Here is a 55,210-nt window from a genome sequence, read left to right on the forward strand (position 1 = left end):
GACGCCGATTCGCACGGACGCTACGCGGATCCGGGTAGCGCTGGGCCGGGAGCGTAGCGCGGAGCCGGGAGCGTCGCGCTCGGCCGGAAGCGTAGCGAAAGTCGCGCGGCAGGGGCCAGCCGGGGCGCGGGCGACCCCGGGCGACGCGCTTTCGGACAGGCGACGCCGATTCGCACGGACGCTACGCGGATCCGGGTAGCGCTGGGCCGGGAGCGTGGCGCTGGGCCGGGAGGGTAGCGCGGAGCCGGAAGCGTGGGGGAAAGTGGCGCGGCAGGGGCCAGCCGGTGCGCAGGTCAGATGGTGGGGCCGCGGAAGCGGGAGAACCCCCGCCAAAGGCCGTAGATGGCACCTCCGACGGTGGCGGCCTTGAGACCCAGGGTGGCCGCGCGCCGTCCGGAGCGGAAGTCGTAGATGGGCCAGTTGTTTTCACGGGCGTGGCGGCGGAGCCGGGCATCGGGGTTGATGGCCACGGGATGGCCCACCATGCTCAGCAGCGGGACGTCATTGTGCGAATCGCTGTACGCCCAGCACCGGCTCAGGTCCAGGCCCTCTGCCGCCGCCACCGCGCTCACAGCCACGGCCTTGGCGGGTCCGTGCAGGATCTCCCCGACCAGCCGCCCGGTGTAGGCGCCGTCCCGGACTTCGCCCACGGTGCCCAGTGCCCCGGTGAGGCCCAGCCGGGTCGAGATGACCGTGGCCACCTCGATCGGTGTCGCCGTCACGAGCCAGACCTTGCGGCCCACCCGGAGGTGCTGCTCGGCCAGGGCCTTGGCCCCCGGCCAGATCCGGGATTCAATCATCTCGTCATACACTTCTTCGCCGAGGGCCTCAATGTCCTTCACGGTGATGCCGCAGGCCAGGCCAAGGGCCGTGTCGCGAACGGCATGGACATCATCCAACTTCTCGCCGCGGAGCACGAACATAAGCTGTTTCCGGGCAATCCCGATCGCCTGGGGAATCGTGAAGGCCCCGCGCTGGTGCATCTTACGGGCCACATGGAACAGGCTGGCCCCCCGCATGAGGGTGTTGTCGACGTCGAAGAACGCGGCCTCGCCGTGCTGCGGTGCTGCAGCCGGCGCCGTGACCACAGCGACGTACTTCTCTTCGGACATGCCACGAGTCTAGTCAAAGCCCGCGCCGTTCCCGTCGCCGGGGCCGCAGCGGCGACGGATATGTCCGCCGCGTCGACGCGGAACGGGCTCCCGGGCTACCGTGGAGCCATGCCAAGCCCCGACGTCGTCCTCATCACCAAAGCTGACTGCCATCTCTGCTCGGCGGCGCGCGCCGCCGTCGACCGCGTCACAAAGAGCCTCGGGATCGGCTGGCGGGAGCAACCGGTGGACGGCGATGCCGAGCTGCGGGAACGCTTTGCGGAGGAGATTCCAGTGCTGCTGGTGGACGGTGTCCAGCGTGACTTCTGGAAGATCGACGAAACCCGGCTCGAGCGCACGCTGCGGCGCGCGCTGGGCCAGCAAGCTTGACGGGCGGAAGCGCCGGCTTTGTTCGCTGAACTGAGGGACCTCTAGAGTGGAAGACATGACGCCACTCAATGGAGCAGATAGTGACTTCGCTGGATTCATCCCCTGAGGCGGTGCCCGGGGGAGCAGGGACTGCCGCCAAGCAGATACCGCCCGCGGCCGTGGCCCGGCTGACCATCTACCTGCGCGCCCTCACCACCCTGCTTGCGGAGGGCGTCGACCGGGTCTCATCCGAATCGCTGGCCGAGGCCTCAGGCGTCAGCTCCTCCACTCTCCGCAAAGACCTGTCCTATGTGGGCTCCTACGGGACCCGGGGCGTCGGCTACGAAGTGCAGTACCTCAACCGGCACATTGCCGCGGCGCTGGGCCTGACGCACGACTGGAAGGTCGCCATCGTCGGCGCCGGCAACCTTGGCAAGGCGCTGGCCCGGTACGGCGGGTTCGAATCCCGGGGCTTCGACATTGTTGCGATTTTCGATGCGGACCAGATGGTGGTGGGCAGCGAGGTGGGCTGGCTGCGTGTCAGCGATGCTGCCGACCTCGAACCGGTGCTGCAGCGGACCGGAGCCAACATGGTGGTGCTGGCCCTGCCGGCCGCCGTGGCGCAGGACGTCTGCGACCGGGTGATTGCCGCCGGTGTGCGGAGCATCCTCAGTTTTGCCCCGGTGATGCTGCAGGTGCCGCCCGGGGTCAATCTGCGCAAGGTGGACATGGCCACTGAACTCCAGATCCTGGCCTATCACGCACAAAGGGCACAGGACCCGGAGGATGCTGACTAGTTCCAGTCAGCCTTCCGGCTCCCGCGCCCCTGCGCTGGTGTCTGGTGCTTAGGCCTGGTGGCTTAGAAGGGCCCGCCCGGCTGCCCGTACGGGTTGGCGAACGGCTGCCGCTTGGCGAAGTATGGCGACGTCGCCGGCAGGTACAGCATGACGATGCCCGCGATGCCCAGGACGACGGCCAGGGTGCCGAGGCTCGGCGGCAAGAGGCTGAAGATCGACAGGGCCGCGAAGACCGTGCCGAGGATCCGTGCCCAGTTCTTGCCCTTGCGCACGTTCAGTGCCACGAGGGCGTAGAGCCCGGCGCCGATGACGGCGAAAACCACGATGCTTCCGATCAGGACCCCTTTGAGGTCCTCGAATTTGACGTCGGCGCCGCTGCCTGCCATCTGCTGATTGAACATGTTCCGCATTTCGGGGGAGTCGACCATGCCTATCGACACCAGGAGGGAGATCACCCAGATGGCACCGGACGCGACAATGAGCCAGAAGGCCGTGTTGACGAGCTGGGGCATCCCCGGCTTGGCTGCCGGCTGGTCCGAGGGGTACTGGCTGTACGGGGACTGGCCGTACTGCGGAGCCTGCTGGCCATACCCGGGCTGGCCGTACTGCGGAGCCTGCTGGTTGTACTGGGGCTGGTTGGGCTGCGGCGCCTGCTGGTTGTACTGGGGCTGGTTGGGCTGCGGCGCGTTCTGCCCGTACTGGGGAATCTGCGGGGCGTTTTGCCCGTACTGCGGCGCCTGCTGGCCATACTGCGGCGCGGACGGGGCCTGGCCATACTGGGGCGCAGCGGGCGGAGTCTGTCCGTACTGCGGGGCGGACGGCGGCTGCTGGCCGTACTGGGGTGCGTTCTGGCCGTAGCGCGGTGTGGGCTGTTCGCCCGGCTCGGGGGCGTCCGGATTCTTCGGCGGGACTGGCGGGATGCTCATGGCGTTCCTTTGCGTGGCGGTCTGGTTCAGATACCGGAAACAGCTTCCTGCCCTGCCCCCAGCATGGTTTACGTCCACCGTACCGCGCGTCGCCGCCTGCGCGGATCATTCCTGCGAGGTATTCTCGGCGCCAACGCGGCGCCCACGCGGAGCCCGAATGAAGCCCGGATGTAGTTCGACATAAGCCGGATGGTGCCGTCCGTCGGCCGCCGTTCAGATGCGGCCCCGCAGCGAGACGAACCATGCCTGCGAGTTGGGCAGCCACATCAGAACAACCGCCGCCAGGCTGATGATGAAGCTGGGCCAGCTCCCGCCCCCACGGCCTTCGGCGGCGGCAGCGTTGAGGATGGCCAGCAGGAGGGAGATTCCGGCGACGATGGTGAGGGCGAAGCGGGCCCACTCGCGCCCTTCCTTCATCTTGATGGTCAGGATGATCTGCGCCGCTGCGAGCGCAAGTGCCACCAGAACCAGCAGGAGCACCACAAAACCCAGGGGAGGGATAACTGCCAGGAGCACGAATGACCCAAAGAGTCCGATGACACCGCCGAGCAGGCCCAGCAGTCCACCGATGAGCCAGATCCAATAGGAGACTTTCAGCTCTGTCGGCATCGCCGTGACCGTGAACATGCCGGAGAACCCGCCGACGGGCATAGCGTCATTGAAGTTCCGGGGCCGGTCCGTGGGCATTTCGAAGCGGAACCGGCCGGGCGCTTGCCCCTTCGCCTGGTAACCGGGAGGGGGCTGGTACCCCTGGGGAGGAGTCTGGTTCCCCGGCGGCGTCGAGTAACCCGGGGGCGCCTGGTTCCCTGGCTGCTGGTTGCCCCCGGACGCGGGCCATGAGGCCCGGGGCGGTTCGGAGCCTGCGGGCGGAACGCTGCCCGCCGTCGGGGGCTGGGCACCCGGCTGCTGCGGAGGAGGGACCTCATGGGGGTTGCTCATGGCTCTCACTGTAGACCGCGGATGTGCCGGTATCTAGGGAATCCGAGCGTGTTGCGGAGCATGTCGGGACGCCGCCAGACAGAGGACTGCCGGACGGCGCGGAAGGCCTGGCTGCTGCTCCGGCGACACCCCGGGCTGAACGCAAAAAACCCCGCTCCGTCACGGGGACGAAGCGGGGTGCCGGCGGCGCGTGGCCGCCAGCCGGCCAGTTCCTGGGGACCGGCCGGCCGGGCGTTCAGCGACTAGGCTGCGGGAGCGATGAAGGCCAGTTCGAGGTTGACGGCAACCTTGTCGCTGACGAGCACGCCGCCGGCTTCGAGGACTGCGTTCCAGGTCAGGCCGAAGTCCTTGCGGCTGATCGTGGTCTCGGCGGACAGGCCGGCGCGGGTCATGCCGAACGGGTCGACGGCAACGCCGTTGAATTCGGTCTCGAGGGCCACCGGACGGGTAACACCCTTGATAGTGAGCTCGCCCTGGAGCTCGTAGGCGTCACCCTTGGGGACGATGTTGCTGGAGACGAAGGAGATTTCCGGGAACTTCTCGACGTCGAAGAAATCTTCGCCGCGGACGTGGCCGTCGCGGTTGGCGTCGCCGGAGTCGAAGCTAGCGGTCTTGATCGAGGCGTTAACCTTCGAGTCGGCAACGTTCTCGGCGAGGTCCAGGGTGGCCTCGGCATCCTTGAACTGGCCGCGGACCTTGCTGATGCCGGCGTGGCGGACGGTGAAGGCAATCTCGCTGTGTGAGTTGTCGAGGGTCCAGGTGCCGGTGGTGACGTTAGCGGGAAGTGCCATGGTGTTGCTCCTTGTGTCGGGTGGGCCGTGCAGTGGGTCTGATCGTCAGCCAAAGCTTCATTTGTTGAAGTCTCAACTAACTGCTTCACCCAGTATAAACATGTATTTGCATCTTTTATTCCAACTCCGGGGAACATTTCGAAAAACTCTTGAGTTCTACTTCTTGTAGAAGATTTCGTCATTGCCCCTGCCCTTTGAGAAACTGGTACACATGCCCCAAGCCACTGTTCATTTGCTCCGCCACGGCGAGGTCTACAATCCCGACGGCGTCCTGTACGGCAGGCTGCCCGAGTTCCACCTGTCCGAGCTCGGCCGGGAGATGGCCCGGACGCTTGCGGAGCACTTCAGTGAGCGGTCCGGGCGGGGGGCGAAGATTGTCCATCTCGCCGCCTCGCCGCTGACCCGTGCGCAGGAGACGGCGCAGCCCATCGCCGAGGCCCTGAACCTGGCGATCACCACCGAGGCCCGGATCATCGAGGCCGAAAACTACTTCGAGGGGCTGCACGTCGACAAGGCGGAGATCCTCAAGCCGAAGCACTGGCCCATGCTGCGCAACCCGTTCCGGCCGTCCTGGGGCGAGCCCTACAAGGAACAGGCCGCCCGGGTCATCGCCGCTGTCCACGATGCCCGGCTGCGGGCCATCGAACTCGGCGGCGACGGCGCCGAAGCGATCCTCGTCAGCCACCAGCTGCCGATCTGGGCCACCCGGCTCAGCGCCGAGGGCAAGCCCCTGTGGCATGATCCGCGCAAACGCGAATGCACCCTCACCTCGGTCACGTCCCTGGTGTTCGACGACGCCGGGAACCTCCTGCGGGTCGAGTACAGCGAGCCCGCTGCCGCCCTTCTTCCCGGTGCGTCCAGCACCCCCGGAGCCTGACATGGCCGGAAACCGCGGAAGCGCGTCACCCGTGTCCCGCCGCAGCGTCCTGACAGCGGGCGGTGCGGCCCTCGCCGTCGTGCTGGGTCTCACTGGCTGTGCGCAGGAGGATGCGCTGGCCAAGCAGGCCAAGGCCGGCGACAACAAGAACTACGTGGCCGGCGACGGGTCGGTGACGGAATTCGCCGTCGCGGACCGCAAGAGCCCCGTTGCCATCAAGGGCACGCTCTTCGACGGCACCGCGGTGACGGCCGAGGCCTTCCAGGGCAAGGTGACCGTGCTCAACTTCTGGTTCGCGGCCTGCGCGCCGTGCCGGGTGGAGGCGCCCTCGCTGGAGGCCCTGCACCAGGACTTCAAGAGCCAGGGCGTGCAGTTCTTCGGCGTCAACCTACGCGACGAGAAGGCCACGGCGGACGCGTTCGACAGCACCTTCAACCTGACCTACCCGAGTTTCAACGACAAGGACGGCGCCGTCCTGCTGGCCGTTTCCGGCCTGGTCCCCCCCGGGGCGGTGCCGACCACGCTGGTGCTGGACAAGCAGGGCCGCGTGGCGTCCCGTGTCCTCGGTGAAATCCAGAAGGGCACCCTGAAGTCCCTCATCGCCGCGGCCGTGGCCGAGTAGCGGACAGGCCGCCCACCGTGAACAGCCCCTTCGCCGAAGCCATCCTCAGCGGTTCGCTGCTCCTTGCCATCCCCGTGGCGCTGCTCGCCGGTTTCGTCTCCTTCCTCTCTCCCTGTGTGCTGCCCCTCGTGCCGGGGTATCTGGGCTACGTCACGGGACTGACCGGCGTCGACCTCCAGAAGCAGAAGCGCGGCCGCATGCTTGCCGGCATCGGGCTCTTTGTGCTCGGCTTCTCGGTGATCTTTGTGCTGCTCGGCGGGGCGTTCGGGCAGCTGGGGACGCTGATCACCGGCACGCAGAACGCCTGGATCACGCAGGTCCTGGGCATCCTCGTGATCATTATGGGTGTCGTGTTCATGGGCGGGTTCGGCTGGCTGCAGCGCGACGCGAAGATCCAGTCCAAGCCGCCGGCCGGGCTGTGGGGCGCGCCGCTGCTGGGCATCACCTTCGGGCTGGGCTGGGCGCCGTGCATCGGCCCGACCTACTCCGCGGTGCAGCTGCTGAGCCTTTCCGGTGGATCCTCGGCGGCCAAAGGTGCGTTCCTGGCGTTTGTCTATAGCCTTGGTCTGGGCATTCCCTTCCTGCTGATCGCGCTGGCCGTACGCCGCGGCATCGGCGTGATGTCCTTCTTCCGCAAGCACCGGCTCGCCATCCAGCGCATCGGCGGCGGGATCCTGGTCGGGCTCGGCCTGCTGATGGCCACCGGAGTGTGGGGGACCTGGGTCTCCGAGTTGCAGTACTGGTTCCAAACCGATGTGAAATTGCCGATCTGATGAGCGAGCGAGTGAACGTAGAGAAGAAGTCCCCAGCCCCCGGCAACACGCCCGATGGCACCGAACCCGACGGCGCCCAACCCGGCAACACGCCCGACGGCACCCAACCCGGCGGCAAGCGTGGCGACAAGTCCGGTGGCAGGCGCGCCGGCGGCGCCAGCCCTGTCGCGGCCGCGAAGGCTGAGGCTGTCCTGCCCACGCTGGGCCCGGTGGGCATGCTCCGCTGGGCCTGGACCCAGCTGACCAGCATGCGCACCGCGCTGTTCCTGCTGCTGATGCTGGCGGTGGCCGCGGTGCCCGGGTCGCTCTTCCCGCAGCGGCCCACCAACCCCTCGGTCGTCACGCAGTACATCAAGGACCACCCGGACTACGGCAAGATCCTCGACTCGCTCCAGCTCTATGATGTGTACTCCTCGGCGTGGTTCTCCGCCATCTACATCCTGCTGTTCGTCTCCCTGATCGGCTGCGTGGTCCCGCGGGCCATCGCGCACTACAACGCGATGCGGTCCCAGCCGCCGCGAACCCCCGCCCGGCTGTCCCGGCTGCCCGAATACGGCACGCTGGTCATTCCCGCGGACGCCGGGATCCCGGCGTCGCGCGCCATCACGGATGCCGCGGCGCTGCTGAAGAAGCGCGGCTACCGCGTCGACGTCCGCGACCGCGACGGCGCCCGGCCGTCGGTGGGTGCGGAACGCGGGTTCCTGCGCGAAGTCGGCAACCTGGTCTTCCATACCTCACTGATCGGCGTGCTCGTGTCCGTTGCGGTCGGCGGGCTGTTCGGCTACAGCGGGCAGCGGATCCTCGTGGAGGGCGACACTTTCGTGAACACCCTCGTGGGCTACGACCAGTTCACGCCGGGCACCAACTTCCAGAGCAGCCAGCTGCAGCCCTACTCGGTCCAGCTGGACAAATTCCAGATCACCTTCGACCGGGAGTCCAAGGGCAAGTTCGGCCAGCCCATCGACTTCAAGGCCGACGTGACCACGAAGGAAACCCCGGATGCCCCCGCCAAAAAAGAGGTGCTGAAGGTCAACGACCCGCTCAGCCTCGGCGGAACCAGCCTGTACCTCACGGGCAACGGCTATGCCCCCGTGGTGACAGTCCGCGACGGCGCCGGCAACATCGCCATGCAGGGCCCGGTGGTCGCCAAGCTCCAGGGCGACAACTACTACTCCTCCGTGGTCATCAAGGTCCCCGACGCCAAGCCGGAGCAGCTCGCCTTCGCCGGCTTCTTCCTGCCTACGGCCTTCGTCACCGACAAGGGCGTCTCCTTCAGCGGCGATCCCGAGCTGATCAACCCGCAGCTGACCTTGAACTCCTATTACGGTGACCTCGGCCTGAACGACGGGTCCCCGCAGAACGTCTTCGAGCTCGATGTGAAGAAGCTGACCCCGCTCAACGCCCGGAACCTTGAGACCAAGGGCATCATCCTGACGCCGGGAACCACCCACACCCTGCCCGACGGCAAGGGGACCATCAGCTTCGACGGCGTGAAGCGGTACGTCGGCGTCGACATCCACCACAATCCGGGGCAGCTTTACGCCCTGATCTTCGCGCTCCTGGCGGTGGCCGGCCTGGTCACCTCCCTGTATGTGAACCGGCGCCGGGTCTGGGTCCGGACCGGGACCCACGCGGACGGGCGCACCATGGTCGAGTACGGGCTCCTGGCCCGCGGCGAAGACCACCGGCTTGCCAGCGAAGCTACCGCGGTCCGCAAGCTCCTTGCGGGCGCGTGGGATCTTGACGACTCCCAGTCGGCTCCCAGCGGGGGAGTGGATAATGACCGGGCGGATACCACGCTGCCCGGTGCCGGTGCTGAGCAGGACTCCCCGGACCACCCCGCAGCAGACTTCATCCAGTCAACAGCAGGCTCTTCCGAGTCAAAGAAGGATCAGTAATGTTCCCCATCAACGAAACCATGGGCCAGTACAGCGAGTTGTTCATGCTCCTCGCGGCAGGCACCTACACGGTGGCTTTCATCGCCTTCGCCTGGGATCTGGCCAAGAGCAGCAAGATGCTGCGCGCGGTGGACCTTCGGGCCGCTGAACTGGCAGCTGCCGAGGCCGGCCGTGTTCCGGTGGGTGCCGGCGTCGGCGCCTCTTCCGCGGCGGTTGACCGGGCCGATTCCGATGTGGCCGGGCCAGTTGGCCGGGCCGAGCGCCCGTCCTCTTCCTCGGCGCACGCCGCTGCCGGGAACGCCTCGGGCATCGGAGGGACCGCCGACGGCGCCATGCGCTACTCCGCCGAGCGCCGCGCCCCCGCACGGGTGGCCGTCGCCCTGACGGTCCTGGGTGTCGCCATCCACGCCGCCGGCGTCATCACCCGGGCCATCGGCTCGGGCCGGGTGCCGTGGGGCAACATGTACGAGTTCCTCACCACCGGCGCGTTCGTGGTGGTGGCCGTCTTCCTGGTGGTCCTGATCAAGCGCGACCTGCGCTTCCTGGGCACCTTCGTGGTGGGCCTGGCGATCATCATGCTCGTGGCCGCCTCGGTGGCTTACTGGACGCCGGTGGGCCACCTCGTTCCCGCGCTGCAGAGCTACTGGCTGATCATCCACGTCTCGATCGCCGTGATGTCCTCCGCGCTGTTCACCCTGACGTTCGCAATGTCTGCGCTGCAGCTCGTCCAGTCGCACCGGCAGAAGACCATCGCCGCCGGCGGTACCGACAAGCTGGGCTTCATGCGCCTGGTGCCGTCCGCGCTGAGCCTCGAGAACCTCTCCTACCGGATCAACGCCATCGCGTTCGTCGGCTGGACCTTCACGCTGATGTTCGGTGCGATCTGGGCCGAGAAGGCCTGGGGCCGTTTCTGGGGCTGGGACACCAAGGAAGTCTGGACCTTCGTGATCTGGGTGGTCTACGCAGGCTACCTGCACGCCCGCGCCACCCGGGGCTGGACCGGCACCCGTGCGGCCTGGCTGTCGATCGTGGGCTACCTTTGCGTGGTCTTCAACTTCACGATCGTGAACCAGTTCTTCAACGGCCTGCACTCCTACTCGGGGCTGTAGCCCGCACCCGTTTTCCGCGATTCGTCACGAATGGCCGCTAAGCCGCCCGGCTTGGCGGCCATTTGCGTCAGTTGGATGGGCGCGGGTTCGGCTTAGCGGCCATTTGCGTCAGATGGGCAGCGGGGCCGGGGGACCTGCGTCCGGAATCCAAGGTCGGTTCGGCCCGGGGATGCTTTCCATGGCTGCGCTGGCCCACAGACTCCATCAATTTGCCACGAACGGCCGCTATGCCGTCCCGGTCAACGCCCATTCGCCACAAGTGGCCGCTAAGACGCCCGACTTAGCGGCCATTCGCGTCAGATGGGTGACCGGGTGCCTGGGATAGCGGCCATTCCCGTCAGATGGGTGAACCTGCGCCGGCCTAGCGGCCATTCCCGTCAGATGGGTGGGCGCGTGCCCTGCGCGGTGGGCTCGAACCCGGTGCAGGGGTCCAGCCGCGCTCCGTCAGCGCACTCCGCACCCTGGTCACGGCAGTCGGTTCCAGGCCGGGGGCGGCCGAGTCCAGGTCCCGCTGCGTCAATACGACAACGCGCCACCCGGCATCCCGGGCACTCTCGTCCCTGAAGATGTCGCTGCGACGCTGCGCCGGATCCGCGTGGTGCGCGCCGTCGTACTGGATCGCGATCCTTTCCCGCTCATAGGACAAGTCCGGGTCCTGGATCCAGCATCCGTTCTCGTCGAAGATCGGGACGTTGACTCCGGGCTCCGGCAGACCGTGGCGAACCAGCAGCAGCCGGAGCTCGGTCTCTTTGGGGGAGTCCGTGTTGGCGCGCATCAGAGCCCGGGCACGCATGGCGCGCCGGTAGCCCTTCCTTCCTCTTTTTCCGGCGAGGAAGGCGTCCAGCGCATCGACCGTTGCCAGCGGATTCCTTCGTCGCAGCAGGAAGTCGCCGGCCATCACCAAATCATCCGGGGTTAGTATCCCGGCGAGGTCGAACCACGTCCGCAGTGGGGAGGTGCAGCTCACCCAGACGCCGGTTACGATCTCGTCCGGTTCGAGAGACTGCTGATGGCCCACGACATACTTGTGCCGCACAGCCCGTTTGCCAGGACCACCCGTCAGGTGGATGGCAGCCAGGTTGTCCAATGCAAGCGGCAGTGGAAAGCCCCACAGCATTGCTGCAGACAGATGGCTCACGACGCCTCCCGTCACAGCGGCCAAGGCGCGCAGCCGTTCCAGCATAGGGTCCTGCGTGGTGACCGCTGTGCGCACTCCGTGGCAGGGGTTGATGAGGTCCTGTGCCCGGATACGACGCCGGCTCAGCCCGGCAGCGCGGGCCTGGGCCACGGTGAAAGGCCGGGTTCGAAGCTGCAGGGGGAGGTCGTTGGCAGGTCGCATACAAGCATTCTGCGTCCGTCAGGAGCGGGCTCCGAGGTTATCCACAGAGTGGAGGAGATGTGCCAATAGGCAAGCAGGCATCAGTAGAACAGGCAATCTTGCTCTGGTCCATGCAGGATTGGCTCATGCCGCGCAAAGAAGTCTTCACCTTTTCACTCGAAGTTGAACTCGATGATGTCGGGGCGACTCGGCGGTTCAATCAGCAATGGGAAGACCAGAGCGGTGCCGCCGACGGCCCTGAGGTCTCCAGGTCGGATGAGCGGGAACTGGCTTCGAGGGCATCCGCAAGACTGGTAGCCCAGGCGTTTACGTCCCAACGGGGGGAAACCGGCCTCAGCCTTCGCTCGTTGCGAGTCATGGACTAGTACGCCGGGAGAGCCCGGGAAAGGAAGCCGGGAAAGGAATCAGGGAGGGCCCGGAGCAGGGCTACTTGACCTCGTCGGTGCCCTGCGTGTCGCCGCTGCCGCGGGCTTCGCCGGACTCGGAGCCGTGGGTGGTGTCCGAGGTGCCCTTGCCGCCGTCGACCTTGCGCTCCTTGGCGTCCAGTTCGGCCTTGAGCTTCTTGAGCCGGTCGGCTTCAGCCTGGTTGCGGCGGCGGATTTCGAGGTTGCGCAGGAAGTCCGGGTCGTCGTCGGGCGCGAGGGTATGGCTGTAGCTGGTGCGCGCGGGGGCGGTGTCGCGCGGCCGGCCGATGAGGAACCAAAGGACGGCGCCGATCACGGGAAGGACGATCTGCACGACAATCCAGGCAGGCTTCGAAATTCCCTTGGTTTGGCGCGAATCGGTGCGGATCACGTCGATGAGTCCGTAGACGAAGACAACGAGTACTGCGACGGCAACCACTACACGGAGAAGCATGATTTCAGTTTAGCCGTCGGGGGACTTCCCGGCGCCTCCTGTCGTGCCGGAGCGCACAATGCAGCCCCGGTGGAGAGGGCCCGCTGCCGGCGGCTAAACTTGGGGTGTGGCTTTCCTGAAATACTCCCTGATCCGGCTGGCGCTCTTCGCGCCTTTGTTCGCGCTGTTCGTCTACCTCCAGCTCGGCTGGCTGCTGGCCGTCCTCTGCGCAGGAATGATGGCGTTCGCGATCAGCTTCATCTTCTTCCAGAAGCAGCGCGACGCCGCTGCCGCGTCGCTCCAGCGTCAGTTCTCGGGCAAGGGCAAGCCTTTGCGCAGTGCCGGGGAAGTGGAAGACGCCGACGTCGAAGACCGCCTCGTCGACGCGAACCCGGACATCACCGTCCACACGGACGCACGCCCGAAGGACTCCTAGCTCCTCACTGGGTTGTGGAACCGCGGACGCCTGGCTCCCGCACTTCCTGGAACCCGTGTGCCGCCAGCGTCGTCAACAGCCGCACAAACCCCAGCCGCCCGCGGTGCCCCTAGAACCCGTGGCTCAGGATCAGGCCCAGTGAAAAGAGCACCGCGTAGCCGAGGTTGATCAGCCCGGTCTGCTTGAGTACCGGAATCAGGCTCTTGCGCCGCCGGCCGGCGATCATCAGCCAGGACGGCATCAGGCTGGCCGGGATCAGCAGCAGCACGATCAGCATCCACGGCCGGGAAGGCGCCAGAACTATCGGCAGCAGGATCGCGACCGCCAGCATCAGCACGTAGCTTTCCCGGGCATGCTTGTCGCCGAGCCGGACGGCCAGGGTCTTCTTCCCGGCCTTCCGGTCGGTGGGGATGTCGCGGACGTTGTTGGCCATGAGCAGTGCGCAGGCGATCAGGCCGGTGCCGATCGCGCCGATGATGGCGGCGAGGCTTATCTGCCCCGCCTGCGTGTAGGTGGTGCCGAGGGTGGCCACAAGCCCGAAGAACACGAAGACGAACAGATCGCCCAGGCCGAGGTACCCGTACGGATTCTTCCCGCCCGTGTAGCCCCACGCCGCGAGGACGCAGCCCAGGCCCACCAGGATCAGCCACCACGTCTGCGAGAGGATGACCAGGGCCAGGCCGAACACCATGGCCAGCCCGAACGCGGCGAACGCGGCGTACTTGACGTGGTCGGGCTTCGCAGCGCCGGAGCCGACCAGCCGGAGCGGTCCCACCCGGTCCTCATCGGTACCCCGGATGCCGTCCGAGTAGTCGTTGGCGTAGTTCACGCCGATCTGCAGCAGCAGGGCCACCAGTGCGGCCAGGACGGCGTTGAGCGGAATGAACGAGTCCATCTCGTACGCGGCCGCCGTACCGATCAGGACAGGCGCGATCGCGGCCGGCAGGGTGCGCAGTCGGGCGCCTTGGATCCATTGAGCGGCTGTAGCCACGTGTCAGTACCTCGTGTTGGTTTGGCGAATCCGGGAGTGCCCGGCTGATCTATTTTCCCTGATGCAGCTCTGTGAGCCGAACCGTCATGCTCAGGCGGTCCGGTTTGCCGTTCGGCAGCATCAGCAGTTCACCGGCGGCGAGCACGGTCTTCGGGGCCAGCGCGCCCAGTGCCGGCGCCCAGGGGGCTCCCGCGGTGAAGCCCTCGAGGCCCTGCGGGGAGCTGTCCGCCACCGCCACATACGCGGCGATCGCCTGGCCCCACTCGGCGGAGGGGACGCCGGCGACAAAGGCGGCCCGCACGCCGTCGAGCTTCTCCAGCTCCGCCTGCACATGCGCGGCGGAGACCTTCACGCCGCCGCTGATGACGACGTCGTCGGCCCGGCCCAGGACGGTCAGCTTCCCGGTGGCGTCGATGGAGCCGAGGTCGCTGGTGCGGTACCAGCGGATGCCGTCCTCTTCGAAGAAGGCGTCGGCGGTGAGCCCGGGGTCGCCGAGGTAGCCGGCCGCGAGGGTGGCGCCGCCCAGCAGGATACGACCGTCGCCCTCCACCCGGGCCAGCACGTCCTCGATCGGGAAGCCGTCATAGACGCAGCCGCCGCAGGTTTCCGCGGAGCCGTAGGTGGTGACCACGCGTGCGCCGGCGTCGCGGGCGGCGGCCAGCAGTTCGGGCGAGGCGGGGCCGCCGCCGAGCAGGATGCCGTTGAAGCGGCGCAGCACCGCCAGGGTGTCGGCCGACGGCGCGTCCAGCAGCCGCTGCAGCTGGGTGGGCACGAGCGAGGTGAAGCGGATCTTGTCCGTGAGCTCCAGGGCGGCGGCGGTGAACGCCTCCGGGGTGAAGCCGCCGGAGAGGTCCATGACCCACGGCCTGGTCCCGGCGAAGAGCGAGCGGACCAGCACCTGGACCCCGGCCACATACTGCACGGGCAGGGCCAGCAGCCACTGGCCCTCGCCCTTGAGTGCGAAGGCGGTCGCCACGGAGGACGCCGCCAGCGCATCCACGGTGAGGACCGTCGCCTTGGGCGTGCCGGTGGAACCGGAGGTCCGCACCACGACGGCGGCGTCCTCATAGCCGGGCGTTTCGACCAGCTCCACGACCGTGGATCCGTCCGGCCCGGCGGAGAGTTCGACGGCGGGGCCCTCGCCGCCGAGGGCAGCGGCCAGCGCCTTCAGCGCGGGCTCGATGTTCACAGCTCCGGAAGTCACGAGGGCCGCCTTAGAAGTAGTACGGGAACTTGGACCAGTCCGGATCGCGCTTCTCCAAGAAGGCTTCCTTGCCTTCCACCGCCTCGTCCGTCATGTAGGCCAGCCGGGTGGCTTCGCCGGCGAAGACCTGCTGGCCGGCGAGGCCGTCGTCGGCCAGGTTGAAGGCGAATTTGAGCATCCGGATGGCCTGCGGGGACTGCCGGGCGATGTCCGCGGCGTACTCCAGTGCGACGTCCTCGAGCCGTTCGTGGTCCACGGCCTCGTTCACGGCGCCCAGCCGGACCATGTCCTCGGCGGAGTATTCGCGGGCCAGGAAGAAGATCTCCCGCGCGGCCTTCTGGCCGATCTGGCGGGCCAGCAGCGCGGAGCCGTAGCCGGCGTCGAAACTGCCCACCGTGGCGTCGGTCTGCTTGAACTTGCCGTGCTCGCGGGAGGCGATGGTCAGGTCGGCGACGACGTGCAGCGAGTGCCCGCCGCCGGCTGCCCAGCCGTTCACGACGGCTATGACCACCTTGGGCATGGTCCGCATGAGCCGCTGGACCTCGAGGATGTGCAGCCGGCCGGCGCGGGCCGGGTCGATGGTCTCCTTGGTCTCGCCCTCCGCATAGCGGTAGCCGTCGCGGCCGCGGATCCGCTGGTCGCCGCCGGAGCAGAACGAGTGGCCGCCGTCCTTGGGGGAGGGGCCGTTGCCGGTGAGCAGCACGGTGGCCACGTCCGGGGTCATCCGGGCGTGGTCCATGGCGCGGTAGAGTTCGTCCACGGTGCCGGGGCGGAAGGCGTTGCGCACCTCGGGCCGGTCGAAGGCGATGCGGACCGTGGGCAGGTCGCGGAGCACGGTGCCGTCCGCGGAACGCTCCACCTGCCGGTGGTAGGTCATGTCCTGGAAATCGTCGAAGCCGGTCACAGTGCGCCAGCGGGTGGGGTCAAAAACGTCGGACACCTTGGCGGGGATTTCGTTGCTCACAGTCCGAGTCTAGTAATCGCCTCAGCTGATGCAGAACTCGTTGCCTTCCGGGTCCGCCATGGTGTGCCAGGAATGCGGTCCCTCGCTGGCGGTCCAGAGGTACGTGGCGCCGCGCGCCTCCAGGGCTTTGCGCGCCTCGTCCTTGTCCGCGCCGGCCAGGTTGACATCCCAGTGGATCCGGTTTTTGACCGTTTTTTCCTCCGGGGCCGTCTGGAACAGGATGCGCCGGGCGGGCGGTTTGGCGTCGAGGTCCTCGGGCGGGCGGATGGCGGCGCCGGTGCGCCAGACGAGTTGGCCGTGGTGCAGCTTGGTTTCGGCCTCCGTGGCGAAGCCCTGCTCGATCATGGAGCGGATGAAGTTCTCGTCCTGCGGCTCCACGGCCCAGTCGAGGGTTTCGGCCCACCAGTCGGCGAGCTCATGCGGGTTCCGGCAGTCGACGGCGATCTGGATGTTCAGTGTCATGGAAAGAACCTACGACGTCGGCCCGGCCTGCGGTAGGTCCCCGAGGAGGTTTCCGCCCGCCTCCCAGCAACGCGGGGTCACATCGCGCCCATGCGGGGCCCCGGCATGGGCCGGATGTGACCCCGCGTTGTTGTGTGGGCGCGTTGCTGGTTGGGGGATTAGCCCTGGACTTTTTGGAGCTGCTCCATCACATCCGGCGGGATGGCGTAGATGAAGACGACCGCCAGCAGGTTTTTGGAGGCGTGGACGAAGTACGAGAACATCACGTTCTTCCCGGTCCAGACGTAGACGAACACCAGGACCGTGCCCATTGCGAGGTAGGGCAGCAGTACCGGCAGGGTCAGGTCCTCCTGGCCGACAATGTGCAGGGCCGCGAACAGCACCACCGACAGGACGCAGCACACCCAGACGTTCACCTTCCGGCTCAGCTTGCCAATCAGCAGGTGGCGGAAAATGTACTCCTCCACAAACGGCCCCACGATCACCAGCAGGGGCACCATCAGCCAGGCCGGAACCTGCTGCATCAGCGCCTGCAGGCCGGCCTGGTTGGCGGACGTCTGCACGGGCCCGGAGAGCGAGACGAGGACCGCGGTCAGGATCATCATGGCCACCACGGCCAGGGGGACCATCATCGCGGTGAACCAGGGCCTCGTCGCGAGCACCCGAAGGTCACGGGCGGCGACGTGCCGGACAGCGGCCAGGGCCAGGATGCCGATGCCGCCATAGAAGATCAGGTTTACGGAGTAGGACGCCACGGCAGGGTTCGGCGAGAGCTGGAGCATCAGCGGGACCAGCAGTCCGCCTGCGACGGCGAAAAAGGCGGCCACCGCCACGTACAGGCCGGCCGTGATGAAATCGAGCCGCGAGAACCGGTAAAGTTCCGGCCGCGGGGCGGGTGGTGTGCGGAGAACGGTGCCCATGCCACCAGCCTAGCGCCGCGGCAGGGCTGCTGAGCGAAGGACAGCCGGTCATTCCGGCGCCACGGTGGTGCCGCCGGAGGGCCGCCGCCGCAAGGGTGCCGCCGGACGGCCCCGGTCGACGACGGCGGCGCTCGCCGCCGGGGCCCCGCCCGACTGCGGCAGGAGCCCCAGTACCCCACGAACAGCCGACGGTGTCATACTGGACGACGCACACCGCCGCCGCACGGGGCACAACGCACGACGCCGACGCACACCGCCGCCGGGCCGGCTGGCACCTACTTGCGAGGACTCCTTGAGCGAACATCTCCGCCTTTCGGGCGTATCCCATGGTTACGGGGACCGCCAACTGTTTGCCGGCGTCGAAATTGCCATCACAGCCGGCGAACACGTGGCGATCGTCGGCGAAAACGGCGCGGGAAAGTCCACCCTGCTCCGGATCCTGGCCGGGCTGGAGGCCCCTGACGAGGGCGCCGCCATCAGCCAGGGCCGCGTCGGCTATCTTGCCCAGACCCTTGGCCTGCCGGCTGCGTTCACCGTGAGCAATGCGATCGACGCCGCGCTCGAATCGCTTCGCGCCATGGAGGCCGAGATGGACCGCCTGGAAGACGGGCTGGCCGGTGCGGAGGCCGACGAACTGGAGCGCTACGGGAACCTGCAGACTCAGTACCAGCTCAGGGAAGGCTACGCCGCGGAATCCCGGGTGGAGGCGGCGCTGGACCGGCTTGGCCTGGGCGGTCTGGACCGGATGCGGACCCTGGGCTCGCTCTCCGGCGGGGAGCAGGAACGCGTCGCACTGGCATGCGTGCTGGCCGATCCCGCGGACATCCTCCTCCTGGACGAACCCACCAACCACCTGGACGCCAGCGGCACGGCCTGGCTGGAGGCACGGCTGGCCGCGCACCGCGGAACCGTGGTGGTGGTTTCCCACGACCGCGTCCTGCTGCGCAAAGTGGCCTCAACCGTGATTGAGGTGGATGCCGAACGCCTCACGGTCAACCGCTACGGCAACGGCTATGAAGGCTACCTGCGGGAGAAAGCGGCCGAACGCGAGCGCTGGGCGCAGCAGTACCACGGGTGGCTGGATGCGATGGCGGCCGAACGGCTCCAGGCGGACACCGTCGCGGGGAAGATGGGCTACGCCCGCCAGCGCGACAACGACAAGATGGGGTTCGACTTCAAAGCCGGCACGTGGCAGAAAGCGGCCACCAGCAAGGTCCGCAACGCCCAGGAGCGCCTCCGCAGGCTGGAGGAAAGCCCCATCGACCGTCCGCCGGTGCCCCTGAAGCTGGCCACGGATCTGCGGGCGGACGTTGCAGCGGGCCCCGCCCTTGAGGCGCGGGGAGTGAGCGTGCCGGGCCGACTGGAACCAACGGACTTCCGGGTGGAGGCGGGCCAGAAGATCCTCATCACCGGTCCCAACGGGGCAGGCAAGTCCACGCTGCTCGCCGTCCTCGCGGGCACGCTGGAACCGGCCCGGGGCAGCGTGGTGCGGCACGGCCGGATCGGGTACCTGCAGCAGGAGCTCGAGCTCCCGCAGCGCCCGGGGCTGCGTCTCCTGCCCGCATTCGCCGCGGGCCTGGGCGGCAACATCGATGAGCACGCCGAGGCACTGCTGCGGCTCGGGCTGTTCCGGACCAGCGAATTCCACGTCCCCGTGGGCAGCCTGTCCGCAGGTCAACAGCGCCGGCTGGCACTGGCCCGGCTCCTCCTGGGCGGGTTCGGGACGATGCTCGTCGATGAGCCCACCAACCACCTGGCGCCCGTGCTGGTGGAACAGCTCGAAGCGGCCCTCTCGGACTTTGCCGGGACACTGGTGATGGTCAGCCACGACCGCGCGTTGGGGGAGTGGTTCAGCAACTGCGCCCGTGACAAGAGCACCGGCCACGGCGCAGGGGCCGGCGATGCGGCCGGGAACTGGCTCAGGTACGGGATGCGCGACGGCGCCCTGGCATAACTGACGGACCCGCCGGTATTAAACGGGCCAAATTCGAACATTATTCGACAATGCGGCCTAAAGGGCGCCGGTAATTAGTGAAAATACTCCGCTGATGTTGCCCCCGTCACGTCCGGGCCCTGAATGCTAGTACGATGGATGAGCCGCGCGAACTTCGACGCTTGTGAGGTTCGGTACATGTCTTGGTCCCTGCAAGTGGTCCAAGCCCGAATTTTGTGTACTTGGATCCACGGCGCCTTCCCGGCCATACCTCGACCTACAAGGAAACAGCTGTGCCATCAAACACCCCCACAGAACTTAAGAGCCCGACGGCGCCACCCGCCGTCGTCGACTCAACTCTCAGCGCCGAGGGCTACCAGAAGTCCCTGAGCGGTCGCCAGGTCACCATGATCGCAATGGGCGGCGCCATCGGCGTCGGCCTGTTCATGGGTGCCGGCGGGCGGCTGGCCTCCACGGGTCCCGCGCTGATCTTCTCCTACGCTCTGGCCGGCGTCATCGCCTACCTGCTGATGCGCGCCCTGGGCGAGCTCATCATGTACCGCCAGACGTCGGGCTCCTTCGTCAGCTACGCCGGCGAAATGTTCGGCAAAAAGGGCGCGTACCTGTCCGGCTGGATGTACTTCATCAACTGGGCCATGACCGGCATCGCCGAGCTCATCGCGATCGGCCTGTACTTCCAGTTCTTCTTCCCCAACGTGCCGGTGGAACTCTCGGCCATCGCGGCGCTGCTGCTGCTGGTGGGCGTCAACCTCCTGAGCGTCAAGGCGTTCGGCGAATTCGAGTTCTGGGCCTCCGTCCTCAAGGTCGGCGCCATCCTGATCTTCCTGGCCGTGGGCACCTTCATGGTGGTCACCAACGCCCAGGTGGGCTCCGGCCACGCCTCGGTCAGCAACCTCTTCGCAGCCGACGGCGGAATGTTCCCCAAGGGCGGGCTGGTCATGATCCTGGTCCTGAACGCCGTGATCTTTGCCTACAACGGCATCGAGCTCGTCGGTATCACCGCCGGTGAAATGCAGGATCCGGCCAAGGAAGTTCCCAAAGCCATCCGCGCCGTCGTCTTCCGCATCGTGGTCTTCTACGTCGGGTCCGTCACCCTCCTGGCCATGCTGCTTCCCTCCGACCAGTACGTGGCCGGCACCTCGCCGTTCGTCACCGTGTTCGGGCAGATGGGCCTCGGCTGGATGGGCGATGTCATGAACATGATCGTTATCACCGCCGCACTGTCCTCCTGCAACTCGGGCCTGTACTCGATCGGCCGGGTTTTCCGCACCATGGCCAACAATGGACATGCCCCCCACTGGCTGACCAAGATGTCCAAGACCCACGTGCCGTACGCCGCCATCCTGGCCATCGGCGCCGTCTACCTCGTCGGCATCCTGCTCAACATCTGGCTCGGCGGCTCGCACGCCTTCGACCTCGCGCTGAACTCCGCATCGATCGGCGTGATCTTCACCTGGGGCGCCATTTTCGCCAGCCAGATCGCGCTGCGCAAGACCAAGGGCAAGGTCTCCTCGCTGCCCGCGCCGGGCGGCGTCTGGACCAGCTGGGCCGGCCTGATTTCCCTGCTCGTCATCACGGTGCTGATCGGCTTCGACACCATGACCAGCAAGACCGGCGAAGTGTTCCAGCTTGGCCTCTGGACCCTGGCGACCATCCCGTTCTTCGCGCTCCTGCTGTGGCTTGGCTGGCAGAAGGTCAAGAACAACGAACCGACGAACGCACTCTTCAACTAGCGCGTTCACTGAAGTACGACGACGGCGACGGTCACCGGCGTCGCGACGTCAAGACAAACGCGACGTCAAGACAAAAGGGGAGCGCCGAGGCGCTCCCCTTTTGTCTGCCCGTGAGCTACAGGCCCGGCATGAGGTGCGCGGCGAAGTGGTCCTCGATCCGCTGCCAGGCCTCCGCCGCCGCATCCGGGTCCGGCCTGATGCCCATGACGCGGAAGAGCGGCCGGAGTGGACGCGGGCCCACCTCGGAGTCGTTCATGAAGCCGTGGCCGGCGCCAACGAACTCCTTGATGTCGTTCTCGATGCCCAGGGTGTCCAGGGTGGCTGCGAGTTTCGCCGCGGCCCCGGGCAGGGTGCGGTCCGCCTTGCCGAAGTTGCCCACCACGGGACATGCTCCCCGCAGGGCTTCCTCCGGGTTCTTGGGCAGCCTGCCGTAGTTCACAGCTGCTGCATCGAAGCCGTCCCTGGCGACAAGCAGGGCGAAGCCCCCGCCCATGCAAAAGCCAATGACGCCGATCTTGCCGGTGGTGCGCCCCGACTGCTCCAGCCACTCCCTTGCGACAGCCAGGTCGGTGAAGGCCTTGCCGGTGCCGGACGCGAGCGAGCGCATGGTGGAAACCAGGCAGCGGCGCGTTCCGCCGTCGCTGAACAGGTCCACCGCCAGCGTCAGATACCCGGCCGCTGCCAACCGGTCCGCCTGGCGCCGCGAGACGTCGTTGAGGCCGAACGCCTCATGGATCATCAGGACGGCGGGAAACGGGCCCGTTCCTTCCGGCTCCGCGAGGTAGCCGCGCAGGTTCGGGGATCCGGGGGCGGTTCCCGGTCCGTTTCCAGCCGCACTGCCGGTCGCGCTGAGGTCGATCATGGTCATGGTGCGTGCCTTCCGTCGGCGGATGCTGTTGCCCCGAGAATCTCACAAACGCGGGGCCACCAAGGGCGGCCCGCCGCAAGGTTCACGGCAGCGGTGCATTGGGCGCATTGGACGCCGCTGGACTGGCCGCCGGAGACGGGCTTCCCTCCGGGGGCGCTCCGGCGCTCCGGCGCCGCGGTGGCGCCTAACCTCGCATCCATTGAACGAGGATGGCCGCTATTCGGGCCGGTTTAGCAGCCATTTGTGGCAAATGGACGCTCCCGGGCGCCTACAAACAGGTGTGCCCCGATGCCATCAATTCGGCACAAAAAAGCGGCGTCGGACATCCCCCAAAGGAAGGTCCGACGCCGCCGTCATCCGTAAAGGACTAATCCTTTTTGAAGGTGTCCTTGACGTTTTCGCCGACCTTCTTTGCGTCGGCTACGACCTGGTCCTTCTGGCCCTCGGCGCGCAGCTGGTCATTGTTCGTCGCGTTGCCGGTGGCTTCTTTGGCCTTGCCGCCCAGGTGCTCCGCTTCGTTCTGAATCTTGTCTCCGATACCCATGGTGTGAACCACCTTTCGTTTCCGGTTGAAATTCAACGTCCGTCCACAATAACACAAAGCATGCTTACTAAATCAAGAGGGATTCCTGTTCAGGTCGGAATCCGGTGGGAAGCGAGTCGGAACCAGGTGGGAATCAACTGGGATTCCGGCGCCGGAGGGGTGAAATCCGCGGCGAAGCCGGGCTAGGCTCGATCCCATGGACCACACAACCAGCCTGACCCAGCACGTCAATGCCCCGGCGGACAAGGTGTGGGCGGTCGTCTCCGACATTCCCGGGTCAGCCGCCACTTTGTCCGGCGTCGATTCGATCCAGATGCTGAGCGAGGGCCCGTACGGCGAGGGCACGCGCTGGAAGGAAACCCGCAAAATGATGGGGCGGTCGGAAACCGTGGAAATGTGGGTGGCCCAGGCCGACCCGCCGCGGAGCACCACGGTGAAGGCACGCCAGGGCAGCGCCGACTACACCACCCGCTTCACGCTGGCCGACCGCGACGGCGGCACGGACCTCACGCTGACCTTCGGCGCCGAAATGGTCAACCCCACCCGGATGAGCAAGCTGGCGCTGGCGCTCTTCGGAAAACTGGGCATGCTCATTACCCGCAAGGCCCTCGCTAAGGACCTAGCTGAAATCGCGGCCAAAGCCGAGTCGCTCTGATGGCGCAGGGCGCCGGGGCAGCCAACACGCCCAAAACGCGGACAGCACCCAAGGTCGCCCCGCCGCGGCTCACCCCCGTCCGGCTGGCGGAGCTCACGGACGACCCGTCCCCGGATTTCCAGTCCGGGGAGCGGTACGACGGCGTCCGGTACAGCAGGGCATCAGCCGACGGGCTCGAACTGGGCGGCACCGACTTCGCCGAATGCGAATTCCAGGGCGTGTCCTTCAACGAGACCCAGCTGCGCGGCGCCTCCTTCCGGGACTGCATCCTGGCGGAGGTGTACGCGCCCGTGTTCACGGCGCCCCGCAGCACCCTGCGCGACGTCGAGATCGGCAACCCCCGCTGGGGTTCCGCGGAACTCTACGAAAGCGGCTGGCAGTCGGTGCGGATCGACGGCGGCAAGCTCGACTACGTGAACCTGCGCGGCTCCAAGCTCACGGACGTGCAGATCAGCGACTGCATCATCAACGAGCTGGATCTGGGGTCCTGCGCGGCCACCCGGGTGGCGCTGAAGAACTGCACCATCGGCACCCTTGACGTCGCCGGAGCCCGGTTCAAGGACTTTGACATCCGCGGCACCGACTTCCGCGCCATCAGCGGACTGGAAAGCCTCGCCGGCCTCGTCATCGACGACTACCAGCTCGGGCTGCTGGCCCCGCTGATGGCAAGCCACCTCGGCGTCGTCGTCGCGTAACCCGGCAGAGACTTGGTTGACCCCCTTGCCCCGCCGTGTAATCTTTATAGAACGAACGGTCAGTAAATTGGCGCGCCAGCGGGTCGAACGCAGACGCCGCCGGCGGTGAGAGTTCTTTCGGTGACAGATTCGATGACAGAGACGTTTATCGCGTGAAGGGTGTACCCATGGCATCAGCAGCAGCAGGACCACAGGCATTTCTCGTAGGCGGCGCCCGCACCCCGGTGGGCCGCTACGGCGGGGCACTCTCCGCGGTCCGCCCCGATGACCTGGCCGCACTGGTGGTCCGCGAGGCTGTGGCCCGTGCCGGGCTGGACCCCGACAGCATCGACGAGGTCATCCTGGGCAACGCCAACGGCGCCGGCGAGGAAAACCGCAACGTCGCCCGGATGGCCACCATCCTGGCCGGCCTGCCGCTGCACATCCCGGGCATTACCGTGAACCGCCTCTGCGCGTCCGGCCTGAGCGCCATCATCATGGCCAGCCACATGATCAAGTCCGGCGCCGCGGACATCGTGATTGCCGGCGGCGTGGAATCCATGAGCCGCGCCCCCTGGGTCCAGGAGAAGCCGACGACCGCCTTCGCCAAGCCGGGGCAGATCTTCGACACCTCCATCGGCTGGCGCTTCGCGAACCCGCTCTTCCAGAAGGGTGAGCTCTCCCGCGGCGGGAAGATGACCTACTCCATGCCGGAAACGGCCGAGGAAGTCGCCCGCGTGGACGGGATCACCCGCGAGGACGCCGACGCCTTCGCCGTCCGCTCCCATGAACGCTCCCTCGCGGCCATCGCCGCCGGCCGCTTCGCCGACGAGATCGTCCCGGTCACGGTCAAGACCCGCAAAGGCGAAACCGTCGTCGACACCGACGAGGGCCCCCGCGCCGGCACCACCATGGACGTCCTCGCGGCCCTGCGGCCCGTCGTCGCCGGCGGCTCGGTGGTCACGGCCGGCAACTCCTCCACCCTCAACGACGGCGCCTCCGCCATCATCGTCGCGTCCGAGGCCGCCATCGAACGGCTCGGCCTCACCGCGCGTGCCCGGATCATCGACGGCGCCTCCGCCGGCTGCGAACCCGAAATCATGGGCATCGGCCCCGTCCCGGCGACCCGGAAGGTGCTCGCCCGGACCGGCCTCAGCGTCGGCGACCTCGGCGCCGTCGAACTCAACGAAGCCTTCGCCACCCAGTCGCTGGCCACCATGCGCCGGCTCGGCCTGGACCCCGAGATCGTGAACCGCGACGGCGGCGCGATCTCCCTGGGGCACCCGCTGGGCTCGTCGGGCTCACGGCTCGCGATCACCCTGCTGGGCCGGATGGAGCGCGAGGACGCCCGGATCGGCCTCGCCACCATGTGCATCGGCGTGGGCCAGGGCACCGCGATGCTGCTGGAGCGCGTCTAATGGCGGCCGCCGCCACGGGTCTGGACCCGCAGAATTTCAGCACCCTGCTGATCGAGGAGCGCGAGGACCGGCTGGTGGTGCTCCTGAACCGGCCCGAGGTCCGCAACGCGATCGACCAGCAGATGGTCGACGAGCTGCACGCCGTCTGCGCCGCGCTGGAGCAGACCCCGAAGGTGCTGATCATCGCCGGCACGGAGGGCGTCTTCGCCTCCGGCGCGGACATCGGGCAGCTGCGCGAACGCCGCCGCGACGACGCCCTGCAGGGGATCAACTCCACCATCTTTGTGCGGATCGCCAAGCTGCCGATGCCTGTCATCGCGGCCCTGGACGGCTTCTGCCTGGGCGGCGGCGCCGAGCTCGCCTACGCCGCGGACTTCCGGATCGGCACACCCTCGGTGCGCATCGGCAACCCGGAAACGGGACTGGGCATCCTCGCCGCCGCCGGTGCGAGCTGGCGGCTGAAGGAACTCGTGGGGGAGCCGGTGGCCAAGGAAATCCTGCTGGCCGGCGCCGTGCTGCGCGCCGATCGGGCCCTCGCCGTCAACCTCATCACCGAGATCCACGAGGCCCCCGAACTGATGGCGGCGGCCCACGCCCTGGCTGACCGGATCGCCGGGCAGGATCCGCTCGCGGTCCGGATCACCAAATCGGTGTTCCACGCCCCCGCCGAGGCCCACCCGCTGATCGACCAGCTGGCGCAGGGAATCCTTTTTGAATCCCAGGCCAAATTCGACCGCATGCAGGCTTTCCTCGACAAGAAGTCAGCCAAGAAGTCAGCCACGGCGCCAGCCAAGAAGTCCGAGCAGGATCCAGACCGGAAGAAGAACTGAAGATGAGCAACTCCGTACTCCCCGCGCACCTGCCCGCGACTGGCCTCCCCGACTTCGTCGGAGTCCTCGGCGGCGGCCGGATGGGTGGCGGCATCGCGCACGCCTTCCTGATCAACGGCGCCAACGTCCTCGTCGTCGAGCGCGACGAGGAGTCGGCCGAGGCTGCCCGCGAACGGGTGGAGTCCGCAGCGGCCAAGAGCATCGAGCGCGGCGCCACGGACGGCAACCTGGACGAGATGGTCTCCCGGCTCTCGGTCACGGTCGACTATGACGACTTCAAGGACCGCCAGCTGGTCATCGAGGCCGTCCCCGAGGACTGGGACCTGAAGGTCGCCTCGCTGCGCGGCATCGAGGAACGCCTCGACGACGGCGCGTACCTCGCCTCCAACACCTCGTCCATCTCGGTCAACGCGCTGGCCCGCGAGCTGGCGCGCCCGCAGAACTTCCTGGGCCTGCACTTCTTCAACCCGGTGCCGGCCTCCACCCTGATCGAGGTCGTCCTCGGCGAGCACACCTCCGAGCAGCTCGCCCAGGCCGCCCGCAACTGGGTCGACGCGCTGGGCAAGACCGCCGTCGTCGTCAACGACGCCCCCGGCTTTGCCTCCTCACGCCTGGGCGTCGCGATTGCCCTCGAAGCGATGCGCATGGTGGAAGAGGGCGTGGCGTCCGCCGAGGACATCGACAACGCCATGGTCCTCGGCTACAAGCACCCCACCGGACCCTTGCGGACCACGGACATCGTGGGGCTGGACGTGCGCCTCGGCATCGCCGAATACCTTGAATCCACGCTGGGTGAGCGCTTCGCACCGCCGCAGATCCTGCGCGACAAGGTGGCCCGCGGCGAACTCGGGCGCAAGTCCGGCAGGGGCTTCTTCGACTGGACAGACTAGCCGCCGGCGGCCGGAGGGGGAACGCTCAAGCGTGTGTTGTCAGGACGCTGCCAGGGAGTCGAGAGTCTTCTTGATGCCGTCCATGGCAGGGCCCGCGAGGGAGCGGAACGCCGGCCGGACAAACGGTTCTGCGATCTTGAGCCATCCCTTGAGCTGGAACTCTGCCGTGTACTTCACCTCGGAGCCCGTCCCTGCCGGCGAGACGTCGATGGTGTCCACGGAGATGACCGATTTGTTCTCGCCGCGCAGCGTGATCCGGTTTGCCTTCAGTTCAATCACCTCGTAGGTCAGCGCCTGGCGCTTGCCCCGGAACTCGGCCTCGGCGTGGTAACGGTGCCCGACGGCGACCGGTCCCTCGGAGAGCTTGTTCACCACCGGGGTCCCGGGGTCCCATTCCGGGGTGTGCTCGAACGCCGACAGGTAGTCGAAGGCCCTGGCAGGTTCGAGGGCGGAGTGGACGGTGCCGGTAACTGTGATCATGGACCCAGCCTAACCAGCAGGTCCGCCATGGCATACCGGAGCGGGTTCCTGGCATACCGCGCAGGGGCCGGGGATACCGCGCAGCCGCCCGCCGCCGGCCATGCCCCTAGGATGGTGCGGTGACTTCCCCGGAGCTTCCCGCGATCGCCCCCATCACCCTGACCGGCAAGTACGTCGTCCTTGAGCCGCTGAGCCCGGACCACCACGACGGTCTCGTCGAGGCGGTCCGGGACGGCGAACTCTGGCACCTCTGGTACACCAGTGTGCCCGCCCCGGAGCAGATGGCTGCCGAGATCGAACGGCGCCTGGCCCTGCAGGAGAGCGGCTCGATGCTGCCTTTCACCACGCGGCTGATTGATCCCGCCACCGGCGGACCGGGCCGGGTGATCGGCATGACCACCTTCATGAACATCGACGCCGCCACGCCCCGGGTGGAGATCGGCTCCACCTGGAACTCGGCGTCCGCACACGGCAGCGGCAGCAATCCGGACTCCAAGTTGCTGCTGCTGCGCCACGCCTTCGAGACGCTGGGCTGCCCCGCCGTCGAGTTCCGGACGCACTGGCTCAACCACCAGTCCCGCGAGGCGATCGCGCGGCTGGGCGCCAAACAGGACGGCGTCCTCCGCAGCCACACCCGCAGCGCTGACGGCTCGCTGCGGGACACCGTGGTGTTTTCCATCCTGGAACACGAGTGGCCGATGGTCCGGAATGCCCTGGAGTACAGGCTGGCCAAGCCGCGCTGAGCCGCGCTGAGCCGCGGCGCTAGGCCACACTAGCGAGCCGAATACACCTTGGCGTCCTTCAGCGCTGTGAAGTACGCCTTGTAGCCCGCAGCGTTCGGGTGGAAGCTATCGGCATTACCGGTGGCGCCGTTAATCCACGGGTCGTTCGTTGCCGAGTTGATGCCGTGGCCGGCGAACGCGGTCCGGACGTCGACGTACTGCACCCGGTGGTCCTTGGTGTTGGTCTCCCCGGCGGCTTGGAGGATGTTCGCGTTCAGTTGGTCAGCCAGGAACGTGGCCTGGTAGATGAACGGGGTCATCGAATCGGCCGGATCGAGGTTGAACGGGTCGAAGAGGTAGGGGTAGCCGGTCACCACAATCTTGGCGTTCGGCGCGGCCGTCTGCACGCTCCGGATCATCGCCGCCACATCACCGGCCAGCCGTCTGCTGACGAGCAGGTCCGTCGCGGTGGCGCTGGCTTTGGCGCACGCCGCAGCAAGGGCGGGAACGGCAGAGCCGCAGTTGGTGACGATGTCCCCAAACCCGAGGTTGTTGCCGCCGGCAGTGATGGTCACGAGCTCCGTGGTCTTATTCAGCTGGCGCAGCTGTGTATTCACGACGTCCTGGGTGGTCTTGCCGCTGCAGGCAGCATTGGTGACCAGCTTGATGGCTTTGGCGTGAGCCGCGAGCTCGGCATAGCTGTTCTCGCTGCGGTAACAAGTATCGTTCTTGTACTCACCTGCGCCCTGCCCGGCGGCGTAGGAGTCGCCCAGCGCGATGTACTTGGTCTTATCCGCGGCCTGCGCCGGGACCGCCGCTGCACAGGCCGCCAGTGCCAGGGTGGCGAGACCGGCAGCCACGGCCGTTCGCCGGCGTCGAAGATTCAAGATTCCCATGGTGTTTCCCCTCAGTCGCACGTAGGTCCAGCCCGCCGCGCCACGAGTTGGCGTCGTCAGTCCCGGCACGCGGGCTGAAACCCGGCACGCGAGCTGAAAAGAGCCCGGCGGCTACCGGGCTCACCGTCACCTTACGTGGACGCCTGCACCCCGCACCATGCTTATGGTCCCGTTGTGGAGAACTTTCCTGCATCCGGCCGTGGATCGGCGCCGGCGCGTGTGCTTAGCTTTCAGGATGACGATTCCTGCCACGCCCCGCGGCCAAGCGAAGGCGACGGCCGAGCCTGGGACGGCCGAGCCCGGAGCGGCGGACTGGGACGGGGCGGCGGACTGGGACGGGGCGGTCAACGCCTGGCACATCGCCGGCAGCGTGTTCCGGATGGGACGCCGGGAATGGCTCACCGACGCCGGGTGGCAGCAGGCGTACGACGGCGGCATCCGGACCGTGATTGACCTCCGCAACCCGGACGAGATCCACCGCCGCGACACTGATCCGCAGGTGAGCCCCGGGATTCTGGCGGCGTTCGACGTCGTGCACGCCCCCACCGAGGACCCCGGCAACAGCGAATTCCGCGAGCTTTGTGTCCCCTACCTGAACAATCCGGCGTCATATGCGGACAATGCCCGGATCTTCCCCGGGAACCTGGCCCGGGTGTTCAGCGCCGTCGCGGCGGCGCGGGGCGGCGTCGTGATCCACTGTTCGGCCGGCCGGGACCGCAGCGGGATGATTGCGGCGATGCTCCAGGACCTCGCCGGGGCCGGCGAGGATGCCATCTCCCGGGGCTACGAGCGCGCCATGCGGGGCATCAACGAGCACCACCGGGCATCGGGGATCCCGCATCCGCACGAGCGGTTTCTGCCCGAGGAAGTCCTCGCTCCGCTGCTCGCAGCGCGGCTCCAAAGCCTGCTGCGGTTTGTGCGAAGCGTGAGGACACCGGATTTCTTACGCCACAATGGGATAACGGACCGGGAGCTGACTGCCATTCTGGCCAAATTGGGGCGCTAGAGTAACCCGGGTGAAGACTCCTAGGTATCAGCTGACAGTGCGGGCGGTGGCGGCTGCCGCCATCGCGCTCGCGGGATCGTTCCACGCCGTTCCTGCGCTCGCAGATACCGGTGCAACCCAACCCGCACCTTCAGCCTCGCCGTCGGCGGCCGCTGGCCAGACTCCGGCCGTGGCGACCAGCCCGGCAGCCCCCGGCCCGGCAACGCAGGGAATCAGCGACGCCGGACTCGCGCAGGCCGTCCGGCGCGATTTGGGCATGACAATCGAGGAGTTCAACGCCGCAGGCCAGCACGCCAGGACCGCCGCCGACGCCGTTCCTTCCCTGCGCGAACTCCCCGGCTATGTGGGGACCCGCCTGAAGGGCGGCAGGATTGTCGTCGAAGGCAGCGGCGCCGAGCTGCAGGCCCGGGTCAATGAACTGAACGGGCCCGGAACCGCGGCCGTGTTCGACCTCGTCGCGCCGGCAGTCCAAGCGTCCGTTGCTGCGTCGTCTGCTGCTGCTCCCTCCGCAGCCCCGACGTCTGCTGAAGCCTCCGGTGTCCCGTCGACTCTTGAAGCCTCCGCTGTCCCCTCGAAAGCACCGTCCGCTGGGGAGCTGGTGGCCTCGAACACGGATCAGCTGTTTGACGCCTATGTCCGCGAGGTCGGGCCAGCCGGGCTGCAGGCCGTGGCCTACTCCGGCGGCCGCTTCATTGTCCGCACCGGCGGGACGAATGCGGCTGAAACCGGTCCTGCTCAGGCCCCGGGCCAGCTACCCGCCCCGGTCCCCGCGACGACCACCGCCCCGACGCCCGCCACACCCGCTGCGGTTCCCGGGAAGATCTCCCCGGCCGACTTCGTGGCCCGCTATGCCAACGTGCAGCTGGAGCAGGGGTCCCCGGTCAAAACCGAACAGGATGTCTACGGCGGAGAGGGTTACGTCATCGATGCAGGTTACTGGCGGACTATATGCTCCACCGGCTTCGGCGCGTACAGCGCGGCCGGACTGCCGGTCGCGCTGACGGCCGGGCACTGCGCCGAAGACGGCACAGCCACGGTCTTCGGTCTTGAGCCCCCGGCCTCCTCCACAGCAGGCCATTCGTTGATGCCGCTGCCCGCCAGCCTCCTGCCACTTGGCAAGTTCGGATTCAGCCAGTTCGGGGGACTCAATAACTCGCCGGTCCTGGACCCACTATGGGAAAAAGGTGATCCGGGAGACCCCGGCAACGTGGGCACGGACATCGCCGTCATCGAGGGACTCAACGGCGGAGTCAACCTCCAGGCAGCAGCCACCACCTGGGCCGACGCCGCGAACCCCGCCACCGCCTCCGTGAAGATCATTGGCACGGTCGCCCCGTTCCAGGGCCAGGACGTGTGCCGTTCGGGCCGGACCGCGGGCTGGTCCTGCGGGCAGGTGGAGGAAACCGGCATTTACGTGGTGGGCGGCAGAAGCACAGCCCCGGAGGACGTCCGTGCCTTCCGCGGATTCCTCTCCAGGAACGTCCAGTCCAGCGGCGGGGACTCCGGTGGTCCCTGGATCAGCGGCAACTTCGCCGTCGGCACCCACTCCGCCGGCGAGACGTCCGGCGAGAACTTCGCCATCGCCACGACCCTCGAGGACGCCCTCACCAAGATCCCGGACGCCGTGCAGCTCCAGCTGTTCCTGAACAAGCCCGAGCTCGCCGCGCCGGAAGCGCCGACCGTCATGGCAGGGCAAGCCATCACGGGCCGGGTCCCGGCGGCCCCGGCGTCGGCCGTTGCCGCCAACTCGAAAGTGCGCATCACCGTCGATAAGAAGACAACAGAAGTCCCGGTCGACCCGGCCGGCAACTGGGACTTCCCGGCACCCGAAACCACCGGAAAACTGACCCTCACCGCCGAGACGGTGAACGGATTCAGCCGCTCGGGCGCAGCCACCCTGACCGTCAGCGTGACAGACCTGGACGCACCGGTGATCACCGCCCCGGCCGAGGGGGCGGCACTGAAGTCCGTCACCCGCATCGACGGCACCGGAACCCCCGGGCTGACGGTGAAACTCACTGGCGACATCAGCGGCTCCGCAGCCGTCGCACCGGACGGCCATTGGACCATCCCCGTCGACGGACCCGCACCCGGCCGGACCGCCATCCACGCCGTCCAGACATCCCCCGGCGAGGTGGACAGCCCCGCCGTTACCCGGAACTTCACCCTCGCCCCCGCGGCACCGGCCGTCAACGCCGTCGGGGACGGCAGCGCCCTCAGCCAGGACGCGCTACCCGGGACAATCTCCGGAACCGGCATCGACGGCGCCGACGTTGCCGTGCTGATCGACGGACAGCCCGTCGGCACAACGAAGGCCGGTGCCCGCGGGGTCTGGAGCATGCCGTTCCCTGCCGTTCTCGCCCCGGGGGAGCACACTCTCTTCGCCACCCAGGCGGTCGACGGCGTTGCCTCGGACCCGCTTCTGGTGACCTTCAGCGTTGACGCGCCGGCCGCAGCGCCCACGGTGGTGCCGGCAGGGCCCGACACCCCGGCCACCCAGCCGCCAGTGCTTCCGGCCGGCTCCGCCCAGCCGTCAGTGCTTCCGGCCGGCTCCGGCCAGCTGCCGGACACTGGCGCTGGCGAGTTGGCCGACACCGGCGCCGGGTTCCTTCTGCCGACGGCGGGTCTCGCCGGTGGCGCGATCCTGCTGGGCGGTCTCCTGCTGGCCGGTGTTCACCTGGCCGGGGCACGGCGCCGCGCGGCCCGTTAGGTACCGCCGCCGCCGCCGCCGTCGACGACGATCGCCGCCAACGGCTAACGCCGTCGTCGACGGCTGCCGATGTCCGCATCGACTAATGCCGCCAACGGCTACCTTCCGCCGCTAACGTCCGCCGCCTGAGCCGCTACTGGAAGTCAGCCAGCCAGAGGTCCGGGCCGAAGACTTCGTACTGGATGTCTTTGGCCGGCACGCCGCTGGCCACCAGCGCGCTCCGGACGGACTTCAGGAACGGCAGCGGACCGCAGAGGTAGTACTCGGCGTCGTCGGGAAGCTCCACGGCCCCGACGTCCATAAAGCCGGAGAACTCGGATCCCACCGCAGCCGCGCCAGCGGCGGGTTCCGAGGAAGGATTGAGGAACCAGGCCTTCAGCGACCCGTCCGTCAACGCGGCCAGATCCTCCCGGACCTGCCCCCGGAGCGGGAACGATGCCTCGCTGTCATCGGCATGCAGCAGTATCACCTGGCGCTGGGAGCCGGACTTGACGAGGTGCGAGAGCATGCCGGCCATCGGGGTGATCCCGATCCCCGCGCTTGCCAGCACCAGGGGCCGGTCCGTGTACTCCAGCACCACATCGCCGAAGGGCGCCGAGAGCACCACCTCATCGCCCACCTGGATCTCGTTGTGCAGCAGATTGGACATCTCGCCGTCGGGAGTCTCGAGGCCGTGGACGCGCTTGACCGCGAACTGCCGGTGCTGCCCGTCGTCGGCCTTTGTGAGGCTGTATTGCCTGGGCTGGTGGACGCCGTCGTGCATGGGCATCTTGATGGTGACGTACTGCCCGGGCAGGGACGGCTTGACCTCGCGGTCGTCCATCCGCTCGACCACGAACCTGACGACGTCGTCCGTCTCCTGGACCTTCTCGGCCACCCGCCAGGTCCGCCAGATCGTTTCCGGGGTGAGGTGCACGGCGTTGTAGAGCCCACGTTCCTTGTTGATGAGCATGTTTGCCATCAGCCAGTAGACCTCGTCCCAGGCCGCGGCGACGACGGGCGTGACGGCATCGCCGAGCACATCCACGATGGCCCACATCAGGTGGTCATGGACCACCTGGTACTGCTCCGGGCTCAACCCAAGCGAGACGTGCTTGTGCGCAACCCGCGACAGGAGGTGGTCCGGCACCTGGTCCACGTTGTCCACGAGCAGCCCGGCGAACGCCGCAATGGAACCGGCGAGGGCTTGCTGCTGGCGCCCGTCCGCCTGATTCCCCCGGTTGAAGAGGCCATCCAGCAGGTCCGGCCGCGCCTCGAACATGTGTTTGTAGAAGCGCTTGGCGATCTCCTCGATGTTCTCGCCGACGACGGGCAGCGTTGCCTTGATGACGGGGAGTGAGGTGTCTGAGAGCATGGTGGATCCCTTCCGGTGTGACCGGTCATACCCAGTGATGTCGGGCGAATCAGCACTTCCAAGCTAACAGTCCGGGCACGGGGCCTTCCGGGTCCATCGGCCCTACACCAACCGGGTGCATCGGTGTAGGGCGCGCCGCTCAAGTTTGCCGCGCGGGGCGGAAAAGCCCGGGCGGAAAACCCGGGGCAGAAAACCCGGGGTCGCCGGAACGCGCGGGATCACCGGAAAACCCGAGTTCGCCGGAGGCCTGCGCCGCCGCCGTATGGTTACAGCCTCCCCGAAGCTCTTGGGCCCACCCGGTGGTTTCGCCCGGCCCGGGCCGGTGGGCGAACCCGGCCCTCGCCCGGCCCGGGCCGGCCCCCGGTGCAGCTCAGGCCTTGCGGTCCAGCAGAAGGTTGGTGATCCGCAGGGTGCAGAGCCGCTCGCCGGCCGCATTGTTGATCAGCACCTCGTGGGTGGTGACGGTGCCGCCGAGATGGATGGGCGTCGCCGTGATCGTGATCAGGCCCTCGCGAGCGGACTTGTGGTGGGTGGCGGAGACATCCACGCCGACCGCGGTCTTGCCCAGGGTGCTGGCGTGGATGACCGCTGCCCAGGAGCCCACAGCCTCCCCGACCGCCAGCGAGGCGCCGCCGTGCAGCAGCCCGAACGACTGCCGGTTGCCCTCCACCGGCATGGTCGCCACCACGCGTTCCACGGATTCCTCGATGATCTTGACGCCCATTTTTTCGTCGAGTTCGCCGAGGGTGATCTTCCACAGCTCGGCATTCCGGGGCTCGGGCGTCATAACGTCTCCTCTTTGGCCGGAAAGCCAAGGGCTCAGGCCGATCAGTGCCCCCGCAGCTAGTGTGCGGCAGGCCTCATTCATGTACTGTAGACATATTACCGAACGGACGGTCAGTAATGCTGGCCGTGTTGATCTTGCCCCTGTTGGAAGGACCCGTCAACGATGACCACCACTGCAACTGCTCCGGAACCCACAGTAGACACTGTCGAGATTGTTCCCAGCTTCATCCGGGATTCCTGGTGGACTCCCGACGCCGGCTCCGCAGCCGGCGCGGCTTCCGTCCTAGACGCCAGCACCGGTGAACTCCTCGCCAAGGTGAGCACCGAGGGACTGGACCTCGCCGCCGTCGTGGATTACGGACGCACCACCGGCCAGGCGGAACTCGGGAAACTGACCTTCCACCAGCGCGCACTCAAGCTCAAGGAGCTCGCGCAGTACCTGAACGGCCGCCGCGACGAGTTCTACGCGCTCTCCGCCCAGACCGGCGCCACCAAGATCGACTCGATGGTCGACATCGACGGCGGCATCGGCGTGCTCTTCACCTTCGGCTCCAAAGGCCGGCGCGAACTCCCCAATGCCCAGGTGATCGTGGACGGCCCGATGGAGGTGCTGTCCAAGGACGGTTCCTTCGCCGGCGAGCACATCTACACCCGCATCCCGGGCGTCGCCGTGCAGATCAATGCGTTCAACTTCCCGGTGTGGGGCATGCTCGAGAAGCTGGCCCCCGCGTTCATCGCCGGAGTCCCCACAATCGTCAAGCCCGCCACCCCCACCGGCTACGTCACCGCCGCCGTGGTCAAGGCGATCATCGAATCCGGCATCCTGCCCAAGGGTTCGCTGCAGCTGATTTCCGGCTCGGTCCGCACCATCCTGGACCACCTCGACTACCGCGACATCGTGGCGTTCACAGGCTCCGCCTCCACCGCCAACACACTCAAGTCCCACGTCAACGTGGTCAAGGGCGGGGTCCGCTTCACCTCCGAAACCGACTCCCTGAACGCCTCGATCCTGGGCCCGGACGCCGTCAAGGGCACCCCGGAATTCGACGCCTTCATCAAGTCCCTCGTCACCGAGATGACCGCCAAGGCCGGCCAGAAGTGCACCTCGATCCGCCGGGCCATCGTGCCGCAGGAGCTGGTGCAGGACGTCATCGCCGCCGTCGGGGAGCGGATCCAGGAACGCATCGTCCTCGGTGACCCGCGCGCCGAAGGCGTCAACATGGGCGCGCTGGCTTCCCTCGAGCAGCTCGCCGACGTGCGTGCCGCCGTCCAGTCCATGCTCGACGCCGGCGGCGAACTCGCCTACGGCACGCTCGATTCGCCGAGGGTCACCAGCGCGGACGGCACGGTCGGCGTCGTCGCGGACGGCGCGTTCATGTCGCCCGTGCTGCTGAGCTGGGCGGATCCGGAAGCCGAAGAGGTCCACTCGCTGGAAGCCTTCGGGCCGGTCTCCTCGGTGATCGGCTACACGGACCTGGCCGACGCCGTCCGCCTCGCCGCCCGCGGCGGCGGCTCGCTCGTCGCCTCAGTCTGCACCAACGACCCCGACGTCGCGCGCGAACTCGTCACCGGCATCGCTGCCCACCACGGCCGGGTGCACATGCTCAACCGCGAGGACGCGCGCAGCTCCACCGGCCACGGTTCACCGGTTCCGCACCTGGTCCACGGCGGCCCGGGCCGCGCCGGCGGCGGCGAGGAACTCGGCGGCATCCGCTCCGTCCTGCACCACATGCAGCGCACCGCCATCCAGGGCTCACCGAACATGCTGACCGCCGTCACGGGCGTCTGGCACACCGGCGCCGACCGCAACTTCACGCTCGAGACCGAAGGCCAGCACCCGTTCCGGAAGCACCTGAGCACCCTGCACATCGGTGACGCGATCCGCTCCGGGCTGCGCGAAGTCACCCTGGACGAGATCACGAAGTTCGCCAACTCCACGGGCGACACCTTCTACGCCCACACCAACGCGGAGGCCGCCGCGGCCAACCCGTTCTTCCCGGGCATCGTGGCACACGGCTACCTGCTGCTGGCCTGGGGCGCCGGGCTGTTCGTGGAGCCCGCGCCGGGCCCCGTGCTGGCCAACTACGGCCTGGAAAGCCTGCGCTTCATCACTCCGGTGGCCGCGGGCGACTCCATCCGTGTCACCCTCACCGCCAAGAAGATCACCCCGCGCGAGACCGACGAGTACGGCGAGGTGGCCTGGGACGCCGTCCTGACCAACCAGAACGACGAAATCGTAGCCACTTACGACGTCCTCACCCTCGTGGAGAAATAGCCGGGCCCGGCGCCACCGACGCCGAGCCACCGCCGCCGAGCCACCGCCGCGTCGTCTCCGGGCGGCGGCGCACCCAACCGCCGAGGTGAGATTTCGCGCCCATTGTCCCCGCGGACATGGGCGCGAAATCTCACCTCGGCGCGTATATTCTCCTGCTCTTTCCGCCCCGCACCGGCGTAAAATTCTTCTCGTAGGAGGTGGCGAAATGACCCTAGTTCTAAACAAAGCCACAACGGTCCTGCCAGTAGATGATGTGGAGCGTGCCCACCGCTTCTATGCAGAGGCTCTGGGTCTCCCGCACCGTGGAGTGGCAGACGACGGAAGCGACCTATTCGGCAGCGAAGGCGGCCCCATGCTGCAGTTGATGCCTGTCAGGGACGGAAAGCATTCCGAGCACACGGCCCTGAGTTTTGAAGTCTCCGAGATCGAGCGGACCGTCCAGGAGATGGAGTCCAAGGGCATCCAGTTCCAGGACTACGACCTGCCGGATCTCAAGACCGAGAACCACATATGTACAACGGATTCGGAAAAGTGCGCCTGGTTCATGGACACCGAGCACAACATCCTCTGCGTCCACGAGAACGTCACCACGGCGGCCGATTACCAACTCTGACCAACAGCATTTCACCCAATACACCCGAGGGGAACAGCGTCCCGGCCTGCCGGGGCGCTGTTCTTTTGTCCGGGAAAGCCGCCGCTGCCGCAACCGCCGTCGGCCGCCGCCGTCGGCCTGGGCAGCGCACAGGACCCCCGGCCCTGCGCCGGCCGCCGTCGTCGGCCGGGCGGGGGCACATTGGCGCGGAAACGCCGGTATTCGTCGGCGGCAGGGGGGCTGCGGCCGCCAAAGTGCCCCCGGACCGCTCGGGCGGGAACTGTGCCGCGGCATAGACGCGGGGGGCGTGCGTGAGGAAGGCAAGGTTATGGTTCCCGGCGGTCTTCATTGGGGTCCTGGGCCCCGTCCGCGGACTGCCTTTCGTCTCGTACGCGTTTATCACCTCGGCGCCGGCCAAAAGACATCAGCGCGGACAGGACCGCCAGGACGACGACGATTCCCGCGATGATCAGGATGAGCTGAACCGGTTCCATTGTGGTGCCTCTTCCCTTTGTAATCCTTGCCAGCGGCCCCCTGCCGCCCTGCTGGCTTTGTATCCAAGGTGGCGGCCGGCCCGGCGCTGTTGGTCTCCCCTGGCGTGGGCGCATGCTGCGCGACCCGGTCGTGCGCAGCCGGTGAACGCAGCCGGGTCAGAGCATCGTTGCGCCGCGGTGGGGCTCTATGGCGCGGATGGTGACGTCGACTGTGCCGGGGGTGAGGCCGGTGTGGCTGATGGTTTCACGCACGCGTTCTTGAACCGTTTCGGCGACGTGGAGGGCCGTGTAGGCGATGTCGGTGGCGATATCGAGGTGGACGCGTGCCGTTCCGTCGCTGATTGTCACCGTGACGCCGTTGTGCCGGTAGGTGCCGTCTTGGCTGCCGGGATTGCCGAGGTGTTGCAGGGCGGCGGGACCGAGCCGGGCCAGGAAGCCTTGGATCGTGGGTTCAAGCCTGAGGACCCCGGGTGTTTCCAGTGCGGTGCGCGTGGCGATGGAAGCGATGAGCCGGCTGGTGATGATGGAGCCTTGGATGGATTGGTCAGACATCGTAAAGGTCCTCAACAGTGATGTTGACGGTTCCGGCGCCGATACCGACGCCGGCCGGAAGCGCGTTGCTGATCTCGCGCCGCAGCGACTCCATTGTTCGGGGGATGACGATGCCAGGGGCGGCGGCAACCCGGAGATTAACGATGAGGCGAGGACCGGCAGTGGTGGCGGTACCGGTGGTGGCGGAGGCGTGGTCTTCACCGGCGGGGCTGGCCGCGGCTGAGCGTATTTCGACGCGGCAGCGTCGTGAGTGGACGCCCGGGATCGCTGCTGCCGCGAACCGGATGAGGGAGCGCAGGGCCTGTTCAGTGATCTCCGTGGTGCCGTTGTCCGCGCTGCGCAGGAGGATTTTGCTGCCACGGCGGACTTCAGCGCGAGCCACGCCCATGATGGCGTTCTTGATCGCGGGACGGGGTTTCAGCGCGGGATTATGAAGATCGCTTTCGCGCAGTAAACGGGTTGCTTCACGGAGTCCCTGCAACCGGGTTCTGGCAGTTTGGCAGTGTTCGCAATGTTCTTCGTGTGCCGTGGGCGGCCGGTCGGTGGTGGCCCAGATGCGGTCGATGCTACGGCCGCAGCCGAGCCGGGGGATGTCATCTAGCGCCATTGGCTCATCCCTTCTGCTATCTGGTGCCGTGCCCGGGCGAGTGTGCCGCGTACCGCCGTGGGGCTGATCTTCAGTGTGACACCAATCTCGGCGTAACTGCGTCCGTGCATTTCCCGCAGCAGCCAGCAGGCCCGCTGTGCCGGGGGAAGCGTGTTCAGGACAGCGGTCAGGCCATCCTGTTCGGCGGACCATTCAGCTTCATGGGCCGGATCCGAAATGGCCGACACCGCGAGTACGCCGGCTTGGGCAATGGTGTCCATATCTTCCGGCCGGATGCAGTTCTCGGCATGGGCGGACCGCCTGCGCAGCAGGTCCAGGCATTTGTTCGTCGCCAGCCGGTAGATCCAGCCACCGAAAGCATCGACATCAGCGAGCATGGGCAGGCCGCGCCAGCTCGTTGTCAAGGTCTCCTGCACGATGTCTTCGGCTTCGCCGTGGTCGTTGAGCATCCGGTACGCCAACCGAAAGAGTCTGTACTGATAGGTGAGGACCAGGTGTTCGAATGCTGCCAGGTCGCCGTCCTGGGCCCGCGCGACGATGCTCCCTTCGTCGGGGTCCGGTTCGAAGCCGGGGCCATGATCACCCATGCGCTGTCCATCCCGTCCGGTGGCATACCGGTGTCTGGCCCCAATATGCCACAGCCGGCCAACGCGGGGAACCGTGCCGAGGTTCCGTTGCCCAGTAAGGGAAAAAAATCTGCGCCGTCACGTGACGATTTCTGTCGGGTTTCGTCTTTATCGGTGTAAGCACGTTCACCACTCCACGAGGAGATGTTTTCCATGACAGAGACACCCAGAACCCCCGGAGCTGCCAGCGGCGTCATGGCCTCACCTGAGGAGCAGACGCACGGCGGCGCGCTGGAACAAGTGAAGGCGAGGGACGCACTGCACACCGACCGCGGCGACACCACGATCGAGGAAACCGTAGTGCAGAAGCTGGCCGGCATTGCCACCCGCGAGGTTCCCGGCGTGTATGCCATGGGCAGTGCAGGCCGGCGGGCGTTCAGCGCACTGACCGAACGCATTCCCGGTTCCCAGACCAATGTCAGCGGCGGCGTCAGCGTGGAAAAGGGCGAACGCCAGACAGCCATCGATGTCTCCATCGTCGTCGACTACGGGTTCTCCGTTGTGGAGGTCAGCCAGGCCATCCGCCGCAACATCATTCAGTCCGTTGAGCGCGCCACCGGGCTGGAAGTGCTCGAAGTGAACATCAATGTCACCGATGTCCACCTGCCCGACGAGGAACACGACGACCAGCAAGTCCAGAAGACCCAACTGCAGTAACCACCCGTCACAGAATCCTCCGCCAAGGGGAACGGGACGATGAGGAAAAAGGATGGCTATGTCTACTACACGTTGGTGCGTGACGATAGGACTAGTACTGGGAATCGTTCTCGGCTTCGGCGGCTGGCTGGCGTTGCTGTCCGCGGTGATCCTCGGGTTTATCGGACTCCTGGTCGGCCGGGTTGCGGAAGGAAAACTCGACGTGCAGGCCCTGTTCGGTAGAGCCTCGAGCCGATGAACCCGCCAGGAGCCCACGCCTGGCCCTTGCCGGGGGCCGGGGCCGGGGACGGGCCTTTGCCGGGGGACCGGGACGCCGGGCCGGACTTCGCCGAGACGGGCACGCGGGGGCAGACCGTCCTGGCGGCCAGGGTGATCGAGAAAATCGCCGCCCAGGTCGCCAGCGACGAGTCCTCCGCTGGCGGTTCCTCCGGCGGATTTCTGGGCATCGGGAACCGTGCTGACCTCGCCGCCCGGCCCAAGGCATCCGTGGAACTCGCCGGGAACATCGCGACTCTGAGGGTTGAGGTCGGGATGCTGTACCCGGTGCCGTTACGCCAGGCCACCGAGGCCCTGCGCGGCCGGATCAGGACCAGGGTGACGGAGCTGACCGGAGTTGACGTCCGGGAGGTTGACATCAGGATCTCGTGGCTGACCACCGACACCAACGGACGAAGGAAGTTGCTATGAGCCGGCACGGCCAGCGGTCCTCGCGCCTGCGGCACCGGCCCAGCCGCGCCGTCCCGTCGATCATCGCCGGAATCCTGCTCCTGGCCGCCGGCGTCGGCTTGGTCTGGCTGACCATCACCCGGCTGGTCAACGGCACCTGGCCCACCCTCCTGCAGGGACCACGCGACTGGCTCGCCGCGCTGGCGTGGAACGACCCCGTCCTCCGGCAGATCGGGGTAGCCGCCGTCGTGGCAGGTGTCGTTCTGTTGCTGTGCGCCATCATTCCCGGGGGGTTTAATGCCCTCACCATCGATGACTCCCGCAGCGTCGAGGAGGCTGAGGCGCCGCCGGTGCAGGAGCGGGAAACTGTGATGACGCGCCGCGCCGTCGCCCGCCTGGCGAAAGCCCGGTGCCTGCAGATCGACGGCGTCGGCTCGGCCGCAGCGACAGCCACCACCCGGCGCGTACACCTGAGCGTGGAGACTTCCCTGCACGAGCCGGGGGACCTGCGCACCAGGATCATCGAGGCGGTCCAGACCCGTCTGGAAGAAACCGGGCTCTCCCCGGTCCCGCAGGTTACCGCCACGGTCAGGTCCAGAGACTAAGACCATCCGCGCACCCGCCCGCCGCGACTATTTGAAGGATGGTTTCCGATGAGACAGACCGCAGGAACCCTGAACCGGATCTGGTTGGCAGTTCTCGGCATCCTTTTCGTGGCCGCCGGCGCCGCACTGCTCCTGCAGTCCAACGGGACACTGCATGCTCTTTTGAACACGGCCCGCTTTTGGGAGTCCGTCGTCACGGGTGACCTACACGCGTTCTTTGCGCAGCCGTGGGTGGCGGCCTTCCTACTGCTCATCGGCGTCATCCTCGCGGTGCTCGGGCTGTTGTGGATCATCGCCCAGATCCCAAGGAAAAACACGGCAGGCGCCTACCGCCTCCATGACGACGGCAGCCAGGGATTCACCCTCTGCGACCCGTCCGTCCTCGCCGCCGCCGTCGAAAGCCGGATCAACGCCCTCCCCGGTGTCGTCAGTTCCGCGGTCCTGCTGCGAGGAACGGCCAGTGCCCCCGACCTGAGCCTGAGGGTGACGGTCAATGACAGGGCCGACGTCCAGGACGTCATCCACCGCATCCAAACATCCACCCTGCGGGAGCTCTCCTACGCCCTGGAGGCGCCCCTGCAGCGCAGCCAGCTGCAGATCGAGATCAGCGGACGAAGCCAAAGCACCGGAACCGTGGTGCATTCCACCGGCACTGTCGTCTACTAGCCAACGAGCCTTTCGTGCGGCAAAGCTCTCCGTCGGTTCGGTAGTGGGACCGGGCCGCCGGCCGCGTGCCGGCCCCGCGACGTCCGCGCCGCGGCCGTCAAGGACCGTCGGGACCAGCGGCGCCGTCCGGCCGGGACCACGGGGACACGGGGCGGGACTGGAGCGCGCCGTCGACCGTCAGGTCCACGCGCTCATTGAAGAAGCTGATGAGGCCGTGGATCTGCGCGGCGTCGAGGAACCGACGGTCGTAGCTCCACGCGACATTCCGGCCCTGCGGGGAACCCGGGCGGCTCCAGTAGCTGGCGCGGCCCTTGTAAGGGCAGACCGTCCGCTTGGGGCTCTCCTCCAGCAAGTCCAGCCGCACGTCCGCGGGCGGGATATAGTACCGCACCGGCAGCAGCGTCTCGTAGAGCAACTGCGCGCCGTTCGTGCGGGCCAGCGTCACTCCGTCGAGGGCCACTTCCACGTCCACGGACGACGCGCGGATGTCAACGCGGTGGAACGGATCCCGCGGGTGGCCGATGATCTCCTCATCGTCCTCGAGCCAGTTGAAGGCGTCGAAATCCAGCACCACATAGCCCGCCAGGTCGGGGTCCTTGGGCCGGAACGCAGCCCGGGGGGCCGTCGCCGCTGGGGTCACGACGTCGAACTCCTCGCCGGCGCAGGTGTGCCTGCCGAACGCCGTTCCGGGGTCGAGCGACGTCGGGGCCGCGCCTTGCCGGATGGCGACGGCGTGCTCCCGGACCGGCGCCGCCGGCAGGGCTGGCGGGGCGAGCTCGGCCAGCAGTTCCTGCTCCGGCACGGCAAAGATCGGGGTGATCCGGCGCGGTTCCCAAATCAGGCAGGCCTGCAGCGTGTCGACGACGGCGGTCCGGCCCAGGCTTGCACGGACCCTCTTGGCAGTGGGCTCGTACCGCAACTGGGGGAAGGTGCCCAGGAGCGCCTGGGACAATCTGGTGGCCATCCTCCCAGCGTGGCCCGGGCGCCCGGCGCGGTCAATGGGATTCTGGCGGCGCTCCGGACCACAAGCCAGGCGAAGGACATGGAGCCGTGGGAACGCAGCGGGGCGGCGCGCAACAGTGCGGGCCGGCGCGCAACAGCTCAACAGCGCGGCGCGGGCGCGCACAGGCGCAGGAAGCGGGCGGGCCTACTGCGGGACGTGAAGGCCGTGGAAGGCCATGGTGATGACGTCGTCGGCCAGCTTCTCGGGGGAGAGGGAGCCACCGGGCTTGTACCACTCGACGATGGAGTTGATGGTGCCGAAGAGCAGCCGGGTGACCGTGCGGGGATCGATGTCCTGGCGGAGCGAGCCCTCGTCGCGGGCGGCGGAAATCAGGGCCGCGACCTTGTGGTCGAAGGTGCGCCGGCGTTCCATGGCGTCGCGTTCGATCTCGGTGTTGCCACGCAGGCGCAGCAGCAGGGTGACGAACGGAAGCCGCTCCACCAGCACGGAGATGGTCTCGCGGAGCACGAATTCGAGCCGGGCTTCGGCGGTTCCGGTCTGGGCCTGAGGCTGCTCGAGGATGGCCTCAAGGCCCCCCAGGGCGTGGTCCAGCGCGAGCTTCAGGAGGTCGCCCTTGGACGGCACGTGGTGGTAGATGGCGGACTTCGAGATGCCCAGGTTCTCAGCGAGGATGCCCATGGACGTGGCGTCGTAGCCGTGGCGGTTGAAGACGTCGACCGCAATCACCAGCACCGATTGCTGGTCATAGCCGGGACGGCCGCGTTTGGTGCTGCTTGCTGTTGTGGGCATAGTCGCTAGTTTCTCACGATCAGGAGATCAGTCAGCCCGCCGGGGCGGCCCTGGCGGGCCGGCCGGCGGGCTGGACGTGATGCGGTCAGGCCTTGGGGCGCATGTCGTAGATCCGGCGGAGCTTGCCGTTGGACCGCTCCAGGGAGCCGGGCTCGACGACGTCGACCGTGCAGGAGGAGCCGACGTGGATCTTGATCTGCTGCTGCAGGACCTTGGCGGCGGAGGCGACACGCTCGACCGTGACGGACTCGCGGCGTTCGATCTTGACGGTCAGCTGGTCCATCCGCTGGCCCTCGGGGCGGGTGAGCTCGAGCTGGAAGTGCGGGCTCAGCTCCGGGATGCGCAGGGCGATTTCCTCGATCTGCGACGGGAACAGGTTCACACCGCGCAGGATGATCATGTCATCGCTGCGGCCGGTGATACGGCCCATGCGGCGGTGCGCGGGGCGGGCAGTGCCGGGGAGCAGGCGGGTGAGGTCCTTGGTGCGGTACCGGATGATCGGCAGCGCTTCCTTGGTGAGCGAGGTGAACACCAGTTCGCCGGGTTCGCCGTCGCCCAGGACCACGGTGGGGTCGAAGGCGTCAATGATTTCGGGGCGGAAGTGGTCCTCCCAGATGTGGCTGCCGTCCTGGGTTTCCACGGCCTCGCCGGCGACGCCGGGCCCCATGACCTCGGAGAGCCCGTAAATGTCACAGGCCTTGATGTTCATCATCACTTCGAGCTCATGGCGCATTTCCTCGGTCCACGGCTCGGCACCCAGCACGGCGAACTTGAGCGAGGTGGAGGCCGGGTCGATGCCTTGCTTCATCATCGCGTCGGCAATGGTCAGCAGGTAGGTCGGGGTGGCCAGGATCGCGTCGGGCTTGAAGTCCTGGATCAGCGTGATCTGGCGTTCGGTCTGGCCGCCGGAGATCGGGATGACCGTGCAGCCGAGGGCCTCGGCGCCGGCGTGGGCGCCCATGCCGCCGGTGAACAGGCCGTAGCCGTAGGCGTTGTGGACCTTCATGCCCGGACGGACACCGGAGGCGCGCAGCGAGCGGGCCACGAGTTTGGCCCAGTCGGCGAGGTCCTTCTTGGTGTAGCCGACGACGGTGGCGCGACCGGTGGTGCCGGAGCTGGCGTGGATGCGGGCCACCTCGTGCTGCGGCACGGCAAACATGCCGAAGGGGTACTCCAGGCGGAGGTCCTCCTTGGTGGTGAAGGGGAACTTGCCCAGGTCCGAGAGCTCGCGGAGGTCGGTGGGGTGGACTCCGGCCTCATCGAACTTGCGCTTGTACAGGGGAACGCGGTCGTAGGCGTAGGCCACGGTGTGCTGGAGGCGGGTGAGCTGCAGTGCCTCGAGCTCGTCGCGGGAGATCATTTCTTCGCGGTCCAGGACAGCATCACTGGTGGGTGCGACGGTTTCTTGGGTCATCTGGGGTTCCCTGTTTCTATTTCTTGGAGATGGTGCGGCTGCGGCCGCGGAACTCGGCGACGAGTTCGCCCGGCAGGGTGTCGGTGGGGAGTCCGCCCGGAACCGTGGCGGCGGGGGCTGCGCCGGCGGGCGCCGACTGCGGCGCCGAAGGCGCGCCCGCGCCGGGATCGGCGGCGTAGATCTGGATGTCGTACAGTCCGCTGCGTCCGGTGCTGGCGCGGCGGTTGGCGACGGCGGTCAGGACCTGGCCGCGGAATGCCGGCTTGATGAAGTTGATATCGACGCCGGAGGCAACGGTGATGGTCCCTGTATCGATCCCGGCTTCGCCCGGCTTCGGGTTGGCCGGGTTGCAGGCCAGCGCGAAGGCTGTGTCGCCGAAGGCGAAGATCATTCCGCCGTGGGCCATGCCGAACCCGTTCAGCATTTCCTGCCGGAGCTTCATGCGGATCGTGGCATGTCCGTCGTCCAGCGCCACAACTTCGATGCCCATCCACTCCGAGGCGTAGTCGTCTTTAAGGATGGGGTGGGTGTCACCGGAAATCGTCAGTTCAGCCATGCGTCATTGCCTCCAGCTTTATTTACCGAATGTTCATTAGGTAATCCCATTTAGGTGCCTTCTGTCAAGAGCTGGCGGGCGGATGAAGCCGTCGGCGGACACGGCAAAGCCTGCGGAAAACGCTCGGAAACCGGTGGAAACGTGCCGCGACCTCGGGAAACACGCCGACAGAACGGGCGCGGAGGGTCACCCGACCGGGAAGGAGTCCTTGCTATCAGCGAAGGGCCCGGACGTCAGTTCCGTTCGAAAGTCAGGGACCAGGGTTCGCTGCCCCGGCCGGTCTCGGTCCAACCGTCCTGCCGGATGTCGCCGACGAGTTCGTCCAGGCTGCGTGTCATGCCCGGGGCCCATTTTTCTTCCGGCGGAACCGGAGAGACCGGCGTCGGGGACATGAAGGTGGAGCTCGAGTAGCGGACCTCGTCGGCCACACGGCCAACGAAGCGGTACTGCGTGCTGCCGTACTGGGACGAAAGGGTGGTGAGGATCCGGGCCCACCAGGCCGTGCCGCCGATGTCCTGCAGTTCAACACGAAGCGTTTCCACTGGATCCTCCACTCTGCCCACCCAACCGTTGCCCACCACACTGGCTGGCGGACGCCGGCCGAGTAAGGGGCCAAAGTCCTGCGGTCAGCCCCCGGGCGCCGCATGGAGAAACGGCGCCAACAAGTGAAAGTATGGAGGGACCGAGCACCACCACGGCACAACCTAAGGGCAAACCATGGCCAAAGGAATCTACGTCAGCGCGACCACCCCGGGCTCCGGGAAGTCGCTCATAGCCCTGGGCCTGGCGGACACCCTGCACCGGCATGCGGACCGGATCGGGTTCTTCAAACCTGTGGTCAACGGCCACGACGCCGCCTCGGACCCCATGGTTGCGCTGATGAAGGCCCGCTTCGACCTCGACGACGAACGCTGCCGGGGCGGGCTGACCTTCGCTGAAGTCCGCAGCCTGCTTGCCGAGGGCCGGCGCGAGGACATCGACTCACGCTGTGTGGAGATCTTCGCCGAAATGTCCCGGCACTGTGACGTGGTGATCGTGGAGGGGACGGACCTGACCGGCCAGGACGCCGCCGTCGAGTTCGACCTCAACGCCCGGCTGGCCAACAACCTCGCCGCGTCCATCGTGGCCGTCGTCGGCGCCAAGGGCCGCACCGTCGCTGAGACCGTCGACGCCGTCGAGGTCGCCCGCAAGGAACTCGTCGCCGAACGCTGCTCGCTGCTGGCCATCATGGTCAACCGCGCCGACCCGGAGGACCTGGAGGCCATCGCCGCCGCGGTCCGCCCCGGCGCCTCGGGTCGGCCCGTGTATGTCCTGCCGGAGTTGGAGGCGATCGCCCGGCCCACCACCGGCGAGGTCGCGTCCGCCCTGGGTCTTGGCCAGGTGGCGGGGCTGCCTGACCTGGAACGTGATGTGCATTCGGTCAAAGTGGCGGCCATGAGCGTGGCCAACTTCCTGCACGTGCTCGACGACGGCGCGCTGGTGATCGTCCCCGGTGACCGCGCCGACGTGCTCGTCGCCTGCCTCGCGTCCTCGTTCTCGCCGGAGTTTCCGGTCCCGTCGGCCCTGATCCTCACCGGCGGCCTGGCCCCGGACCCCACAATCTATTCGCTGTTGGCCCAAGCCCCGTTCCCGATCTTCGCCGCCCCGGACGACACCTACGTGACCGCCAAGCGGGTCTCTGAGGTCCGCAGCGAGATCTGGTCCGGGCACCGCCGCAAGGTGGCCTCCGCCCTGGGCCTGTGGTCCAAGCGGGTGGACGAGGCCGAGCTGCTGGAACGGCTGCACCTGCCCCGGCCGGAACGGATGACGCCGCTGCGGTTCCTGCACGACCTGATCGAGCGGGCCCGGCTGCAGCGCCGTCACATCGTCCTCCCGGAAGGGAACGACGTGCGGATCCTGCGTGCCGCCGAAATCCTGCACCGGCGGGACGTCTGCGACCTCACGATCCTGGGCAACGAGTCGGACGTCCGGGAGCTGGCGTCCACCCAGGGCGTCGACCTCTCCGGCATGAACATCGTGGACCCCGCCACTTCGGAGCTCCGCCAGCAGTTTGCGGAGAAGTACGCGCAGCTGCGGGCGCACAAGGGCGTGGACCTCGCCCGGGCGCTGGAACTCATGCTGGATGGCAGCTACTTCGGCACCATGATGGTGCAGCTGGGCGTGGTGGACGGCATGGTTTCCGGCGCCGCGCACACGACCGCCCACACCATCCGCCCAGCGCTGGAGTTTGTCAAGACCCGCGAGGGCGTGAAGATCGTTTCCTCCGTGTTCCTGATGCTGATGCCGGACCGGGTCCTGGTGTACGGCGACTGCGCGGTCAACCCGGACCCGAACGCGGAGCAGCTGGCGGACATCGCGCTGGCCTCGGCCGAGACCGCAACCCAGTTCGGCGTGGAGCCTCGCGTGGCCATGCTCTCCTACTCCACCGGAGGCTCCGGCACCGGCGAGGCGGTGGACAAAGTCCGGCAGGCCACCGAGCTCGTGCGGTCACGCCGCCCGGACCTCGCCGTCGAGGGCCCCATCCAGTACGATGCCGCCGTGGACGCCGCCATCGCCCAGTCCAAGATGCCGGGCTCAACCGTCGCCGGGCAGGCCACCGTGTTTATCTTCCCGGACCTCAACACCGGCAACAACACCTACAAGGCGGTGCAGCAGTCCTCGGGCGCGGTCGCCGTCGGGCCCGTGCTGCAGGGACTCCGCAAGCCGGTGAACGACCTGTCCCGCGGCTGCACGGTGGAGGACATTGTGAACACGGTGGCCATCACCGCTGTCCAGGCGCAGTCGGCGGAGGCCGCCACCGCGCCGGCCCCCGCGGCTGCGCATGCCTAGTCAGCTGTTTTCCGGTGCCACCGGGCTGTCGGTTTCCTCCTGCTTGGCGGGCTCATCGGCCAGGCCGGCCGGCGTGAGATCCAGGTCCTCCAGATTCTCGGGGGCCTCGGGGGCTTCCCCGGTCTCGGCGGCCTTGAGCTTGCCTGTGTCGTCCAGAGCCGGGTTCGCGCCTTCGACGCCGGTGGGATCGGGCTTGCCGGAACCGCTCTCCGGCGCGGTGCTGGCAGCCTCGGTGTTCTCTGGCTGGGTTGTGTCGTCAGTCATGAAAGTCCCTTCGTGAGTTGTCGAGTTGGTCCGCCGACTCTAGGCGCCCGCCGCGGCTTTCGCAACGAATAGGCTCCCGTGCCGGTCCGGCAATTTATAGTGGGTCCCACGGAGCGCTCCGCCAGGCTCCGGCGTGATGCCCGTCCCGACGCACCCTCCGGGGTCAGCGCAGAAGCCAAGGCGTAGGAGGCCCCATGCTCGTGCTCGTTATCAACTCAGGCTCGTCCTCGCTGAAGTACCAGGTCCGCGACGTCGAGGCCGGCAGCGTGCTCGCCGAGGGACTGGTCGAGAAGATCGGCATGGGCTCCGGCGGCGAGGGCGACGGCGCGCCCGAGGGCCCCCGCGACCACGCGGAGGCCCTGGAACTGGTGGACGCGGAGATCCACAAGGCGCTCGGGGACCGGGTGCTCGACGCCGTCGGGCACCGGGTGGTGCATGGCGGGGAGCGATTCGCCGAGCCGGTCCTGGTCAACAACGAGATCACCCGCGCCATCGAACGGCTCAACCCGCTGGCACCCCTGCACAACCCGGCGAACGTCCTCGGCATCCGCGCTATCTCGAAGAAGTGGCCGGACATGCCGCAGGTCGCCGTGTTCGACACCGCCTTCCACCGCACCCTGCCCGAGCACGCCTGGCGCTATGCGGTCCCGGACGAGCTCTACACCAACCACGGGATCCGCCGCTACGGCTTCCACGGCACCTCGCACGAATACGTATCGCACCGGGCGGCGGCGCTGCTGGACGTCCCGGTGGATGAGTTCGACGCCGTCATCGCCCACCTTGGCAACGGGGCCTCGGTCACGGCGATCCGCGGCGGCCACTCGGTGGACACCTCCATGGGCTTCACCCCGCTGGAGGGCCTGGTGATGGGCACCCGCTCCGGTGACCTGGACCCGTCCATCCTCGTGTTCCTCGGCCGGGCCGGCTGGTCCCCTGAGGACCTCGACTCCATGCTCAACCGCCAGTCCGGGCTCAAGGGCCTCGCCGGCAACAACGACATGCGCTCGGTGGTGGAGGCCGCGGAAGCCGGCGATTCCAGGGCCGCCATGGCGCTCGCCGTCGCCTCCTACCGCCTCGCGAAGTACATCGGCGGCTACCACGTGGCCGTTGGCGGCGCGAAGGCCCTCGTGTTCACCGCCGGGATCGGGGAGAACTCGCACCAGTTCCGCACCCTCGTGGCGGAGCGGCTGGGTGCCCTGGGCATAGAGCTCGACGCCGGCCTGAACCGGGAGCGGTCCAAGGAACCCCGCGTGATCTCCTCACCGTCCTCGGCCATCCCGGTGCTCGTGGTGCCCACCGACGAGGAGCGCGCCATCGCCGAGGCCACGTCCGCCGTCGTCGCCGGCTCATCGGTTGCTCCGTAACGGCCCCTATGGCGGGTGAAGAGCTGGGGAGGCAGGGCTTGTGATCGGATCCGCGTCATTCGTGATCAGTGCCTGGAACCCGCGACCATTCGCCTCATCTCTGCTCAGTCCCGGCAGGGCTTAGGACTCTGCGGGTTTGGGACTCACCCATTCACCACGAATGGCCGCTATGCTGCGCGCCCGGCCGCCCATCTGACACGAATGGCCACTACCGGAGCCCTCCGGGCCGCCCATCTGACGCAAATGGCCTCTAAGAGGGTGGGTATGGCGGCCACTTGTGACGAATCGATGAAGTTCGCCGCACTAACCGGGTTGGAAGCCGGCCCGCCGCGCCGTGACAGGCAACGGGCGGCCCCGGTTACATGATGCCGGTGGGTACCAGCAGAGCCCAGGCAAGAGCCGGGGCAACCAGCACCACTCCGCCCGCGTAGGCCATCAGCTGGCGGTAGACCCGCTGCCGGTCGTTCGCGCGGGCATTGGCCACCACCAGCGCGCCGTCGGTGGAGAAGGGGGAGACATCCACGACGGTGGCAGCGATGGCCAGCGCCGCGACCGTTCCGGAGGCGCTCAGTGAGCTGGTGGCCAACAACGGACCCGCCAGAGGGATGAACGCAGTCAGCAGCGCCGTGGACGAGGCGAACGCTGAGCCAACGCCGATCACGTAACAGAGGACAAGCGCGACCAACAGCGGGGCACCCAGGGCCAGAGCCTGCTCGGCGAGAGTGTCGATGACGCCGACGTGCTGAAGTAGGGAAACGTAGGTGATCATGCCCGCCACCAGCAGGACCGTGGACCAGGAGATGCCGCCGATGAACGTTTGATGTTCTTTGATGTTCACCAGCGCCAGCAGGAGTCCGGCCGAGAGGGCCACAAAGCCGATCGGCATGTGGAAACCCAGGGTGCACCCGAGCATCACCGCGATCAGCACCAGCGTGAGGATCTGCTGGCCGCGGGGCCGGCTGGTCCGGGCGGTATCGAGATCGGCATCCTGGCCGCTTTCGCCGTCGCGCAGCTTGCCGAGGAGGGCGAACAGAACGATGGTCAGTACGGAGAGGATGAGATTGAGGGCGAAGCTGGCAACGAAGAGTGCGCCCTGGGAGACGGGAAATCCGTTTTCCAGCGCGATGTCATGCACCAACACGCCAGCCACGGAGAGCGGGGAGAATCCGCCGGCGTGGGCGCCGTTGATGATGAACGCACCCATCAGTACAGGATGGATGCGGGACTCGTAAGCGAATCCGATGGCCGCCGGTGCCAGCAGTGCGACGGCGGCAGGAGAGAAGGTGCCCAGTGCCGTGAGCGCGGCCGCGAGCAGGAAGAACACCCAGGGCAGCAGCAGCGTCTTGCCCCTGACGAGGCGCACGCAGTTCTGGACGATGACGTCGATGGTGCCGTTCCTCTGGGCCATGCTGAAGAAGTAGGTGACTCCGATGATCGTCAGAACGATGCTGGCAGGGAATTCCGCAAGGATCTCCCTGTCAGTCATTCCGAGCATGAAATAACCGACGCCGAAGGATGCGACCAGACCCATCACCCCGATGTTCAGAGGCCATTTTGTGGCGACGATAAACATTATGACGAGGATGACGAGCGGGATGATCTGGACAGCGGTCATGGTCGTCTCCGGTCTGGTGTTGGCCGCCGGGTTGAAGAAGTCACCCCCCAGCAGATGGGCGGCCAGTCCCAGGATCGCGAAACCGGCCACCGCCATCAGTAGGATACGGCGGCGGATAGGACGCCTGGGACCGTCGTCCCGAGTCTCAACCGCTGGGGCAGGGGCGCGGCGCGCAGTCTCAGTCATGGTGGTCTCCTCAGAGAGTAGCTCCTGCGAGGGGGCGCGGCGGCGCGGCCGGAGGCCTCGGGGAGGGGGCGTTGAAACAGCGGGGCGGCCGTCGTTGCGATGAGTCGGCGATCCGAGTGACCGCCTTGGCCGCCCCGCTGCAGTCTGCGGGGTTCAGCCGATGTAGCCGAAGATCCGGTTCCAGATGGCCTGGTCTTCCTTGCCGCGGCGAGCCAGATCCTCCGGAGTTCCGCGATGGGGAAGCCCTGTGTTCATGGCTGGCAGCTGGATATCCATCACCTTGGGGGCCGGCGCGGCCGAGTCGGCAGGGTATTCGCCTATCTGGGAGAAGACGCTGGATCCGCGTTTGCTGAGGTTCCAGTTCATGAACAGCTGGGCTGCGGCCGGGTGCTGGGCGGTGGGGGTCATGCCCAGGAAGTAGTCGTAGAGCGCGAATCCTTCCGTGGGGACTACGAACTTCACTGGCGCGTTATTGTTTGCTGCGATGTTGACGCTGCTGACCACGGCCGTGGCTACCTGGATTTCACCCCGGGAAAGGCTTTCCTGCTGCGCGCCGGAGGAATCGAAGATCCGTGGCTGCTGAGCCGCGTACCCCTTGAGGTAGTCCTCGCCGAGGGCATCGAATTGGAAGCGCACCAGGGATGCCGAGCTGCCGCCGGCGCCGACCTGAGTGGTGCCGATTTTTCCTTTCCATTTCGGATCCAGCAGGTCCTGCCAGGACTTTGGGGCGTCGGCCTCGCTGACCAGGGCTGTGTTGTAGGCGAAGGTGAACGCCGGGTCGAAGACACGGTAGAACTTCCCGCCGTCGTTCTTCACCGTGTCATCCAACTGGTCGAAGTTGGGCACCTTGTGCGGAGTGAAGGCGCCTGCCTTGTTCATGGCGGATACCGAGGAGAACTCGGAGGTGCGGATGACGTCGGCCCCCAGCTTCTTGGCGCCCTGTTCGCTGAGCACGCGTTCCAGCAAACGGTTGGGTACCAGCCGGACCAGGTTCACTTTGATTCCGGTGTCCTGGGTGAAGGCTTTGATGACTTCCTTCTCGCTGTTTTCCACATAGCCGCTGTAGAGGCTGATGGAACCCTCGGCCTTGGCCTTGGCGAACAGATCGCTGTCTGCCACGGTCTGGCCGTCGATCACGAGGTCGGAGGTGGTGGAGAGGGATTCGGCCTTGCTGACCAGAGTGACGGTCTTGGGGGCGCTGCAGGCACCGGCGGTGACCGCCAGTGCCGCGGCGGCCAGCACCGACGTCGTTGTCTTGAGGATGTTTTTCATCGTGCTTCTCCATTGGTTGCGCGGGCGCCGAAGGCCTTCGCGAGGACGACCAGGGCCAGGATGACCAGGATGTAGAGCAGGCTGGTCGATGCTGCGGAGCGCAGCGCGCCGTTGTCGTAGTTGTCGAAGACCACAATTGCCAGTAGTCGGGTGTTGGAGGTGAAGAGGAACAGCGCTGCGGACAGCTCCCGCATCGCCAGCATCAGCAGCAACAGGACGGTGGACATAACGCCTGTCTTCATCAGCGGCAGCGTCACATAGGACACCGCACGCGCCCTGGTGGACCCAAGAAGCACTGCGCTGTCCTCCAGGTCCTTGTCCACCTGCAGGATGCTCGCTGACATGCCCCGGTAGCCCTGGGGAAGGTAGATCGCGATGAAGGCGATGATCAGCACCACGATGGTTCCGTATACGGGGAGCGGCAATACCAGCCAGGTCCAGAGCAGGCCCAGGCCCATGACGATCGCCGGGATGGCGAGGGGGAGCATCGCCACGAACTCCAAGCTCTTCCGGCCCGGGGTTTTTGTCCTGTACACGATGTAGCTGAGGTAGAACGCCAGCGCGGCACCCAGGACTGCGACGCAGACGGCCACCATCACGCTGTTCCGTGCGGCATCCAGGAATGTGGCGGACTGCAGCGTCTGAAAGAGCGACCAAAAGGAGAGCGCATCTTCGCCGAATAGCTGGCTCAGGTTCGATACGTAGGGCGAGGACTGCAGTGAGGCCAGGAGGAGAGCCACCACAGGCAACACGATTGCCAGGGCGAAGTACCCCAGCGCGAAGGCCAGGCCCACGCCGCGGAGCTTGCCGATGTCCATCATGCGGGGCTTCATGCCCTTGCCGGAGACAGTGGTGAAGTTCCTTTTCATCACCACACGCTGCTGGATTGCAGTGACGGCGATCAGGACCACGGTCAGGACGACGGCGACCGCTGCGGCTTCGTTGCCTCGTGCCGGTGCGGAGTTCATCAGGCGGTAGATGAAGGTGGGGAGTGTCTCAATCTGACCGGGAGTGCCGATCATCTGGGCGACCGGAAAGTTTTCCATGGTCAGGGCAAAGATCAGCACGCCGGAGCCGAGAATCGCTGGAGTGACCAGAGGGAAGGTGACGGTGCTCAGGATCTTGCCGAGAGAGCCGCCGTGGACGCTGGCGGCTTCCTCGAGATCAGGGTTCATGAGGGTCATGGCGCCGTGGATCAGCAGGAACGCATACGGTGCGTAGTACAGGGCCAGTACGAAGATCAGGCCGGGCATCGTGTAGACATTGAAAAGGTTGCCCAAGCCGATGCCGCGGGTGAGCAGGTTCAGGTAGCCCGTGGCGGGCCCGGCCAGCAGTGACCAGGCGAGTGCGCC

56 protein-coding genes (1 of these 56 cut by a window edge) are annotated in these 55,210 nt (G+C 67.3%); 27 read left to right on the top strand and 29 right to left on the bottom strand.

Annotated elements, in window-relative coordinates:
• Positions 1-293: 293 nt before the first annotated feature.
• Positions 294-1,112: an HAD family hydrolase gene (locus tag QCD75_RS14285; protein WP_301229682.1), complete on the bottom strand. Its 819-nt coding sequence runs from the start codon at positions 1,110-1,112 to the stop codon at positions 294-296.
• Between the two features lie 108 nt (positions 1,113-1,220).
• On the opposite strand from QCD75_RS14285, the gene QCD75_RS14290 reads away from it, so the two are divergent.
• Together QCD75_RS14290 and QCD75_RS14295 are read left to right on the top strand one after the other, a co-directional pair.
• A complete protein-coding gene (locus QCD75_RS14290; RefSeq protein ID WP_301229684.1) occupies positions 1,221-1,481 on the top strand; it encodes a glutaredoxin family protein in 261 nt (86 codons plus the stop codon).
• Between the two features lie 80 nt (positions 1,482-1,561).
• Positions 1,562-2,257 (top strand): redox-sensing transcriptional repressor Rex, encoded by a 696-nt coding sequence (locus QCD75_RS14295; protein WP_116765279.1) that lies wholly within the window; start codon positions 1,562-1,564, stop codon positions 2,255-2,257.
• Between the two features lie 62 nt (positions 2,258-2,319).
• On the opposite strand, the gene QCD75_RS14300 is transcribed toward QCD75_RS14295, so the two are convergent.
• The 3 genes from QCD75_RS14300 to QCD75_RS14310 form a co-directional block, all read right to left on the bottom strand.
• Positions 2,320-3,183 carry a hypothetical protein gene (locus tag QCD75_RS14300; protein WP_301229688.1) on the bottom strand — a complete coding sequence of 288 codons (864 nt, stop codon included), beginning with the start codon at positions 3,181-3,183 and terminating at the stop codon, positions 2,320-2,322.
• 213 nt (positions 3,184-3,396) lie between these two features.
• Complete coding sequence (locus QCD75_RS14305; RefSeq protein ID WP_301229690.1) at positions 3,397-4,122, bottom strand: hypothetical protein; 726 nt, start codon at positions 4,120-4,122, stop codon at positions 3,397-3,399.
• A gap of 242 nt (positions 4,123-4,364) precedes the next feature.
• Positions 4,365-4,913 (bottom strand): YceI family protein, encoded by a 549-nt coding sequence (locus tag QCD75_RS14310; protein WP_301229692.1) that lies wholly within the window; start codon positions 4,911-4,913, stop codon positions 4,365-4,367.
• Between the two features lie 211 nt (positions 4,914-5,124).
• Here QCD75_RS14310 and QCD75_RS14315 point away from each other — a divergent pair, with 211 nt between their 5' ends.
• The 5 genes from QCD75_RS14315 (at position 5,125) to ccsB (ending at position 10,192) form a co-directional block, all read left to right on the top strand.
• On the top strand, positions 5,125-5,790 hold the full coding sequence (locus tag QCD75_RS14315; protein WP_301229694.1) for a histidine phosphatase family protein: 666 nt from the start codon (positions 5,125-5,127) through the stop codon (positions 5,788-5,790).
• A 1-nt stretch (position 5,791) separates the two neighbouring features.
• Positions 5,792-6,412 (top strand): TlpA family protein disulfide reductase, encoded by a 621-nt coding sequence (locus tag QCD75_RS14320; protein WP_301229696.1) that lies wholly within the window; start codon positions 5,792-5,794, stop codon positions 6,410-6,412.
• 17 nt (positions 6,413-6,429) lie between these two features.
• Positions 6,430-7,185: a cytochrome c biogenesis CcdA family protein gene (locus tag QCD75_RS14325; protein WP_301229698.1), complete on the top strand. Its 756-nt coding sequence runs from the start codon at positions 6,430-6,432 to the stop codon at positions 7,183-7,185.
• Between the two features lie 215 nt (positions 7,186-7,400).
• Positions 7,401-9,083, top strand: coding sequence for a cytochrome c biogenesis protein ResB (gene resB / locus QCD75_RS14330; protein ID WP_301229822.1), 1,683 nt, complete (start codon positions 7,401-7,403; stop codon positions 9,081-9,083).
• Positions 9,083-10,192: a c-type cytochrome biogenesis protein CcsB gene (gene ccsB, locus QCD75_RS14335; RefSeq protein WP_301229700.1), complete on the top strand. Its 1,110-nt coding sequence runs from the start codon at positions 9,083-9,085 to the stop codon at positions 10,190-10,192. Before resB ends, ccsB begins: the two co-directional genes overlap by 1 nt.
• A gap of 361 nt (positions 10,193-10,553) precedes the next feature.
• Here the strand turns inward: ccsB and QCD75_RS14340 are convergent, their stop codons facing one another.
• On the bottom strand, positions 10,554-11,531 hold the full coding sequence (locus tag QCD75_RS14340) for a hypothetical protein (RefSeq protein WP_301229702.1): 978 nt from the start codon (positions 11,529-11,531) through the stop codon (positions 10,554-10,556).
• 426 nt (positions 11,532-11,957) lie between these two features.
• Positions 11,958-12,389 carry a PLD nuclease N-terminal domain-containing protein gene (locus QCD75_RS14345; protein ID WP_301229704.1) on the bottom strand — a complete coding sequence of 144 codons (432 nt, stop codon included), beginning with the start codon at positions 12,387-12,389 and terminating at the stop codon, positions 11,958-11,960.
• A gap of 106 nt (positions 12,390-12,495) precedes the next feature.
• Between QCD75_RS14345 and QCD75_RS14350 the strand changes: the two genes are divergently transcribed.
• Entirely contained in the window at positions 12,496-12,804 is a 309-nt protein-coding gene (locus QCD75_RS14350; protein WP_301229706.1) for a DUF4229 domain-containing protein, read from the top strand.
• Positions 12,805-12,913: 109 nt separating this feature from the next.
• On the opposite strand, the gene QCD75_RS14355 is transcribed toward QCD75_RS14350, so the two are convergent.
• From QCD75_RS14355 to QCD75_RS14375, 5 genes are all read right to left on the bottom strand, one after another.
• Positions 12,914-13,795 carry a 1,4-dihydroxy-2-naphthoate polyprenyltransferase gene (locus QCD75_RS14355; protein WP_301229708.1) on the bottom strand — a complete coding sequence of 294 codons (882 nt, stop codon included), beginning with the start codon at positions 13,793-13,795 and terminating at the stop codon, positions 12,914-12,916.
• 49 nt (positions 13,796-13,844) lie between these two features.
• Entirely contained in the window at positions 13,845-14,999 is a 1,155-nt protein-coding gene (locus tag QCD75_RS14360) for an AMP-binding protein (protein WP_301229710.1), read from the bottom strand.
• Positions 15,000-15,009: 10 nt separating this feature from the next.
• Positions 15,010-15,963, bottom strand: a complete 954-nt coding sequence (locus QCD75_RS14365; RefSeq protein ID WP_301229712.1) for a 1,4-dihydroxy-2-naphthoyl-CoA synthase — start codon at positions 15,961-15,963, stop codon at positions 15,010-15,012.
• Positions 15,964-15,984: 21 nt separating this feature from the next.
• On the bottom strand, positions 15,985-16,425 hold the full coding sequence (locus QCD75_RS14370; RefSeq protein ID WP_301229714.1) for a VOC family protein: 441 nt from the start codon (positions 16,423-16,425) through the stop codon (positions 15,985-15,987).
• A 158-nt stretch (positions 16,426-16,583) separates the two neighbouring features.
• A complete protein-coding gene (locus QCD75_RS14375) occupies positions 16,584-17,345 on the bottom strand; it encodes a CPBP family intramembrane glutamic endopeptidase (RefSeq protein WP_301229716.1) in 762 nt (253 codons plus the stop codon).
• A 292-nt stretch (positions 17,346-17,637) separates the two neighbouring features.
• On the opposite strand from QCD75_RS14375, the gene QCD75_RS14380 reads away from it, so the two are divergent.
• Complete coding sequence (locus tag QCD75_RS14380) at positions 17,638-19,299, top strand: ABC-F family ATP-binding cassette domain-containing protein (RefSeq protein ID WP_301229718.1); 1,662 nt, start codon at positions 17,638-17,640, stop codon at positions 19,297-19,299.
• A gap of 272 nt (positions 19,300-19,571) precedes the next feature.
• Positions 19,572-21,032, top strand: coding sequence for an amino acid permease (locus tag QCD75_RS14385; RefSeq protein ID WP_301229720.1), 1,461 nt, complete (start codon positions 19,572-19,574; stop codon positions 21,030-21,032).
• Positions 21,033-21,147: 115 nt separating this feature from the next.
• Here the strand turns inward: QCD75_RS14385 and QCD75_RS14390 are convergent, their stop codons facing one another.
• Together QCD75_RS14390 and QCD75_RS14395 are read right to left on the bottom strand one after the other, a co-directional pair.
• The gene (locus QCD75_RS14390; protein ID WP_301229722.1) at positions 21,148-21,900 is read right to left on the bottom strand and encodes a dienelactone hydrolase family protein; all 753 of its coding nucleotides are present in this window, start codon (positions 21,898-21,900) and stop codon (positions 21,148-21,150) included.
• Between the two features lie 367 nt (positions 21,901-22,267).
• On the bottom strand, positions 22,268-22,444 hold the full coding sequence (locus QCD75_RS14395; protein ID WP_301229724.1) for a CsbD family protein: 177 nt from the start codon (positions 22,442-22,444) through the stop codon (positions 22,268-22,270).
• Positions 22,445-22,640: 196 nt separating this feature from the next.
• Between QCD75_RS14395 and QCD75_RS14400 the strand changes: the two genes are divergently transcribed.
• The 5 genes from QCD75_RS14400 to QCD75_RS14420 all read left to right on the top strand — a co-directional run bounded on the left by QCD75_RS14400 (position 22,641) and on the right by QCD75_RS14420 (position 26,911).
• Entirely contained in the window at positions 22,641-23,099 is a 459-nt protein-coding gene (locus QCD75_RS14400; protein ID WP_301229725.1) for an SRPBCC family protein, read from the top strand.
• Positions 23,099-23,794 carry a pentapeptide repeat-containing protein gene (locus QCD75_RS14405; protein WP_301229727.1) on the top strand — a complete coding sequence of 232 codons (696 nt, stop codon included), beginning with the start codon at positions 23,099-23,101 and terminating at the stop codon, positions 23,792-23,794. Before QCD75_RS14400 ends, QCD75_RS14405 begins: the two co-directional genes overlap by 1 nt.
• Before the next feature lie 167 nt (positions 23,795-23,961).
• Entirely contained in the window at positions 23,962-25,191 is a 1,230-nt protein-coding gene (locus tag QCD75_RS14410) for a thiolase family protein (protein ID WP_301229729.1), read from the top strand.
• Positions 25,191-26,021 carry an enoyl-CoA hydratase/isomerase family protein gene (locus QCD75_RS14415; RefSeq protein ID WP_301229731.1) on the top strand — a complete coding sequence of 277 codons (831 nt, stop codon included), beginning with the start codon at positions 25,191-25,193 and terminating at the stop codon, positions 26,019-26,021. The genes QCD75_RS14410 and QCD75_RS14415 overlap by 1 nt, the downstream gene beginning before the upstream one ends.
• A gap of 2 nt (positions 26,022-26,023) precedes the next feature.
• Positions 26,024-26,911: a 3-hydroxyacyl-CoA dehydrogenase family protein gene (locus tag QCD75_RS14420; protein WP_301229733.1), complete on the top strand. Its 888-nt coding sequence runs from the start codon at positions 26,024-26,026 to the stop codon at positions 26,909-26,911.
• Positions 26,912-26,950: 39 nt separating this feature from the next.
• Here QCD75_RS14420 and QCD75_RS14425 read toward each other — a convergent pair whose 3' ends face one another.
• Positions 26,951-27,391 (bottom strand): SRPBCC family protein, encoded by a 441-nt coding sequence (locus tag QCD75_RS14425; protein ID WP_301229735.1) that lies wholly within the window; start codon positions 27,389-27,391, stop codon positions 26,951-26,953.
• Between the two features lie 119 nt (positions 27,392-27,510).
• Between QCD75_RS14425 and QCD75_RS14430 the strand changes: the two genes are divergently transcribed.
• On the top strand, positions 27,511-28,134 hold the full coding sequence (locus tag QCD75_RS14430; protein WP_301229737.1) for a GNAT family N-acetyltransferase: 624 nt from the start codon (positions 27,511-27,513) through the stop codon (positions 28,132-28,134).
• Positions 28,135-28,163: 29 nt separating this feature from the next.
• Here QCD75_RS14430 and QCD75_RS14435 read toward each other — a convergent pair whose 3' ends face one another.
• Entirely contained in the window at positions 28,164-29,009 is an 846-nt protein-coding gene (locus QCD75_RS14435; protein ID WP_301229739.1) for an SGNH/GDSL hydrolase family protein, read from the bottom strand.
• 235 nt (positions 29,010-29,244) lie between these two features.
• Between QCD75_RS14435 and QCD75_RS14440 the strand changes: the two genes are divergently transcribed.
• Together QCD75_RS14440 and QCD75_RS14445 are read left to right on the top strand one after the other, a co-directional pair.
• Complete coding sequence (locus QCD75_RS14440) at positions 29,245-30,015, top strand: tyrosine-protein phosphatase (RefSeq protein ID WP_301229741.1); 771 nt, start codon at positions 29,245-29,247, stop codon at positions 30,013-30,015.
• Positions 30,016-30,025: 10 nt separating this feature from the next.
• A complete protein-coding gene (locus tag QCD75_RS14445) occupies positions 30,026-32,725 on the top strand; it encodes a hypothetical protein (RefSeq protein ID WP_301229743.1) in 2,700 nt (899 codons plus the stop codon).
• 133 nt (positions 32,726-32,858) lie between these two features.
• Here QCD75_RS14445 and QCD75_RS14450 read toward each other — a convergent pair whose 3' ends face one another.
• Positions 32,859-34,079, bottom strand: coding sequence for a globin domain-containing protein (locus QCD75_RS14450; RefSeq protein WP_301229745.1), 1,221 nt, complete (start codon positions 34,077-34,079; stop codon positions 32,859-32,861).
• 370 nt (positions 34,080-34,449) lie between these two features.
• Entirely contained in the window at positions 34,450-34,866 is a 417-nt protein-coding gene (locus tag QCD75_RS14455) for a PaaI family thioesterase (RefSeq protein ID WP_301229747.1), read from the bottom strand.
• Positions 34,867-35,028: 162 nt separating this feature from the next.
• Here QCD75_RS14455 and paaZ point away from each other — a divergent pair, with 162 nt between their 5' ends.
• Positions 35,029-37,140 (top strand): phenylacetic acid degradation bifunctional protein PaaZ, encoded by a 2,112-nt coding sequence (paaZ, locus tag QCD75_RS14460; RefSeq protein WP_301229749.1) that lies wholly within the window; start codon positions 35,029-35,031, stop codon positions 37,138-37,140.
• A gap of 205 nt (positions 37,141-37,345) precedes the next feature.
• Positions 37,346-37,753 carry a VOC family protein gene (locus tag QCD75_RS14465; protein WP_301229751.1) on the top strand — a complete coding sequence of 136 codons (408 nt, stop codon included), beginning with the start codon at positions 37,346-37,348 and terminating at the stop codon, positions 37,751-37,753.
• A gap of 629 nt (positions 37,754-38,382) precedes the next feature.
• On the opposite strand, the gene QCD75_RS14470 is transcribed toward QCD75_RS14465, so the two are convergent.
• The 3 genes from QCD75_RS14470 to QCD75_RS14480 form a co-directional block, all read right to left on the bottom strand.
• A complete protein-coding gene (locus tag QCD75_RS14470; RefSeq protein WP_301229753.1) occupies positions 38,383-38,778 on the bottom strand; it encodes an Asp23/Gls24 family envelope stress response protein in 396 nt (131 codons plus the stop codon).
• Positions 38,771-39,160, bottom strand: a complete 390-nt coding sequence (locus tag QCD75_RS14475; protein WP_301229755.1) for an Asp23/Gls24 family envelope stress response protein — start codon at positions 39,158-39,160, stop codon at positions 38,771-38,773. Before QCD75_RS14475 ends, QCD75_RS14470 begins: the two co-directional genes overlap by 8 nt.
• A 215-nt stretch (positions 39,161-39,375) precedes the next feature.
• Entirely contained in the window at positions 39,376-39,972 is a 597-nt protein-coding gene (locus QCD75_RS14480) for an RNA polymerase sigma factor (RefSeq protein WP_301229757.1), read from the bottom strand.
• A 234-nt stretch (positions 39,973-40,206) separates the two neighbouring features.
• Between QCD75_RS14480 and QCD75_RS14485 the strand changes: the two genes are divergently transcribed.
• The 5 genes from QCD75_RS14485 to QCD75_RS14505 are packed head-to-tail and all read left to right on the top strand — an operon-like array spanning position 40,207 to position 42,605.
• On the top strand, positions 40,207-40,668 hold the full coding sequence (locus QCD75_RS14485) for an Asp23/Gls24 family envelope stress response protein (RefSeq protein ID WP_441005493.1): 462 nt from the start codon (positions 40,207-40,209) through the stop codon (positions 40,666-40,668).
• A 58-nt stretch (positions 40,669-40,726) separates the two neighbouring features.
• Entirely contained in the window at positions 40,727-40,906 is a 180-nt protein-coding gene (locus QCD75_RS14490; RefSeq protein WP_226758630.1) for a hypothetical protein, read from the top strand.
• A complete protein-coding gene (locus QCD75_RS14495; RefSeq protein WP_301229761.1) occupies positions 40,903-41,355 on the top strand; it encodes an Asp23/Gls24 family envelope stress response protein in 453 nt (150 codons plus the stop codon). The genes QCD75_RS14490 and QCD75_RS14495 overlap by 4 nt, the downstream gene beginning before the upstream one ends.
• Entirely contained in the window at positions 41,352-41,939 is a 588-nt protein-coding gene (locus QCD75_RS14500; RefSeq protein WP_301229763.1) for a DUF6286 domain-containing protein, read from the top strand. Before QCD75_RS14495 ends, QCD75_RS14500 begins: the two co-directional genes overlap by 4 nt.
• A 48-nt stretch (positions 41,940-41,987) precedes the next feature.
• Positions 41,988-42,605, top strand: a complete 618-nt coding sequence (locus QCD75_RS14505) for a hypothetical protein (RefSeq protein WP_301229765.1) — start codon at positions 41,988-41,990, stop codon at positions 42,603-42,605.
• A 97-nt stretch (positions 42,606-42,702) separates the two neighbouring features.
• Here QCD75_RS14505 and QCD75_RS14510 read toward each other — a convergent pair whose 3' ends face one another.
• The 5 genes from QCD75_RS14510 to QCD75_RS14530 form a co-directional block, all read right to left on the bottom strand.
• Complete coding sequence (locus QCD75_RS14510) at positions 42,703-43,569, bottom strand: DUF427 domain-containing protein (RefSeq protein WP_301229767.1); 867 nt, start codon at positions 43,567-43,569, stop codon at positions 42,703-42,705.
• A 183-nt stretch (positions 43,570-43,752) separates the two neighbouring features.
• The gene (locus QCD75_RS14515; RefSeq protein WP_301229769.1) at positions 43,753-44,358 is read right to left on the bottom strand and encodes a TetR/AcrR family transcriptional regulator; all 606 of its coding nucleotides are present in this window, start codon (positions 44,356-44,358) and stop codon (positions 43,753-43,755) included.
• An 85-nt stretch (positions 44,359-44,443) separates the two neighbouring features.
• The gene (gene paaK, locus QCD75_RS14520) at positions 44,444-45,772 is read right to left on the bottom strand and encodes a phenylacetate--CoA ligase PaaK (RefSeq protein WP_301229771.1); all 1,329 of its coding nucleotides are present in this window, start codon (positions 45,770-45,772) and stop codon (positions 44,444-44,446) included.
• A gap of 16 nt (positions 45,773-45,788) precedes the next feature.
• Positions 45,789-46,328 (bottom strand): hotdog fold thioesterase, encoded by a 540-nt coding sequence (locus QCD75_RS14525; RefSeq protein WP_301229773.1) that lies wholly within the window; start codon positions 46,326-46,328, stop codon positions 45,789-45,791.
• A 233-nt stretch (positions 46,329-46,561) separates the two neighbouring features.
• Positions 46,562-46,870, bottom strand: a complete 309-nt coding sequence (locus QCD75_RS14530) for a hypothetical protein (protein ID WP_301229775.1) — start codon at positions 46,868-46,870, stop codon at positions 46,562-46,564.
• Positions 46,871-47,045: 175 nt separating this feature from the next.
• On the opposite strand from QCD75_RS14530, the gene pta reads away from it, so the two are divergent.
• A complete protein-coding gene (pta, locus tag QCD75_RS14535) occupies positions 47,046-49,157 on the top strand; it encodes a phosphate acetyltransferase (protein ID WP_301229777.1) in 2,112 nt (703 codons plus the stop codon).
• Here the strand turns inward: pta and QCD75_RS14540 are convergent, their stop codons facing one another.
• Positions 49,158-49,421, bottom strand: coding sequence for a hypothetical protein (locus tag QCD75_RS14540; protein ID WP_301229779.1), 264 nt, complete (start codon positions 49,419-49,421; stop codon positions 49,158-49,160).
• Positions 49,422-49,615: 194 nt separating this feature from the next.
• Here QCD75_RS14540 and QCD75_RS14545 point away from each other — a divergent pair, with 194 nt between their 5' ends.
• Positions 49,616-50,785, top strand: coding sequence for an acetate kinase (locus QCD75_RS14545; RefSeq protein ID WP_301229781.1), 1,170 nt, complete (start codon positions 49,616-49,618; stop codon positions 50,783-50,785).
• 358 nt (positions 50,786-51,143) lie between these two features.
• Here the strand turns inward: QCD75_RS14545 and QCD75_RS14550 are convergent, their stop codons facing one another.
• The 3 genes from QCD75_RS14550 to QCD75_RS14560 form a co-directional block, all read right to left on the bottom strand.
• Positions 51,144-52,586 (bottom strand): SLC13 family permease, encoded by a 1,443-nt coding sequence (locus QCD75_RS14550; protein ID WP_301229783.1) that lies wholly within the window; start codon positions 52,584-52,586, stop codon positions 51,144-51,146.
• Between the two features lie 153 nt (positions 52,587-52,739).
• Positions 52,740-53,858: an ABC transporter substrate-binding protein gene (locus QCD75_RS14555; protein ID WP_301229785.1), complete on the bottom strand. Its 1,119-nt coding sequence runs from the start codon at positions 53,856-53,858 to the stop codon at positions 52,740-52,742.
• Positions 53,855-55,210: the 3' portion of an ABC transporter permease gene (locus QCD75_RS14560; protein ID WP_301229787.1), read on the bottom strand. 324 nt of this gene lie beyond the right edge of the window; 1,356 of the gene's 1,680 nt are visible here — the last part of the coding sequence; the start codon falls outside the window, past its right edge; its stop codon occupies positions 53,855-53,857. Before QCD75_RS14560 ends, QCD75_RS14555 begins: the two co-directional genes overlap by 4 nt.

It is taken from the genome of Arthrobacter sp. PsM3 (assembly GCF_030433895.1).
Lineage (GTDB): Bacteria > Actinomycetota > Actinomycetes > Actinomycetales > Micrococcaceae > Arthrobacter.

Excerpts from the sequence above, each read along its gene's own strand:
- QCD75_RS14285 (WP_301229682.1), bottom strand. The coding sequence starts at position 1,112 with ATGTCCGAAGAGAAGTACGTCGCTGTGGTCACGGCGCCGGCTGCAGCA.
- QCD75_RS14290 (WP_301229684.1), top strand. The coding sequence starts at position 1,221 with ATGCCAAGCCCCGACGTCGTCCTCATCACCAAAGCTGACTGCCATCTC.
- QCD75_RS14300 (WP_301229688.1), bottom strand. The coding sequence starts at position 3,183 with ATGAGCATCCCGCCAGTCCCGCCGAAGAATCCGGACGCCCCCGAGCCG.
- QCD75_RS14305 (WP_301229690.1), bottom strand. The coding sequence starts at position 4,122 with ATGAGCAACCCCCATGAGGTCCCTCCTCCGCAGCAGCCGGGTGCCCAG.
- QCD75_RS14310 (WP_301229692.1), bottom strand. The coding sequence starts at position 4,913 with ATGGCACTTCCCGCTAACGTCACCACCGGCACCTGGACCCTCGACAAC.
- QCD75_RS14315 (WP_301229694.1), top strand. The coding sequence starts at position 5,125 with ATGCCCCAAGCCACTGTTCATTTGCTCCGCCACGGCGAGGTCTACAAT.
- QCD75_RS14320 (WP_301229696.1), top strand. The coding sequence starts at position 5,792 with ATGGCCGGAAACCGCGGAAGCGCGTCACCCGTGTCCCGCCGCAGCGTC.
- resB (WP_301229822.1), top strand. The coding sequence starts at position 7,401 with ATGCTCCGCTGGGCCTGGACCCAGCTGACCAGCATGCGCACCGCGCTG.
- ccsB (WP_301229700.1), top strand. The coding sequence starts at position 9,083 with ATGTTCCCCATCAACGAAACCATGGGCCAGTACAGCGAGTTGTTCATG.
- QCD75_RS14340 (WP_301229702.1), bottom strand. The coding sequence starts at position 11,531 with ATGCGACCTGCCAACGACCTCCCCCTGCAGCTTCGAACCCGGCCTTTC.
- QCD75_RS14345 (WP_301229704.1), bottom strand. The coding sequence starts at position 12,389 with ATGCTTCTCCGTGTAGTGGTTGCCGTCGCAGTACTCGTTGTCTTCGTC.
- QCD75_RS14370 (WP_301229714.1), bottom strand. The coding sequence starts at position 16,425 with ATGACACTGAACATCCAGATCGCCGTCGACTGCCGGAACCCGCATGAG.
- QCD75_RS14375 (WP_301229716.1), bottom strand. The coding sequence starts at position 17,345 with ATGGGCACCGTTCTCCGCACACCACCCGCCCCGCGGCCGGAACTTTAC.
- QCD75_RS14390 (WP_301229722.1), bottom strand. The coding sequence starts at position 21,900 with ATGACCATGATCGACCTCAGCGCGACCGGCAGTGCGGCTGGAAACGGA.
- QCD75_RS14395 (WP_301229724.1), bottom strand. The coding sequence starts at position 22,444 with ATGGGTATCGGAGACAAGATTCAGAACGAAGCGGAGCACCTGGGCGGC.
- QCD75_RS14400 (WP_301229725.1), top strand. The coding sequence starts at position 22,641 with ATGGACCACACAACCAGCCTGACCCAGCACGTCAATGCCCCGGCGGAC.
- QCD75_RS14405 (WP_301229727.1), top strand. The coding sequence starts at position 23,099 with ATGGCGCAGGGCGCCGGGGCAGCCAACACGCCCAAAACGCGGACAGCA.
- QCD75_RS14410 (WP_301229729.1), top strand. The coding sequence starts at position 23,962 with ATGGCATCAGCAGCAGCAGGACCACAGGCATTTCTCGTAGGCGGCGCC.
- QCD75_RS14415 (WP_301229731.1), top strand. The coding sequence starts at position 25,191 with ATGGCGGCCGCCGCCACGGGTCTGGACCCGCAGAATTTCAGCACCCTG.
- QCD75_RS14420 (WP_301229733.1), top strand. The coding sequence starts at position 26,024 with ATGAGCAACTCCGTACTCCCCGCGCACCTGCCCGCGACTGGCCTCCCC.
- QCD75_RS14425 (WP_301229735.1), bottom strand. The coding sequence starts at position 27,391 with ATGATCACAGTTACCGGCACCGTCCACTCCGCCCTCGAACCTGCCAGG.
- QCD75_RS14435 (WP_301229739.1), bottom strand. The coding sequence starts at position 29,009 with ATGGGAATCTTGAATCTTCGACGCCGGCGAACGGCCGTGGCTGCCGGT.
- QCD75_RS14440 (WP_301229741.1), top strand. The coding sequence starts at position 29,245 with ATGACGATTCCTGCCACGCCCCGCGGCCAAGCGAAGGCGACGGCCGAG.
- QCD75_RS14450 (WP_301229745.1), bottom strand. The coding sequence starts at position 34,079 with ATGCTCTCAGACACCTCACTCCCCGTCATCAAGGCAACGCTGCCCGTC.
- QCD75_RS14455 (WP_301229747.1), bottom strand. The coding sequence starts at position 34,866 with ATGACGCCCGAGCCCCGGAATGCCGAGCTGTGGAAGATCACCCTCGGC.
- paaZ (WP_301229749.1), top strand. The coding sequence starts at position 35,029 with ATGACCACCACTGCAACTGCTCCGGAACCCACAGTAGACACTGTCGAG.
- QCD75_RS14465 (WP_301229751.1), top strand. The coding sequence starts at position 37,346 with ATGACCCTAGTTCTAAACAAAGCCACAACGGTCCTGCCAGTAGATGAT.
- QCD75_RS14470 (WP_301229753.1), bottom strand. The coding sequence starts at position 38,778 with ATGTCTGACCAATCCATCCAAGGCTCCATCATCACCAGCCGGCTCATC.
- QCD75_RS14480 (WP_301229757.1), bottom strand. The coding sequence starts at position 39,972 with ATGGGTGATCATGGCCCCGGCTTCGAACCGGACCCCGACGAAGGGAGC.
- QCD75_RS14485 (WP_441005493.1), top strand. The coding sequence starts at position 40,207 with ATGGCCTCACCTGAGGAGCAGACGCACGGCGGCGCGCTGGAACAAGTG.
- QCD75_RS14490 (WP_226758630.1), top strand. The coding sequence starts at position 40,727 with ATGTCTACTACACGTTGGTGCGTGACGATAGGACTAGTACTGGGAATC.
- QCD75_RS14495 (WP_301229761.1), top strand. The coding sequence starts at position 40,903 with ATGAACCCGCCAGGAGCCCACGCCTGGCCCTTGCCGGGGGCCGGGGCC.
- QCD75_RS14500 (WP_301229763.1), top strand. The coding sequence starts at position 41,352 with ATGAGCCGGCACGGCCAGCGGTCCTCGCGCCTGCGGCACCGGCCCAGC.
- QCD75_RS14505 (WP_301229765.1), top strand. The coding sequence starts at position 41,988 with ATGAGACAGACCGCAGGAACCCTGAACCGGATCTGGTTGGCAGTTCTC.
- QCD75_RS14510 (WP_301229767.1), bottom strand. The coding sequence starts at position 43,569 with ATGGCCACCAGATTGTCCCAGGCGCTCCTGGGCACCTTCCCCCAGTTG.
- QCD75_RS14515 (WP_301229769.1), bottom strand. The coding sequence starts at position 44,358 with ATGCCCACAACAGCAAGCAGCACCAAACGCGGCCGTCCCGGCTATGAC.
- paaK (WP_301229771.1), bottom strand. The coding sequence starts at position 45,772 with ATGACCCAAGAAACCGTCGCACCCACCAGTGATGCTGTCCTGGACCGC.
- QCD75_RS14525 (WP_301229773.1), bottom strand. The coding sequence starts at position 46,328 with ATGGCTGAACTGACGATTTCCGGTGACACCCACCCCATCCTTAAAGAC.
- pta (WP_301229777.1), top strand. The coding sequence starts at position 47,046 with ATGGCCAAAGGAATCTACGTCAGCGCGACCACCCCGGGCTCCGGGAAG.
- QCD75_RS14540 (WP_301229779.1), bottom strand. The coding sequence starts at position 49,421 with ATGACTGACGACACAACCCAGCCAGAGAACACCGAGGCTGCCAGCACC.
- QCD75_RS14545 (WP_301229781.1), top strand. The coding sequence starts at position 49,616 with ATGCTCGTGCTCGTTATCAACTCAGGCTCGTCCTCGCTGAAGTACCAG.
- QCD75_RS14550 (WP_301229783.1), bottom strand. The coding sequence starts at position 52,586 with ATGACTGAGACTGCGCGCCGCGCCCCTGCCCCAGCGGTTGAGACTCGG.
- QCD75_RS14555 (WP_301229785.1), bottom strand. The coding sequence starts at position 53,858 with ATGAAAAACATCCTCAAGACAACGACGTCGGTGCTGGCCGCCGCGGCA.